This window comes from Psychrobacter faecalis, from assembly GCF_016107575.1.
Lineage (GTDB): Bacteria > Pseudomonadota > Gammaproteobacteria > Pseudomonadales > Moraxellaceae > Psychrobacter > Psychrobacter faecalis.
Map to the genome: position 1 here is coordinate 57,672 of NZ_JABAST010000001.1, position 57,671 is coordinate 115,342.

General features: G+C 43.4%; 43 protein-coding genes (2 of these 43 cut by a window edge). 19 read left to right on the forward strand and 24 right to left on the reverse strand.

The features are described 5' to 3' along the window. The 3 genes from JFC07_RS00235 to JFC07_RS00245 all read left to right on the forward strand — a co-directional run. Nucleotides 1-54: the final stretch of an HAD-IIB family hydrolase gene (locus JFC07_RS00235; protein WP_198327798.1), read on the forward strand. It extends 750 nt beyond the left edge of the window; the window shows 54 of its 804 coding nt (coding positions 751-804); its start codon lies beyond the left edge, outside the window; the stop codon is at nucleotides 52-54. Between the two features lie 440 nt (nucleotides 55-494). Further along, nucleotides 495-1,706, forward strand: a complete 1,212-nt coding sequence (locus JFC07_RS00240; protein ID WP_198327799.1) for a glycosyltransferase family protein — start codon at nucleotides 495-497, stop codon at nucleotides 1,704-1,706. Nucleotides 1,707-2,003: 297 nt separating this feature from the next. Continuing rightward, the gene (locus JFC07_RS00245) at nucleotides 2,004-2,279 is read left to right on the forward strand and encodes a CsbD family protein (RefSeq protein WP_426223639.1); all 276 of its coding nucleotides are present in this window, start codon (nucleotides 2,004-2,006) and stop codon (nucleotides 2,277-2,279) included. A 144-nt stretch (nucleotides 2,280-2,423) separates the two neighbouring features. On the opposite strand, the gene JFC07_RS00250 is transcribed toward JFC07_RS00245, so the two are convergent. Then, nucleotides 2,424-3,428 (reverse strand): phosphatase PAP2 family protein, encoded by a 1,005-nt coding sequence (locus JFC07_RS00250; protein WP_198327800.1) that lies wholly within the window; start codon nucleotides 3,426-3,428, stop codon nucleotides 2,424-2,426. Nucleotides 3,429-3,443: 15 nt separating this feature from the next. Then, nucleotides 3,444-5,429, reverse strand: coding sequence for a protein-L-isoaspartate(D-aspartate) O-methyltransferase (locus JFC07_RS00255; protein ID WP_198327801.1), 1,986 nt, complete (start codon nucleotides 5,427-5,429; stop codon nucleotides 3,444-3,446). A 682-nt stretch (nucleotides 5,430-6,111) separates the two neighbouring features. Here JFC07_RS00255 and JFC07_RS00260 point away from each other — a divergent pair. From JFC07_RS00260 to JFC07_RS00270, 3 genes are all read left to right on the forward strand, one after another. After that, on the forward strand, nucleotides 6,112-7,629 hold the full coding sequence (locus JFC07_RS00260) for an exonuclease SbcCD subunit D C-terminal domain-containing protein (protein ID WP_198327802.1): 1,518 nt from the start codon (nucleotides 6,112-6,114) through the stop codon (nucleotides 7,627-7,629). Nucleotides 7,630-7,708: 79 nt separating this feature from the next. Next, nucleotides 7,709-11,719, forward strand: a complete 4,011-nt coding sequence (locus JFC07_RS00265) for an AAA family ATPase (RefSeq protein ID WP_198327803.1) — start codon at nucleotides 7,709-7,711, stop codon at nucleotides 11,717-11,719. A 30-nt stretch (nucleotides 11,720-11,749) separates the two neighbouring features. Continuing rightward, the gene (locus tag JFC07_RS00270; protein WP_198327804.1) at nucleotides 11,750-12,817 is read left to right on the forward strand and encodes a WG repeat-containing protein; all 1,068 of its coding nucleotides are present in this window, start codon (nucleotides 11,750-11,752) and stop codon (nucleotides 12,815-12,817) included. 126 nt (nucleotides 12,818-12,943) lie between these two features. On the opposite strand, the gene JFC07_RS00275 is transcribed toward JFC07_RS00270, so the two are convergent. Further along, nucleotides 12,944-17,752 (reverse strand): NAD-glutamate dehydrogenase, encoded by a 4,809-nt coding sequence (locus tag JFC07_RS00275; protein WP_198327805.1) that lies wholly within the window; start codon nucleotides 17,750-17,752, stop codon nucleotides 12,944-12,946. A gap of 377 nt (nucleotides 17,753-18,129) precedes the next feature. Between JFC07_RS00275 and purD the strand changes: the two genes are divergently transcribed. Further along, complete coding sequence (gene purD / locus JFC07_RS00280) at nucleotides 18,130-19,464, forward strand: phosphoribosylamine--glycine ligase (RefSeq protein WP_198327863.1); 1,335 nt, start codon at nucleotides 18,130-18,132, stop codon at nucleotides 19,462-19,464. Between the two features lie 394 nt (nucleotides 19,465-19,858). Next, the gene (locus JFC07_RS00285) at nucleotides 19,859-21,268 is read left to right on the forward strand and encodes an ABC1 kinase family protein (RefSeq protein WP_198327806.1); all 1,410 of its coding nucleotides are present in this window, start codon (nucleotides 19,859-19,861) and stop codon (nucleotides 21,266-21,268) included. Nucleotides 21,269-21,451: 183 nt separating this feature from the next. Here the strand turns inward: JFC07_RS00285 and trmB are convergent, their stop codons facing one another. Next, nucleotides 21,452-22,114 (reverse strand): tRNA (guanine(46)-N(7))-methyltransferase TrmB, encoded by a 663-nt coding sequence (gene trmB, locus JFC07_RS00290; protein ID WP_068405335.1) that lies wholly within the window; start codon nucleotides 22,112-22,114, stop codon nucleotides 21,452-21,454. A gap of 234 nt (nucleotides 22,115-22,348) precedes the next feature. On the opposite strand from trmB, the gene JFC07_RS00295 reads away from it, so the two are divergent. Both JFC07_RS00295 and JFC07_RS00300 read left to right on the forward strand, forming a co-directional pair. Continuing rightward, complete coding sequence (locus JFC07_RS00295; protein ID WP_068405332.1) at nucleotides 22,349-22,561, forward strand: DNA gyrase inhibitor YacG; 213 nt, start codon at nucleotides 22,349-22,351, stop codon at nucleotides 22,559-22,561. Nucleotides 22,562-22,625: 64 nt separating this feature from the next. After that, complete coding sequence (locus JFC07_RS00300) at nucleotides 22,626-23,807, forward strand: aspartate aminotransferase family protein (RefSeq protein WP_068405329.1); 1,182 nt, start codon at nucleotides 22,626-22,628, stop codon at nucleotides 23,805-23,807. 117 nt (nucleotides 23,808-23,924) lie between these two features. On the opposite strand, the gene JFC07_RS00305 is transcribed toward JFC07_RS00300, so the two are convergent. The 6 genes from JFC07_RS00305 to JFC07_RS00330 form a co-directional block, all read right to left on the reverse strand. Further along, a complete protein-coding gene (locus JFC07_RS00305; RefSeq protein ID WP_068405327.1) occupies nucleotides 23,925-24,824 on the reverse strand; it encodes a LysR family transcriptional regulator in 900 nt (299 codons plus the stop codon). 252 nt (nucleotides 24,825-25,076) lie between these two features. After that, nucleotides 25,077-27,236: a DNA polymerase III subunit gamma/tau gene (gene dnaX, locus JFC07_RS00310; RefSeq protein WP_198327807.1), complete on the reverse strand. Its 2,160-nt coding sequence runs from the start codon at nucleotides 27,234-27,236 to the stop codon at nucleotides 25,077-25,079. Between the two features lie 116 nt (nucleotides 27,237-27,352). Further along, complete coding sequence (locus JFC07_RS00315) at nucleotides 27,353-28,708, reverse strand: hypothetical protein (protein ID WP_227678163.1); 1,356 nt, start codon at nucleotides 28,706-28,708, stop codon at nucleotides 27,353-27,355. Between the two features lie 143 nt (nucleotides 28,709-28,851). Beyond that, on the reverse strand, nucleotides 28,852-30,390 hold the full coding sequence (lysS, locus tag JFC07_RS00320; RefSeq protein WP_198327808.1) for a lysine--tRNA ligase: 1,539 nt from the start codon (nucleotides 30,388-30,390) through the stop codon (nucleotides 28,852-28,854). Between the two features lie 320 nt (nucleotides 30,391-30,710). Beyond that, entirely contained in the window at nucleotides 30,711-31,802 is a 1,092-nt protein-coding gene (gene prfA, locus JFC07_RS00325) for a peptide chain release factor 1 (protein ID WP_068405319.1), read from the reverse strand. Between the two features lie 242 nt (nucleotides 31,803-32,044). Further along, on the reverse strand, nucleotides 32,045-33,190 hold the full coding sequence (locus tag JFC07_RS00330; RefSeq protein ID WP_068405315.1) for a beta-ketoacyl-ACP synthase III: 1,146 nt from the start codon (nucleotides 33,188-33,190) through the stop codon (nucleotides 32,045-32,047). Nucleotides 33,191-33,480: 290 nt separating this feature from the next. Between JFC07_RS00330 and pnuC the strand changes: the two genes are divergently transcribed. The 4 genes from pnuC (at nucleotide 33,481) to JFC07_RS00350 (ending at nucleotide 36,280) form a co-directional block, all read left to right on the forward strand. Then, the gene (gene pnuC / locus JFC07_RS00335; RefSeq protein WP_198327809.1) at nucleotides 33,481-34,242 is read left to right on the forward strand and encodes a nicotinamide riboside transporter PnuC; all 762 of its coding nucleotides are present in this window, start codon (nucleotides 33,481-33,483) and stop codon (nucleotides 34,240-34,242) included. Next, nucleotides 34,193-34,780, forward strand: coding sequence for an AAA family ATPase (locus JFC07_RS00340; RefSeq protein ID WP_068405309.1), 588 nt, complete (start codon nucleotides 34,193-34,195; stop codon nucleotides 34,778-34,780). The genes pnuC and JFC07_RS00340 overlap by 50 nt, the downstream gene beginning before the upstream one ends. Before the next feature lie 77 nt (nucleotides 34,781-34,857). Then, nucleotides 34,858-35,772, forward strand: a complete 915-nt coding sequence (locus JFC07_RS00345) for a DMT family transporter (RefSeq protein ID WP_198327810.1) — start codon at nucleotides 34,858-34,860, stop codon at nucleotides 35,770-35,772. A 136-nt stretch (nucleotides 35,773-35,908) separates the two neighbouring features. Continuing rightward, the gene (locus tag JFC07_RS00350; RefSeq protein ID WP_068405303.1) at nucleotides 35,909-36,280 is read left to right on the forward strand and encodes an MliC family protein; all 372 of its coding nucleotides are present in this window, start codon (nucleotides 35,909-35,911) and stop codon (nucleotides 36,278-36,280) included. A gap of 172 nt (nucleotides 36,281-36,452) precedes the next feature. On the opposite strand, the gene JFC07_RS00355 is transcribed toward JFC07_RS00350, so the two are convergent. The 4 genes from JFC07_RS00355 to JFC07_RS00370 all read right to left on the reverse strand — a co-directional run bounded on the left by JFC07_RS00355 (nucleotide 36,453) and on the right by JFC07_RS00370 (nucleotide 40,969). Continuing rightward, complete coding sequence (locus JFC07_RS00355; RefSeq protein ID WP_068405300.1) at nucleotides 36,453-37,601, reverse strand: catalase family protein; 1,149 nt, start codon at nucleotides 37,599-37,601, stop codon at nucleotides 36,453-36,455. A 59-nt stretch (nucleotides 37,602-37,660) separates the two neighbouring features. Further along, nucleotides 37,661-39,235 (reverse strand): Dyp-type peroxidase, encoded by a 1,575-nt coding sequence (locus tag JFC07_RS00360; RefSeq protein WP_082894296.1) that lies wholly within the window; start codon nucleotides 39,233-39,235, stop codon nucleotides 37,661-37,663. Nucleotides 39,236-39,364: 129 nt separating this feature from the next. Beyond that, nucleotides 39,365-40,012, reverse strand: coding sequence for a hypothetical protein (locus JFC07_RS00365; protein ID WP_226928921.1), 648 nt, complete (start codon nucleotides 40,010-40,012; stop codon nucleotides 39,365-39,367). A 543-nt stretch (nucleotides 40,013-40,555) separates the two neighbouring features. Next, nucleotides 40,556-40,969, reverse strand: a complete 414-nt coding sequence (locus JFC07_RS00370) for an organic hydroperoxide resistance protein (RefSeq protein ID WP_068405296.1) — start codon at nucleotides 40,967-40,969, stop codon at nucleotides 40,556-40,558. A gap of 181 nt (nucleotides 40,970-41,150) precedes the next feature. Between JFC07_RS00370 and JFC07_RS00375 the strand changes: the two genes are divergently transcribed. After that, nucleotides 41,151-42,008: an AraC family transcriptional regulator gene (locus tag JFC07_RS00375; protein ID WP_198327811.1), complete on the forward strand. Its 858-nt coding sequence runs from the start codon at nucleotides 41,151-41,153 to the stop codon at nucleotides 42,006-42,008. Between the two features lie 61 nt (nucleotides 42,009-42,069). On the opposite strand, the gene JFC07_RS00380 is transcribed toward JFC07_RS00375, so the two are convergent. After that, nucleotides 42,070-42,690, reverse strand: coding sequence for a class I SAM-dependent methyltransferase (locus JFC07_RS00380; RefSeq protein WP_198327812.1), 621 nt, complete (start codon nucleotides 42,688-42,690; stop codon nucleotides 42,070-42,072). 253 nt (nucleotides 42,691-42,943) lie between these two features. Between JFC07_RS00380 and JFC07_RS00385 the strand changes: the two genes are divergently transcribed. After that, nucleotides 42,944-43,279 (forward strand): hypothetical protein, encoded by a 336-nt coding sequence (locus JFC07_RS00385; protein WP_068405285.1) that lies wholly within the window; start codon nucleotides 42,944-42,946, stop codon nucleotides 43,277-43,279. Nucleotides 43,280-43,736: 457 nt separating this feature from the next. Next, the gene (locus tag JFC07_RS00390; protein ID WP_068405282.1) at nucleotides 43,737-45,149 is read left to right on the forward strand and encodes an aspartate ammonia-lyase; all 1,413 of its coding nucleotides are present in this window, start codon (nucleotides 43,737-43,739) and stop codon (nucleotides 45,147-45,149) included. A gap of 116 nt (nucleotides 45,150-45,265) precedes the next feature. Here JFC07_RS00390 and JFC07_RS00395 read toward each other — a convergent pair whose 3' ends face one another. From JFC07_RS00395 to JFC07_RS00420, 6 genes are all read right to left on the reverse strand, one after another. Then, a complete protein-coding gene (locus tag JFC07_RS00395) occupies nucleotides 45,266-45,634 on the reverse strand; it encodes a hypothetical protein (RefSeq protein WP_156508500.1) in 369 nt (122 codons plus the stop codon). A gap of 94 nt (nucleotides 45,635-45,728) precedes the next feature. After that, entirely contained in the window at nucleotides 45,729-49,886 is a 4,158-nt protein-coding gene (hrpA, locus tag JFC07_RS00400) for an ATP-dependent RNA helicase HrpA (protein WP_068405392.1), read from the reverse strand. A gap of 265 nt (nucleotides 49,887-50,151) precedes the next feature. After that, on the reverse strand, nucleotides 50,152-50,466 hold the full coding sequence (locus JFC07_RS00405) for a hypothetical protein (protein WP_068405276.1): 315 nt from the start codon (nucleotides 50,464-50,466) through the stop codon (nucleotides 50,152-50,154). A 1-nt stretch (nucleotide 50,467) separates the two neighbouring features. Next, nucleotides 50,468-51,076 carry a DUF1543 domain-containing protein gene (locus JFC07_RS00410; RefSeq protein WP_068405273.1) on the reverse strand — a complete coding sequence of 203 codons (609 nt, stop codon included), beginning with the start codon at nucleotides 51,074-51,076 and terminating at the stop codon, nucleotides 50,468-50,470. Between the two features lie 90 nt (nucleotides 51,077-51,166). Continuing rightward, a complete protein-coding gene (locus JFC07_RS00415; protein ID WP_068405271.1) occupies nucleotides 51,167-51,955 on the reverse strand; it encodes a metallophosphoesterase family protein in 789 nt (262 codons plus the stop codon). 120 nt (nucleotides 51,956-52,075) lie between these two features. After that, nucleotides 52,076-53,497, reverse strand: coding sequence for an SLC13 family permease (locus JFC07_RS00420; RefSeq protein ID WP_068405268.1), 1,422 nt, complete (start codon nucleotides 53,495-53,497; stop codon nucleotides 52,076-52,078). 366 nt (nucleotides 53,498-53,863) lie between these two features. Here JFC07_RS00420 and JFC07_RS00425 point away from each other — a divergent pair, with 366 nt between their 5' ends. Beyond that, entirely contained in the window at nucleotides 53,864-54,025 is a 162-nt protein-coding gene (locus tag JFC07_RS00425) for a hypothetical protein (protein ID WP_180952548.1), read from the forward strand. A gap of 191 nt (nucleotides 54,026-54,216) precedes the next feature. Here the strand turns inward: JFC07_RS00425 and JFC07_RS00430 are convergent, their stop codons facing one another. Together JFC07_RS00430 and JFC07_RS00435 are read right to left on the reverse strand one after the other, a co-directional pair. Beyond that, a complete protein-coding gene (locus tag JFC07_RS00430; protein ID WP_102077056.1) occupies nucleotides 54,217-54,915 on the reverse strand; it encodes a YoaK family protein in 699 nt (232 codons plus the stop codon). A 109-nt stretch (nucleotides 54,916-55,024) separates the two neighbouring features. Further along, on the reverse strand, nucleotides 55,025-55,831 hold the full coding sequence (locus JFC07_RS00435) for an enoyl-ACP reductase FabI (protein ID WP_068405263.1): 807 nt from the start codon (nucleotides 55,829-55,831) through the stop codon (nucleotides 55,025-55,027). A gap of 352 nt (nucleotides 55,832-56,183) precedes the next feature. Here JFC07_RS00435 and folE point away from each other — a divergent pair, with 352 nt between their 5' ends. Continuing rightward, nucleotides 56,184-56,780 (forward strand): GTP cyclohydrolase I FolE, encoded by a 597-nt coding sequence (gene folE / locus JFC07_RS00440; protein ID WP_226928923.1) that lies wholly within the window; start codon nucleotides 56,184-56,186, stop codon nucleotides 56,778-56,780. 135 nt (nucleotides 56,781-56,915) lie between these two features. On the opposite strand, the gene JFC07_RS00445 is transcribed toward folE, so the two are convergent. Then, a protein-coding gene (locus JFC07_RS00445) for an iron-containing alcohol dehydrogenase (RefSeq protein ID WP_068405258.1) crosses the window boundary here: on the reverse strand, nucleotides 56,916-57,671 show its 3' portion. The gene runs 555 nt beyond the window's last position; the window shows 756 of its 1,311 coding nt (coding positions 556-1,311); its start codon lies beyond the right edge, outside the window; its stop codon occupies nucleotides 56,916-56,918.

Below are 57,671 nucleotides of genomic sequence, written 5' to 3' on the forward strand. Positions count from 1 at the left end.
CCAGGACCAAAAGGTTGGAATAGCTCTATACTGGAGATATTTGATGGACTCTAAAGCGCTTGCAAGAGAGATATTTGTCGATGCACTTGAGGCGTCTTTGCTAAAAAAATTCGTCACAAAATATGGCTAGCTTAAAGAAAAGATTTTAGGTGTAGGTAGCAAGAAATATGGTACCCCCCTAAACATAAGGCTGTAGTGGCACAAATATGATAGATGTAGCGATAATAATAAAAGGTAACCGTGCAGGTTAGAGTGCCACGCTTCGCTTGCAATGACACTTGCTGTCACTGCGAGGTTTTGAAAAATAATGGCAGTCTATAGTCGATGCACCTAAAAAGTGTTATATCGCTACTAGGATGAATTTTACGCAGCCTCTGTCTGCGTAGGCACAGCACGCAAGTAAAATTTGTGCTAGTAGCGCGTTTAAATTTATATAACCGTCTTATTTTCAACTGATCATAGTTATATGAGATAACATCAAAAGGGAGAATAAGATGTCAGATTTTTTCCAAAACGGCGTTATAACAACACTACAAAATGTGGGAAATCGCTCCTTAGAAAGCATAGAAGAAGAGTTGTTGCACTTTTCAAAACGCAGAAACATGGTGCTTTTGCTTCCCGCTCTCTACTCAGAGTTTGAAACGCCAGCGATGCAGACTATTATTGATGAGCTTAAAAACGTGAAGTATCTCTATAAAATTATACTTGGACTCGATGGTGCAACTGAGGAGCAGTTTTTAGAAGTAAAGAAACGTATGAGCATTTTGGAGTGTAGTGTTGAGGTACTTTGGAATGATGGTCCAAACGTAAAAAAGATATATAAAGAGCTTACAGATGAGGGTTTTCCTGGTTTAGACACTCCAGGAAAAGGTCGTAATGTCTGGACGATGATAGGTTATGGTCTCACAGATCAAGATAACTATGCTTTTGCCCTGCATGATTGTGACATAGTAAACTACTCACGAGCGCTTGTTGCACGGCTTTTTTACCCCATAGTACACCCCGGACTTGATTTTGAGTTTAACAAAGGCTATTACTCTCGCGTTACAAACAAGCTCCACGGTCGTGTGACCCGTCTTTTTTATACACCACTCATAAAAGCCCTCAAGATCACTTTTGGCTCAAACCAGTACTTGGAGTATATGCAGAGTTTTCGTTATGCCCTCTCTGGAGAGTTCGCATTTATCCGCTCTCTTGGTCGTGGTATTGCGATTTCTCCTACTTGGGGGCTTGAGGTTTCAACACTCTCAGAAGTTTATAACAACACCTCAAACCGTCGTATCTGTCAAACAGAAATCATGGAGAGTTATGAGCATAAACATCAAGACTTAGGCTCAAAAAGTGAAGGTGGTGGCATTTACAAGATGGCAAACGATATAGCTAAAACTCTTTTTAGAATTTTAGCTCAAGAGGGAGTGGTTTTTTCAGAAGCCTCTTTTAAAACACTCCTTGCTTCATACTACCAGCAGTCGCGTATTGAAATTTCAAAGTACAATACACTCAGTAAGATAAATGCCCTTGAGTACAACCGCCAAAATGAGATAAGGGCAGTCGAAGCTTTTGAAGAGGCTATCAAAGAAGCTGCAGCTGAATTTTGTGAGGATCCAATGGGTGTGACATCCCTCTCTCCATGGATTACAGTGCGTTCCGTTTTACCTGGCTTTTCCGATAGATTTAGAGCGATGGTAAAAGAGGAGTCAAAATGATGGTTATAATCCCAGTTCGGAATAAGTGATTCATTAAGCTGCTGATAGTAACGGTCTAATTAAAATCATAACTTATACCGTCATAACAAATCAGCGGACTTAACAATAGTTCAGCAACACTTTAAACATTCGTTATACAGACAGCCCAATTGAGTCTCTCTATATTAGATATGTCAGCTTGAAGTTTAATAATTGCTGATAGCTTATTTATAAATAAAAAAAATAAAAGATGGATGAGCTTAGTCTTGGTATAGATGCGTTGACTCAACCACTCATAAATGGAAAAGGAAAACCATAATGGACAATCAAAATGTGAACGAAAAAAGTATGGATGAACAGTACAAAAACAATCAAAAAATGGATAATGATATGAATAACCAGACACTAAAAGGCGAATGGAACCAGCTCAAAGGTTCAGTAAAACAAAAATGGGCAGATTTAACAGATGACGATCTCACCCATATCGAAGGTGACCGCGATAAATTAGTCGGTCGTGTCCAAGAGCGTTATGGTCAATCAAAAGAAGATGCTGAACGTGATGTAGACAACTGGCGTAACCAAAATAACTATTGATTATAGTGTCTTTAATAGTTATACCCTTAAAACGCAACAAGCCCGTGGCTATGGTCACGGGCTTTTTTAGTCAATCTAATTAGGACTTGATCCTTTATCAGTGTGCTATTTGTGTCGATACTTCATAGTAGCTTACTACAATGGTTAAGATAACATTGGAAGTTGATAGATTTTTGCGTAAATCAACGTACTAATAAATACGCCTAACCCGCTCAGCCAGATTATGTATACATGAGAAGTTGACCACTCGACTTTCCATACGATCTTATCTTTAGCGCTTAACCACTCCGTAATACTAATGCCAAGCGTCAACCAAAACGCACCTACAAGATAGCCGCCCAGTACATCGCTTAAATAATGCTGGTTCAGTACCACTCTGCTCAAGCCGATCAATAGGATAAAAAGTATGGCTATGGTCGTTATACGAATTTTTTGCGCAAAATTTTGGTTAAATCGAATTAGCAGGTAAGCGATAAAGCCATATAACGCCATAGCAGTCGTCGCATGACCACTTGGAAATGAAAAAGTTTGTACGGCAAGCAAGCTATTATCAGGACGCTCGCGCTCCAATACATGTTTTAGCAAATAAGTCACGGTAGTACTGCTTAAAGTAGCAATCAATAACCCTACTATGATATAGCGTTGCTGCCTTACCCAGCAGCTCAGCGCAGCAAGCAGAACCACCAAAACATAGATAGGAGTAGACGCAAAGCTGGTTATCAGCACAAAAAAACCGACACTATCAGAATCTGGTCGCAAACTTATTCGCGCTGATAAAAAATGATCTATCATTACGACAGCCCCAACAGGATTTGGTAAGGCCACAGCGTTGATTAGCGTTATAAATAACACTAATATGCAGGCCATCATCACGCATAACAGTGTCAAAGGTAGACGATAGAAATGCTGTACATCAAACTGCTGAGACAGTATTCTATAAGACTTGGGATACTTGTCTTTAAATTGTATGAAACGTTGGTTTTGTGCAAAATCTCGATGAGTCCGCGCCACATAACGAGTCACTTGTGTAAAAAGACTCTGGCCATAGCGGATAGCCACGTACTGCCATAACAACAAAACAATGATGACCAGAAAAATCAGACCAGTTAAGACGAATAATGGCTGGTTTTCTGGTATAAATGATGTCATTGTTCACCCTAGTGCTTATAATCCAAACGAGAAGATATCGAGCTCACCTTCTTCCCTCTCTTTACTTAACGCCTCAACCGCGCGCGATTCATCAAACCAGATATACTCATCAAACTGCGCCGGCAAAGAGGCATAAAAATAATGACTTTGTCGCTCAGTCTGGGGTCTATAAATGACGCCGATCGCGCGCTCAAGTCGCTCTGGAAGTAGCTTTTTACGCACCTCATCATCTAAAGGATATCGCAGCGGTAAAAGTAAGTTATCAGCGGGCGCATCGTGAAAGAGGCGCTCATAACTGTCTGGTCGCGCGTGCTGAACTTTTTTTATCTCCATCGCACCATCCCAGTCAGAAGCTGCAGCCACCGTACCATGATCGGTGCCAAAGCCGATGTTGTAGACTTTGTCGCCAAATTTTTGCCGTGCCAATTGACCTATATTTAGCTCGCCGCGAGCGCTCATTTGGGTGGCTCGAGCATCGCCGATGTGGGAATTGTGCGCCCAAACGACCGCCTTTGATTCAGACCCTTTAAAGTCAAGCACCGCCTGTAAGGTGTCCATCATGTGCTGATCGCGCTGATTCCATGAGCTGTCTGTCGCGTAATACATGGTTCGGTAATAGCGTTCGGCATCGACGATCAGCCTAGCGTTTTGTTTGGCATCAAAAAACTGCTCTTCATTGGCGGCAGCGTACTCTAAACGCTTCTTGAGTAAATCTTGCAGGTTTTTGAGTACCTCGGTCTCGCAGTCCCTATGTTGCTGAGTAATCACAGCACGGCCGTATAAAGAAGGCTCATCCGCCCAAGGCATCAAACAGCCATAACGCTCGCGGGCAATGTCTGCCGTCTTAGGATCCACGTCTTGTAAATAGCTCAAGACGCTTTCGATAGAGCCGTATAAGCTGTATAAATCCAAACCATAAAACCCTACTTTTTGCTCAGTAGATTTGCCTTTATTATAGTCATGAAGCCAATGGGTAAATGTGAGCATAGACTGATTGGCCCACATCCAAGTCGGGAATCTAGAAAACGGTTTATGTTGACGCCGCGCATCTTGCTCTTGCCCACGAATATAACGATTGATGTGCGCCGCATCCGGCCAGTCCGCTTCAGCGGTAACAATGGTAAAGCCCTTTTTCTCGATAAGCGCTTTGGTGATTTTTGCCCGCATATCATAAAATTCAGCAGTGCCATGTGACGCCTCGCCCAGCAGCACCACACGGCTATCGCCGATACGCTCTAAAAGATTGTCTAGATTGACCTCATCGATACTGGCAAAAGACTCACTTGCTTGACCAATCAATTCAGGCAAAGTTGACGCCTTTGACGTGTCCTCGCTTTTTTCTTTACTGCTTTTATCGTGCCAACCTGCCGCGCCAATTAAGGGGACAAAACGAACGCCGCCTAAATCCTCTGTTTGATAGTCCTCTTGACTGACGCGCCGAAAGCGAAGCAGCTTTTGTGATTTTAAGGAGGCACCGACAGGAATGACCAATCGCCCACCAATCGCTAACTGCTCTTTAAGCGTCTGCGGAACCTCAGGCGCTCCTGCGGCAACGATGATGGCATCAAAAGGTGCTTTGTCCGCCCAGCCAAGCGTCCCATCGCCGTGTTTGACTTGAATATTGGTATACCCCAGCGCGTTGAGTTTGGCCTTCGCTGTATCGGCCAATGCCTTGTGGCGCTCAATCGTATAGACAGTATCGCAAATCTCCCCAAGCACGGCGGCGGCATAGCCTGATCCTGTCCCAACCTCAAGCACGCGGTCACCTGATTGCAGCTCAAGCGCGGCTGTCATTAAGGCCACAATATAAGGCTGCGAGATGGTCTGACTCTCTTCAATAGGTAAAGGGGCATCCCTATAAGCAGAATCGATAAGATCGGCAGGTATAAATTTTTCACGCGGCACGCTACCTAGTGCATCCAGTACCGTTTGATCATGTAGACCCCGCGCTACGAGCTGGTCATCTATCATCTGCTGTCTGCGAGCTTTAAAGTTATCCATGATGATTTCCTTGATTTTCATTTTGGAGGTTTCAATAATCTAAAAGTTGCAAGATTCTAGATATCGTCAGTCCTAAACAAAGTAGATAAAAAAATATCTAACTGAAGAAAATTCAATTTTAGCTGGAGGTTTTTAAAAATAACATCAATAATTTTTAACTTGCTTGTAATCTTTTTAAAATTAATACCCTGTATTTATTCTATAAACCTACAATTCGTTTATTAAAAAACACGTAGTTTGCCAATAGAGTTTAACAATTATTAAGCCAAATATTATTTAGGCTACGGCTAATGATTATCTAATTCAATGTGATTGTATCTATTCTGTGTAGGGTTAACGTAATATATTTATTTTGAATTACATATGTTTAAGGTATACCCCAACGGAACCAGTAATTTCACCCTTAAAACCTATTAACAGACCACTTAAAACAGACTGGTATAATGGAACTACTAATAATAGACCGCTAGACTTTTTTAACTCTTACTCTTATGACATCACCGATACCCATTTTCTTGCATTTGATGAGCATTTTACTGACCAAAGTTCAATTTACTCATCAATGCTGAATAAGTCTTTCCGTCTTTTTCACAGTGAATCAATCACAAGTTTATAAGCAAAGCAAACCACAGCAATTCTTGCTAGAATAATCGCAGTCTTTTAACCATTATTAAGTTCACTTATGCCTGCATTTGCTATTAAACCGCTTACTATTCTTCATACCTCCGACTGGCATTTGGGACGCAGACTTTATGGGCGCATGCGTTATGAGGAATTTGAAGCCTTTTTAAGTTGGCTACAAGAGACCATTAGCGCGCAAAAAGTGGACGTACTTATCGTAGCCGGTGATATCTTTGACACCATGACCCCAAGTAACAGAGCCCAAGCGCTGTATTATGAGTTTTTAGGTAAAGTATCAAAATTGTGCTGCGAGCATATAGTCATCGTCGCGGGCAACCACGACTCCCCGACTTTTTTAGATGCCCCCAGTAAAGTCTTAAAGTTTCTAAATGTCCATGTCATCGGTACTGCTTGTGACGATTTAAATGATGAAGTGTTGGTTTTAGACGCGATTGATGGCACACCGCATTGTATTATCGCCGCTGTACCCTATCTGCGCGACCGCGATGTGCGTGGTAGCCATGCTGGCGAGTCAGCGGATAGCAAAGATACCAATGTTATCAAGGGTATTCGAGCGCATTATGATGAAGTGGCTAGCATTGCCAAAGCAAGACAGGAGCATTTAAGCGACGCTCATCAGCGCCATATTCCTATTATTGCGACGGGACATTTATTCGCCGCAGGTAGTAAAACTACAGAAGATGATGGCGTGCGCGATCTTTATGTTGGCTCGCTCGGTCAAATCTCCGCTGATATGTTTGATGAGTGCTTTGATTATGTGGCACTGGGGCATTTACATGTGCCGCAACGCGTCGGCGGCTGTGAGCATATCCGCTATTCAGGCTCGCCTATCGCCATGGGTTTTGGCGAAGCAAAGCAGCAAAAACAAGTGTTATTGGTAGAGTTTGGCGAAGTAGAAAAATCTTTATCTGATGAAAGTACTATTCTTCAGCCTGCCAATACTACAAGTAAGGTTAAAAAAGTCGCGAAAAAAGCAGCCATTCAAACGCCTGAATTTATGGATGATTTATTTGCTTTTGTTGAGCAAGAAGAAAGCGCCGCAATTAACGTCGATGAAAAACCCTTTACTCAGTCAAAGGCGATGCAGCTTGATTCTACTTTTACAACGTCTGATTTAACTTCCCAACGACTGCATCATGATGAGTCACGGCAAATGCAGGTAATCTCGCTGCCGATTCCTTGCTTTCAAAAACTGGCGCAGATAACGGGCGATTTGACCGCCATCGCTGCTACGATAAAATCATTAAAGCCCTCAGAGTCTATTTGGCTAGAAGTGATTTATGACGGTGATGAAATCGTCAATGAGCTGCGTGAAGAAGTGAATGCCATGATCGAGGGTTTCACTTGCGAAGTGTTAAAAATCAAAAATACGCGCACCTACAATAAAGTCCTCAATCAGCAGCAATCTTCTGTAACCTTACAAGATTTAAATGAGCTTGATGTGTTTGATAAATGCTTAGAAATCAATGGCATTGCCGATACCCAAAAAGCCTCATTACGCAGCGCCTATCAGCAGATACTCCATAATATCTACCATGATGACGTTCAAGCTGAATAAATGAGCAATGAGCGCGGCATCAAAACATAAGTTCCAAAGCCCAATCACAACCATCCATTCAAACGACAAAGACCGACACATGCGCCTAATCGAACTGCGACTCAAAAACTTAAACTCTTTAAAGGGCGAATGGCATATCGATTTCGCTGATTCCGCGTTTATCAATGAAGGCATATTTGCCATTACTGGACAGACCGGCGCTGGCAAGACCACGATTTTGGATGCGATTTGTCTGGCGCTATATGGTGAGACGCCGCGGATCAATAACATCAGTAAAAGTAGCAACGAGGTCATGACGCGGCAAACGGCAGAGTGTTTCGCGGAAGTGGTCATTGATTTAAATGGCACGCAATATCGCTGCCGCTGGGGGCAGCGCCGCGCTTATGGCAAGGCGGATGGTAACTTGCAAGATGCCACCCATGAGATTGCTTTGGTAACGCCCAAAACTGACGATGACAGTAATGCCGATAGCAAAGATGACAAGCTTAAAGGCGATGAAATACTAGAAAGCAAACTCTCACGCACCAAAGAAAAAATTGTTGAGCTGACACGAATGGATTTTCAGCAGTTCACGCGTTCAATCTTACTGGCGCAGGGCAGTTTTTCCGCGTTTTTAAAGGCTAAGGCCGATGAGCGCGCCGATATCTTAGAAAAAATCACGGGTACAGATATCTACGCGACGATATCGACCCATGTTTTTGAAAAAAAACGCGCGGAAGAAGAAATTTTAAATAAACTACAGTTTGGCTTAGAGGGTTTAACTTTGTTAGACGCCGATGAAGAAGCGCTGATTAAGGAAAAATTAACCTTGCATCAAACCGCGCAAACCCAGCAGCAACAACAGTATCAACGTCTGCAAGCGCAAATCAATTGGCTCGATACGGTGGCAGAATTAGAAAAAAACGTCGATAATCATCAAAACGAGGTTACGGTTGCCAAGCAAGCGCAGGCAGATTTCGCTCCTGACGCTAAGCGTCTTAACGCCGCCAATAAAGCCTTGGAGATTGACAGCCAATACAGTCAACTTGCCTATAATCGTAATGACGTTAAACGTTTGCAAAATGATCAGCAGGCACTAAATCATCAGCTGCCGCAGCAACAAGAGCGCCTTGCGCACGCGGTGAATGCGCTAAAAGCAGCTGACACTGATACGCAGAGCGCCTATGACGAGCTGCAAATCACGTTACCAAAAATTGCTCACGCTCGTAAGCTCGATGGGGCAATCGCCCAGCAAATGCAGGTGTTAGACGATCAGCAGCAAAGAAAACAACGCCTGGCGACCAATACGCAAGGCTTACGCCAAGAGATAGAAAATCATACCGTCCAATTCAATCAGGACAAGGCCCAGTTAGCAACGATAGAAAAATATTTGATTAACGCCGCCGCTTTGCACGATATAGATACCGATGCGGCAAATTTTGATAGTCATGGCAGCCGCTTAAAAGCGCTGCTGCAAGATAATGCCGCTTTGGCAAACGAAAAAATTGCTCATCATCAGCAATCAATCCAATATCAAACCAATCTTGATCAATGTCAGCAGCAGCAAGATGCGACCAACGCTTTGATTGCCAAAGCGCGTGAAGCGCTAGCCACTTTGCAAAAACAGCAGGCAGCATTAACCCAAACGCAGTCATTGGCTGCTATACGTGATGAGCAAGAGCAGATTGAGCACACGCACAGCCAGATAGAGCAAGTGAGCTCTAAGGCACAGCAAATTGAAGCGCTTGCTAGCCAAATCAATAAGATAAACACTGCCCTGCCGACCATTAATGATACCTTGACCAAACTGGCGGCGAGCATTACTGACAACGAAGCGCTTATGGCAGACGCCAAAGACCGACGTCAAGATAAGCAAAAGCTGCTCGATTCATGGCAACAGGTTGCCAGTTTAGAGCGTTATATTACCCAACTAAAAGAGGGCGATCCTTGCCCGCTTTGCGGTGCGCGCGAGCATCCTTATGGCGCCCATCATCCTGTATTGAACAAAGAGCCATCCGAAGTGGCTCAAACGCAGCAGCAAATAAGCGAGCTGGATACGACGATAAATACGCTAGAACAAACCATCTCCAAGCAGCGTATTGAATATGCCACCACACAAAATCAGATTAAGCAGTTGCACGAGCAAAAAACCCCACTCTATGAGCAGATAAAAAAACTGGGCGCGGACAGCAATGACTTAATACAGCCGCTTTTGGCTAAAACCTATTCTAACGCCGTGACTGAAAGCATGACTCAGCTTGGCCAAATTGGCATAGATATGGATTTGTTGAGTGAACAAATAGCTGACGACTCAACAGATTGCACACTGATAAAAGAGCGCTTAATAAAAGATGGTTTGTTATTGCTAGAGACGATTAAAGACCAACTCAGTAAGCGCAAGCAGTCTTTAAAAGACACGCTTACACAACATGAAGCACTAAGCGATGAGCTTGCTAAAACGAATAAAACCATTGAGACGTTTGAAAAGCAGCAGTATCAGCTTGCCACTGATATTCATGAGATTAAGAGCAATAGTCAAATAAGCACGCTGGCTTTGGATGCTATCGAGAAAAAAATCTCGACGAATTTTGCCGAATTAACGCAGCTTAAAGACGCTATATTGGCGATATTAAATAAATATCTTGCGGGCAAGTATGAGCTAGATGCCGTTACCAAACCTGCTGCTTTACAGCCGCTGCTAGCGAGTATTGACCAGCAAGTTATGCTAAATAAAGCTGACTATGAGGTTCACCTTGATACGCTGCGTCAGCAGCGTAGTAGTTTGGTGCAATTAAAGCAGCAGTTTACTGCTTATAAAAATGCCCAACAAAACCTAATCACTGCGCTTAGCAGCATTACCGTGCAAATCGAAACCAAGCAAGCCCAGTTGGATAAACAAAAGGTTGAGCTTGATGATTTGCTGCAAGCAATTATTGCGAAAACCGAGACACTGGCACAATTAACCACTGAGCGGCGTGATATTTTTGCAGACAATATTTTTGCAGATAACGTGCCGAACATTGGTGTTGATAATAGCAACATGAATATCAATCCTGATGCAGAAGAAGCAAGGTTACGCACTGTCCTTGAACAGGCGCATAGCGAACAAGCAGTAGCGCAGCGGCAGTTAGATAGTGCTGAGCTCACTCTCAAACAATTACAACGACAGCAGCAGTTGCTTGCCGAGCAATTAACGACCGCTAGCACTGCTCTGACGACGCAAGAAGATATTTTTAAAACCGCGCTCGCCAGCTCTGACTTTAGCGATGAAGCAGAATTCATGCGCGCGCGCCTGCCAGCTGCCGAGCGTCATCACTTAACCGAGCAGCAGCAGCAAATCAACGATACGCTCAAGCAAGCGCAATCCCTATTGACTCAAACCTTGCAAGCACTGGCGGAGAAAAAAGCCAACCCTTTAACCACTGAAGATAGAGAGTCGCTGGCTGAGCAGCAGCAATTGGCACAAAATGAATTGCAGCGCTTGATTGAAGCAATCGGCGCCATGAGCCAACAGCTCAAAGACAATGAAGAGAAAAAAGGCAACCAGCAGGCTCAGCGCCAAGCCATTGCTCATCAAAAAGACACCTTGCAAGTCTGGCGACAGCTCAATGAACTGATAGGCTCAAGCAGTGGCAAAAAGTATCGTACCTTTGCCCAAGGTCTGACCTTTGATATCATGGTGACCCATGCCAATGCCCAACTGCATAAAATGAGCGATCGCTATTTGCTGGCGCGTGACGACAATAGTCCGCTCGAGCTCAATGTCATTGACAACTATCAAGGTGGCGAGAGACGCAGCACTAAAAATCTCTCTGGCGGTGAAGGCTTTATTATCAGCCTAGCATTAGCGCTCGGACTGTCGCAGATGGCCAGTCATAATATTCGCGTCGATTCGTTATTTTTGGACGAAGGCTTTGGCACCCTTGATGAGGAATCACTGGATATCGCCCTCGATACCTTGACCAGCTTACAGCAAGAAGGCAAATTGATTGGCGTCATCTCGCACGTGCAGGCGCTAAAAGAGCGTATTTTGACCCAAATTCAAGTCACTAAGCTCTCAGGTGGCTTTAGTAAAATCACTGGACAAGGCTGTTATCATATTGCCAGTTAATGGCTAAAGTAATTTTAAGGTGGCACATTTATGCATACTCTATTTAAAATTATTTATATTAATGCGCGTTTGCTTACTGCTTTTATATTTACCATTACTGCTTTTACTTTAAGTTTGACGTCTGCGCAGGCGACGATTAATTGCGCCGGAACTTTACCCAGTAGCTACTTTGAGCGTATTGAAAATAATACGCCGTTTGCTGGCAAGTTGATCGAACAAGCTGACGGGTCGCAGCAGCTGCAAGACCTAAGTGGTCATGTTGTCATGGATAATTTGTCCGATGCTTATATCGTGATGGACAGCTATGTGCTTGCTAAGCAGGATAGTAAATACGGCGTTATCAATGCTGCTGGCAAGATTATTGTCCCTTTTGACTATGACGCTATTCAAACCGAGCCGGATATCGCAACCAGCTTTATTGTCAGCGTCAAATCATCAGATGCGACAACCAGACAAGGTATTATCAATCGTCATGGTGATTGGATTTTTCCACTAACTACGGCACCTATCGAGCATGCGCACTACGATTCTGATCATGACCAAGATTATTTTAAAATAACTAGCAATCAAGGGCGCACAGGACTGCTTGATGATAAAGGCTACTGGGCAATCATGCCAAAGTATAAGGCGATTCATCCGTTAAATGCTTGTACAGGTCAGCTTTTATATTTGCAAGTGAGCTTAAACGACGAGACAGCACTCATTGACCAACATAACCAAGTCATCATTCCGTTTGCCGCCCATCAACATATCGAAGCGTTTAATACTTCTGCTAAGCCGCCGCTATTTTTGCGCAGTACGTTAGTCGATGGTAGCACCGCTACAGGCATGAGCGAAGATATCCAAGACGAGATTGTTAGCGCGCAGATTATCGATGCCAATGGTAAGTTAATCCTCGCATCAGACGCCCCCATCAGAAAGCTGCTATACCATCAGCTTTATACTTATAAGCAAGCGGGCAAGTTTGGCATTATGAATGATAAAGGTGATGTGATACTAACACCTCAATTTGCTAGCTATCGTGACGATGGTGAGAAAGTCTGGGTTGAAAAAGACGGCAAAATGCGCCGTTTAAATACCTTTATAACCTTAAATTAGCCTTTTTAGTTTTCTTTTTATTATTGAAAAACAAAAAATCACCGTTAACTCATAACGGTGATTTTTTTCTATAAACATATAGTCTGGATTTTCTGTAATTTGCTATCTGGCTTATTTTTTAGCTTATTACTTACTTACCAGCCCACTAAGCTCACTCATCAATACCGATAACGTTGATAAACTAATATCACTTTCATCATTGCTATCAATTTTTTGCATCTCAGCGGTGATGGAATCAAGCTGACTTTCATGACGAGATTTCCAGTCATTAAAGGCTTGTTTGGCATCAGGCTGCTTTAATAAAGTATCCATCAGCATACGCAGACTGCGCGAAACTTCGTTGACAAGGGCATGACGCGCACGGCGATCCCAGTGGTCTTGCTGCGGTAAGGTGGCGATATTGTCCATCATCCAATCTAGCTGTAAAACGTGATAGGCCTCAAAGTATAAAGTGGCAATCTCATCGACTGGGCGTTCATACTGCTCAGCCAACAGCGCGGCATCTAGCGCATCGACATGGTACGGCAACATCGCGAACATCGCCGCGTCATCCGCAGACAGCTCGTCTTCCGTTAAGCTTGTGATGTCTTCTTGCAAATACTCTGAGAATTGCTGCTCGATAAAACCGCCTGCTTTGGTCAATTTTTCCACACTGTCTTCAAAGCGCTCGATCATATCGGCAACTTGTAAATCCTGACCAAAGGCATTGATAAACCACACTACGCCATTTTCAAGCGCATCACGCAAACGTAGCTCAAGCTCAAGTAGCAAGGTGGCATCGACTTGATTGTCTAGTGACTCAAGTTTTTCCCAAGCTTTTGATACATGGAAGACATCACGAGCAATCGCATAGCCGCGCGCAATCGTAGCAAGCGTTTGCCCCGTTTCCTCAAATAAACGGAATAAGGCTTCGATACCCAAACGGTTGACGATGCTATTGGTCAAATAAGTACTGATGATTTCACGGTGCAGGCGATGTTCTTTCATCTCATCAAAGAAGTTTGCTGCCAGCTCATCAGGGAAGTATTGGCGCAGCTCATTAACGAAATACGGCGCATCAGGCAAATCTGACGCCAACAAATTATCGTACACCCACATTTTGCCGTAAGCCATCACAACTGCCAGCTCTGGATTGGTGAGACCTGTGCCCGCTTTTTGACGCTTGGCAATCTCTTCATCCGATGGCAGATATTCAATGGCGCGATCAAGACGTCCTTCGCTTTCTAACATTTGAATAAAGCGTTGATGGTCACTTAAATTTGCCGCCGCGCGTAGATGGCTGAGCTCAAGCGCCTGTGGTTGTAGATAGTTTTGGCGCAGTACCAATTCAGCGACCGTATCGGTCATAGACTCTAACAGCTCATTACGCTGCTTGAGCGTCATGTCGCCTTGCTCAACCACTTTACCCAGTAAAATCTTAATATTGACTTCATGATCCGAGCAGTTGACGCCGCCTGAGTTGTCAATGGCATCGGTATAAATGCGCCCGCCCGTTTGTGCGTATTCGATACGCCCTTGCTGGGTAAAGCCTAAGTTACCGCCTTCGCCAACGACCGCCGCCCGCAGCTCACCACCGTTGACGCGCACGGCATCATTGGCGCGGTCACCAACATCGGCATGACTTTCATTGGCGCTTTTCACGTAAGTTCCGATACCGCCATTCCAAATCAAATCAACTGGCGATTTTAGCAGCGCGCTGATTAACTCGTTGGGTGCAAGGCTATCTTCACTGATATCAAATAATGCTTTCATCTCAGGGCTAATAACAATGGTTTTATCTTGACGTGAGAACACGCCACCACCTTGGCTGATGAGCGATTTTTCATAGTCGTCCCACGTTGAACGCGGCAGATTAAATAAACGCTCACGCTCGGTATAAGACGCGGCGGTATCTGGGTTTGGATCGATAAAGATATGTAGATGGTTAAAGGCTGCGACCAACTTAGTATGTGTGGATCTGAGCATGCCGTTACCAAAAACGTCGCCACTCATATCGCCAATACCAACAACGGTGAAATCATCACGGTTTTGAATGTCCATACCGCGCATACGGAAGTGGCGCTTGACCGACTCCCAACCACCGCGAGCGGTGATACCCATCGCTTTATGGTCATAACCGACCGAGCCGCCTGAAGCAAAGGCATCATCGAGCCAAAAGTTATACTCGCTTGATAAGGCATTGGCGATATCTGAGAAGGTAGCGGTACCTTTATCAGCAGCAACGACTAAGTACGGGTCGTCCTCATCATGACGTACGGTGTTGGCTGGCGGGACAATTTTGCCATCGACAATATTGTCGGTCACATCAAGCATACCGCGCAGGAACGCTTGATAACAGGCGATGCCCTCTGCTTGGAAGGCTTCACGGCCATCAGCCATGGTTTTGGTCTTGACGATAAAACCGCCTTTGGAGCCAACCGGGACAATGACCGCGTTTTTGACCATTTGCGCTTTGACTAGACCAAGTACTTCGGTACGGAAATCTTCCATACGGTCCGACCAGCGTAGACCGCCGCGAGCGACTTTACCGCCGCGTAAATGCACCGCTTCAACACGTGGTGAATAAACAAATATCTCAAACATAGGCTTAGGTTTGGGTAAGTTTGGAATATCTGCCGCCAAAAACTTAAACGATAAACGGTCTTTACGTTGACCATCCGCTTCTCTTTGATAGAAGTTGGTACGCACCATGGCATTAATCAAATCTAAATACCAACGCAGGATACGATCTTCATCTAAACTACTGACGCCAGCCAAGGCGCTGTTGATTTGCTCTCGAGTTTGACTGGTTTTGCTGGCGCGCTCCTCTTCACTGTATTTAGGATTCATGCGCGCATCGAATAGCTCGCTTAAGGCAATGCTAATGGCACTATTTTTTACCACGGTTTGCTGAATATAAGCACTAGAGAACGGCGCTTTTGCTTGCATCATATAACGCGATAAGGCACGCAGTACCACCACATCATACGTGTCGAGTTTGGTGGTTAATACCAGCTCATTAAAGGAATCACTCTCAACGCGCCCTGCCCATATTTGCTTTAGGCTATCTTCAAACTGCGCGCGTACCACTTGCATATCGATGGTGTCAACATGCTCAAGCACCAGCTCATACTCTTGCATCCAAATCGGCTGCTCTGGTAAATCGAACTCATAGGTTTGCGCTGAGATGACCGATACGCCAAAGTTTTCTAGTACCGGCAAGACTTTTGAGAGAATCACAGGATTTTGGCGACCATATAGTTTTAGGTGCAGCTGATTGCTGGCGCCGCCCGTTGACTGATATAAATGCCAAATCATTGGCTGCTCGTCATTTAAGCCCGCCAGACGTTTGGTATCTTCGACCGCCGTCCGCGCATCAAAGCGTTCTTGATAGGCTGCAGGAATATAGCTTAAGAAGCGGCGCATTAAGGCATTTGCTTGCTGCTCGCCGACATTATCGAGCAGCATTTTTTGATAATTATCGCGCCATGATTGCATGAGAGCCGACAGCTTATCCTGTAGCGCCGCCGTATCCACGTCATTCACTTGACCCGGTATCGTACGCACATGGACGTGGACGCGGGCGTGTTCTGATTCGTTAAATTCCGTGGTAAAGCCAGATGACGTACCGCCGTAAGCGTCTTTTAAGACGTTTTGTACTTTAATACGCAGCTCGGTATTGAATTTATCACGTGGAATATAGACCAAGCAGGATACAAAGCGCTGATAATGATCGACTCGGCTAAATAAGCGCAAGCTTTTTTTATCTTGCAATTGGCTAATACCAGAGACGATAGGATATAACTCTTCAACGCTGGCTTGAAACAAATCATCGCGCGGTAAAGAGTTAATCACATGCATCATTTTATGATACGCATGACCATCACGTGGTAAATCCGCCATCGCCATGATTTTATTGGCTTTTTCACGTAGCAGCGGAATCTGTTGTACGCTTAGCTGATAGGCTTGCGCGGTAAATAGACCGATAAAGCGATATTCGCCAATCAGCTTGCCATGGTCATCAAACTTATGAATGCCTAAAAAATCCATGTATACCGGGCGATGAACGGGTGACACACGGCTTGATTTAGACAACATCAATACGCGTGGCTCGGTTAATAACTTTTTTAGATTATGAGGCAACTCATCAAAGCTTTTTGAGAGCGTATCCTCACTTCCGCCGCGCAACAGGCCAAGCCCACTATTACCAATGGCAAATAAGTCTAAATTGTCATCATTTTCTAAGCGGTACTCGCGATAGCCTAAAAAGATAAAATGCTCGTCTAATACCCAATCCAAAAACGCTTGAATTTCTTGCGGCGAATAATACACTTCGGGTAGATTTTGACCAGCCAGCTCCGCTTTTATATCGGTCAGCTTGCCGCGTATCTGCTGCCAGTCATCAACGACGATATCAAGGGTATCGATTTTTGCCAGCAGCATCTGCTTTAATGCCGCCAACTCGTCATTGTTTTGATAAGCGATTTCGCAATGAATCAAAGACATTTTTGAGGTGTCGCTTTCATGCGCACTTTCGACATGAGTGATATCGCCATTTTCATCGCGCTCGACGCCAATAATAATATTATAAGTACGATGGACGTCGATACCTTCTGCTTCCAAGCTCATTAAAATGGTATCGACCAAAAATGGTCTGTCGTAAGCGACTATTTGTATAACCGTATGCGAGCTATGAAAATGCTGCTCTTCTGCGATGGGGTTTAAAATAGCAAGCTGCGGCTGACTGCCGTCATAAGCTTTGAGCAAGGTGAAATGATGCAGCGCCATACCAGCCAAATCCATATTACTGATATCTTTCGCCACTTCTTGATGCAACGTCTGATAATAGCTATGAATAAAATGGTCAAATAGCGATTTGTCTTTTTGTACATAACTGGTGGCAATATCGCTTATCTGGCTGATCCGCTCTTTTGCGATATTTAAGTTGTGAGGCATATCCATTGTCCTTTGTTATAGGTTTGTCGTTCTCGTTTTTGCAATAACCAATCATTGGTATCTACTAGTGCCAACCTATCAAAGTGTAACGCACTGCGGCGTCTAGCAAAAGCGTACAACATCATTTCATGAATCAGCAATATGTCGATAACCTTTGATAATGAGACAGTTAATGAGAGAGTCTTTAATAATTAAGACAATAACATCCTAACCTCATCTAAAACTTGCTGACAGGTGGATACTCATGACAATCATGGCGTTTTTTTGTTAGAATACCGCAGTATATTGCAGCAGATTTTGCTGGCTCGCTATTAACTCCCAAAAAACTAACTCACAAACAACTCACAATGAATTTTGATGCTAAGGGCAGACGTATGATGAATATTTTGGTGATTGGCTCAGGTGGTCGCGAACACGCACTCGCATGGCAGTGTGCAAAAGACGACAAGGTACAAAACATCTACGTCGCTCCCGGTAATGCTGGCACCGCCCTTGAGCCCAAATGCCAAAACGTCACCTTAGAAGATACAGCCGATGCTGACGAACACAGTGCGGTCATCGAATTTTGCCAAAATAACGCCATTGATATGGTGATTGTCGGTCCAGAAGCGCCGTTGGTAACCGGTATCGTTGATGCTTGTCGTGCAGCCGGCATCAAAGCATGGGGGCCAACCGCTTATTGTGCGCAGCTTGAAGGCTCAAAAACCTTTGCCAAAGAATTTATGGAACAAAACAATGTTCCAACCGCAGCCTATCAAGGCTTTACGGACGCTACTGCTGCCAAAGCCTATATCGATGAGCAAGGCGCACCGATTGTGATCAAAGCCGACGGTTTGGCTGCGGGTAAAGGCGTTATCGTCGCCGAAACCATCGAGCAGGCGCACGAAGCAATTGACGATATGCTTGCGGATAATAAATTTGGCGATGCTGGTAGCCGTGTGGTTATCGAGCAATTCTTGCAAGGGGAAGAAGCCAGCTTTATTTGCATGGTAGATGGTGACAACATCTTACCGATGGCAACCAGCCAAGACCATAAACGTGCGTTTGAAGGCGATACGGGACCAAATACTGGCGGCATGGGTGCTTACTCCCCTGCGCCAGTGGTCACCCAAGACGTTCACGATAAGGTAATGGCGCAAATTATCCAACCTGTTGTTGATGCCATGAAAGCTGCCGGCCATCCTTATACCGGATTTTTATACGCTGGACTAATGATTGATGAGGCGGGCGACCCGTATGTGATTGAGTTTAACTGCCGTTTTGGCGACCCAGAAACGCAGCCGATTTTGATGCGTTTACAATCATCGATGGTTGACTTGGTAGCCCAAGGCTTAAATGGTAAATTACCAAGCGCCGCCAATTGGGATGAGCGCCCTGCTCTCGGTATTGTCGTTGCTTCAAAAGGCTATCCTGAAACCTCATCCAAAGGTGATGTGATTACTGGTATGCCAGAGTTGGATAATGATAATCAAAAGTCAGTCAAAGTTTTTCATGCTGGCACGGCTTTCTCTAATAACGATACGTTTAGTGATGATAATGATGAGAAAGAAGTGGTGACCAATGGCGGGCGCGTATTGTGCGTGACGGCATTGGCTGATAGCATTTCTGGTGCACAGCAAGCCGCATTGACCGTGACAGGCGCGATTAGCTTTGATGGCGCTCATTATCGCCGTGATATCGGTCACCAGGCGATTGCTCGCGAAAATGTTTAATATGGTTAGGCCAATTTAAAACTTATATCGTTTTTCTTATATTGTTTTTATGGCAATCCGATCTAGTGTAATGCTAGGTCGGATTTTTCGTTTGCTCATTTTTTATGAGCGTATTTTAAAAATTATCTTTGGCGGCTTAGTGTTAGAATAAGGCTATTTATTGTGGCGCTTGATTTTGAGCGCTTTAATGCTCGGTCGTAGCATGTAACATAGCAATTCATAGATTTACTTTTAATAAGCATACGTTAATTTACAAAGTAACGGTTCATGCTAAGCATGGGCATCTCAATCTACCGCCCGTTATATGATACAATTTTGTACCAGTACGTCGCATCTCCTTGTATTGTCGGTTTACGCCCGCACATCAATAGCAACCGGATGAATGATTATATTTATGGCAAATGATACCTCTAGACCCTCTAATAATAAACCGTCTAATAACAAGCAATCCATCGACAACCTGAAGACCTCAGGGTTTGAGCGTCGGATGTCTATTGCGAAAACCTCCTTAAATATCGGTCGTCGTTGGGCAGGTAATAGTGTGTCTGGTATGTTTTTGAATAAAGAAGCACGTACGGCGCGCAATCAAATTTTTATGGAAGAACAGGCGCACTATCTAGCAGAAGAGCTAGGTAAATTAAAAGGGTCGGTGGTAAAAATTGGTCAAATGCTAGCAATTTATGGCGAACATATATTACCGCCTGAAATCACGCGCGCCCTGCAAACACTCAATGACGATACCGCCACCTTAGCATGGCCAAAAATCGAGGTCACATTACGCCAATTATTGGGCGCGAAGTTAAATGAGCTAAAAGTTGATCCCGTTCCTATTGGTACCGCTTCCCTCGCCCAAGTTCATCGCGCAACGGTATTGGCAACGGGCGAGCAAGTGGTGTTAAAAATCCAATATCCCGGTGTGGCCGATGCCATCAATTCTGACTTGGCTTTATTTAAGCGTTTATTAAAAGTCAGTAATATCGTACCGCAAACACGCGCCCTCGATGCGTGGTTTGAAGAGATACGCGACCTCCTCCATCATGAAGTTGACTACGAAGCGGAAGCAGCGACCACGGAGCGTTTTTATGAGCGCTTACTGGGCGACCCACGTTATATCGTACCCAAAATCAATCGTACTTACTCAACCAAACGCTTGTTATGCATGTCTTATGAGCCAGGCATTACGGTGGTCTCGGAAGCGCTACAGTTATTGTCACATGAGCGCCGCAACGCTATCGGTCAAGCCGCTATCGAAATCATGATGCAAGAGATTTTTGTATGGGGCGAGATGCAAACGGATCCCAATTTTGGTAATTACCTCGTTCGTGTCGCTGCTGATGAAAACGAAATCGATAAGCTGGTATTGCTAGATTTTGGTGCCATTCGCCAATTCGACGATAACTTACTAACCATTGCTCACGGGCTATTACGAGCTGGCTATCATCATGACCATCAAGCAATGAAACGCGCCATGACCGGTTATGATTTTTTTGATAGCATGAGTGATAAAGTACGCTCCGATATCGCTTCATTATTTTTATTAGCGACAGAACCCTTTAGTGACCCTACTTTAAACCCTGATATTCCCAAAAATTGCTTAGATGAACAGCAGCGTTATATCTGGGCGAACAGTAAGTTGCATACTCGCCTCTCAAATAACGCCACGCAAGCGATGCAGTCTTTTGAGTTTAACCTGCCGCCTAAAGAGTTTATGTTTATCAGTAGAAAATTTATCGGTGCCTATACCTTTTTGACGGTATTAGATGCTTATACCGATTCTAATAAATTGGTGAAGCCTTTTTTGTGATATAGGAAGGTTGATATTTTTTGGACCGCCTTTTGTGGCGGTCTTTTTATGGTTTGTTTTTATTTGCTTAGGCTATTTTATGTAATTATCTTCTTGATAATACATTTTTGTTTCATACTCTTTGTCCTTAATTTTTTATTCGGTAATTTTGATTATGATGCATTTTTTTACTTAGGCTATTTTTTATGCTTCATTACTTGCCTGCCAATTGTCGAATCGGGTTTGATAACCGTCAGGCTTACGCATGTTTAGCTGCCAACAAGTTTCACCGCGCGCTAGATACTTGACTTCAAAGTGTGTACGCTGACTATCGCTAGCGACTTTATGACGCGTATTCGGTAAGCACCAGACTTCATTGGCTTGCTGCTCTGCATTATCCATATACGCTTCTATATTAGTCGCCAGCACTACTTCTCCGCCTACTTGCAAACGAGAAAGCAAAAACTCAAAAAAAGGCATGTTTAACCACTGTTGGTTGGGGTTATGTTGCTCAGGATTGGGATATAAGATAAAAATACGCTCGATACTGTTTGGCGCGACAGCATGAACAATCCAAGCGATGGCATCCGCATGAATCGCGCTGAGATTGCTTGATTTCTGCTGCCCGACCAATTTAGCAAAAGCATCGAATTTATTACGCGTACGCTCGATGGCTATTAGATGCTTATCAGGATACTGCAGTGCAAAGCTAAGCGCATGCTTGCCCTTCCCTGCGCCAATCTCCAATACCAAAGGCAGCTGTCTATTCATCAATACTTCTGGAGTCATAAAATCGCGCGGTGCTGAAAGTTTTTGGGGTTGAAAGGCACGCTGCTGCTTATGCGAAAGCTCAAGATTGTCAGTCATCTACTATCCTTAAGGGATTTGTCATTTGTCATTATCCGACCGCATGCTATTATATAGTCAATCCAGCCTAATAGTAATACAACGTCCATGCTTATCGAACGACAATTATTAATGCCGCAGGGCGATTGCTTATAAAGCTGGAAAACTCACATTATTCATACTCGCTATTGATTAGAAGCGCTGTCTTAAATGACAGCATTTATTGATAGCCCATAGGATATACCTACTTTTATTATGACTGAATCTACTTCTAGCAACAGCGACCACAATACCAACCCCTTACCCAAAACCTATCCTTGTCCAGAATGCGGCAACCAAACTGCGTGGCAAGACAATAAATATAAGCCGTTTTGCAGTCATCACTGCAAGCTTATTGACTTAGGCGCATGGGCAAGTGAAGAATATACCTTACCTGCTGAATCGACGCCGTTTTCTGATGAACTCTAATTATCTATTCACTCCCATTAAACCTTTTACCCTCTAACTCTTTATTATGCCAAGGATGTTTTACATGTCTGCTACTTACCTGATGCCCACTTATCTTCGTCAACCTATCAGTTTTACCCGCGGCTCAGGAAGCTGGCTTTATACTCAAGATGAGACGCCTTATCTAGATGCCTTGACCGGTATCGCAGTATGCGGTTTAGGGCATTGTCACCCACAAGTAACCGACGCTATTCAACAGCAGGCAGCAACGCTGGTTCATACCAGCAATTTATTTGGTATTGACTGGCAAGAGCGTGCTGGTGAAGCTTTGTGTCATGCGGCGCAAATGGACAGCGTATTTTTTGCTAATAGTGGTGCTGAAGCCAATGAAGCGGCATTAAAATTGGCACGACTCTATGCGCACCAGCAAGGTTTTAAACGCCCAAAAGTCATCGTGATGGAACAGTCTTTTCATGGTCGTACCTTGCTATCGTTATCAGCAACTGCCAACCCTAAAGCCCGTGAAGGTTTTTATACCTTGGATGAAGACTTTATCCGCGTACCCTTTGGTGATATCGCCGCGATTGAACAAGCGGCTCAAGACAATAATGATATCTGTGCGGTATTTGTCGAGCCTATCCAAGGCGAAGGTGGTTTGAATACCGCAGCCAATGGCTTTACGTATCTTGAGCAACTACAAGCTATATGCGATAGTCATGATTGGTTATTTATGCTTGATGAAGTACAAACCGGTAACGGTCGTACGGGCAAATACTTTGCGTATCAGCATAGCAACGCGCGCCCTGATGTCTTGACGACCGCCAAAGGTTTAGGCAATGGTTTTCCGGTCGGTGCTTGCATGGTACGCGGGCGTGCCAATGGCTTGTTTGGCGCTGGTAGTCACGGCTCAACTTATGGTGGCACACCCCTAGCCAGTCGTGTGGTACATAGCGTTTATGAAGTGCTTGCTGACGGCGGTATCATGGACAATGCCGTCACTGAAGGACAGTTTATCCGTGATGGTGTGGTTAATGCACTTGGACAATATGGCGTCAGCGCCCGCGGTGCAGGAATGATGATTGGTATCGCCCTTCCTCAGCAGATAGACTGTAGCAAATTAGTTGACCGTGCCCGTGATGAGCAAAAATTAATCATTAATGTCACAGGCGGTCATGTGATTCGTCTATTGCCACCGCTTAATATGAGCCGTGATGAAAGCTCACAAGTGGTTGAGCGTTTGGTTGACTTATTAAAACCTTCGTTTTAAACGGTTGATTTAATCAAAGTTTAAAGCTAAAAAAAGCCTATAGATACATTATCTATAGGCTTTTTACTTTTTAACACTATAAAAGCATTTTAAATCAGATATTACTAAATACTTAACCTAATTAGCATGGAAGTACTTTTTTAGTACTTCTAAGCAGCGGGTGATTTTTGCTGGTTGCTGATCACGGTTTAAGGTGACAGCATATAGCACGAAACTTGGCAGCTGATAACCAGTCAACACTTCGACCAAATTGCCATTTTCAAGCTCTCTTTTGACGTCCATCTCCATGATACGAATGATGCCGTGACCTTCCTTTGCTAAAGTCATCGCCATAAAGACGTTGTTGGTATGGATACGCGAATTCATTTTGATGCGTGTTTTCTTGCCTGTTTCGGTCTGAGTAAGCTCGACATGACTTGCGTCTTTCATAATATCGATGCAAATCAGCTCATGGTCTGCCAAATCTTTTGGCGTTTCAATCTTTTTATGCTGACGTAAATACTGCGGTGAGGCGACCAACAGTTGACGCACATCAGATAATGGGTAATTGCTCAAGGTTGAGTCGTTGATATTAGGGCTCATACGTACCGCAATATCGATACGCTCATCAATCATATCGATATAATGATTGTCGGCAAAATAAGTAATGCTAAGGTCATCATGCGCCGACATCCAAGTCGATAGAGCAGGCAAAATATGATGAACGCCAAGCTCAGGCGTGGTTGCAATGCGTAAGCTACCCGCAAGCTCATCACGTAATTGATTGACTTTAATACGCCCTTGTTCAGCGGCACTGACCACATCTTTTGCCGCTTCATAAAAGCTGGCACCCGCTTCTGTTAAGCTGAGCTTACGAGTTGAGCGATGCAAGAGTACTACACCAAGCTCGTTTTCTAAAGCGCGTATCTGTTGGCTGACCGCACTGGTCGTAATACCCAATTCGCGAGCTGAACCACTAAAAGAGCCGTGTCCGACCACACTAGCAAACACAGCCATACCACGTAAATTATCTAACATATTTCCACCTAAGCTGCTTTTTAGTTTTTAATATAACTTAACCATTATAGCGGATTATAATAAATCTTACAGTTTTTTACTATAAGTCTGTTAGTCATCTAAAGCTATTTAGTCATTAATAAAACGAAAAATATCAAGGCGATAAATTGATGTCGCCTTGATATTTGGAGAATTATAATAAAATATATAAAGGTTTACTGATTAAAGATTGCCAATCATAAAATTGAACATTGTTTAATATAACTGAACGCTTTAATATAACTGAACCTTACCCATTTTTCCTTCGCCGCGCTCCGTCAGATATTGCATGACGGGTGTATTAAGTAATCTAGACTCTGCCACTGTACGCGCTTCAATAAGGCGTTTTTGTTGACGACGTTCAGGCGTCTTATCATCGGCTTGCATAATACTGCCATCTATCTGCAAGCTAATGTCTGCTTGCGTAAACTGTTCTTGTAATTTTGCCGCCAGCTGCTGAAAAGTAGCTTGCAGATGCTTACTATCCACCGCCGTGACAAAGACCGCTTTAGCGTTACAGTGCCCGGTCATCATTCCTTGACGTGCCAGTGCCAATTCATCGGACGCCAAACTACCAGCTTCACGGGCGCATTGTAGCCAATAGTCCCATTTTTCTGGCGTCCACTCGCCCGTTAATTCTTGCGGCGCACAGCGTAATAAAGTACGCGGATCATCCACTTGCGCAGTTAATTGAGAATCATTTGCGCTAGGCTCAACAACAGGCTCAGGCTCAACAACAGGCTCAGGCTCAACAACAGGCTCAGGCTCAACAACAGGCTCAGGCTCAACAACAGGCTCAGGCTCAACAACAGGCTCAGGCTCAACAACAGGCTCAGGCTCAATAACAGGTTCAGGCTTAATATTGCTGCTTAATAAATCCAATCCTTCATCATTACCGTAGCTATTATATTGGTCAAATTCAGCATCATCATAACTAGTGTTGTATGGCTCGACCTCATTTTGACTTGAGGTCTGATAATCAGCATCGTAGTCTGGTAGTGGCGGTATTGAGTCCGCTGCTGGTTCTAACTGTGGTGCTGGCGGCAATTCTGATAGCGCTTCTACTACTGTTGAGGTTTGCTCTAATGAAGGCGCTATATTTTCATCTGTACTTAAAAGTGCAGTGGTGTTTGCTGCATCAGCAGTATTGGCACTTATTGATACTGTATTGAGTTCAGCCTTAGCATTATCGGCAGTGTTAGTTTCTATCGAGCCTGTAGAAACAGATGATACAGAGCTAGATGCTCTAGGGACAGAAGATATAGTAGTATCCGGTACGTTTGCTAAAATCTCATCGACGGGTAAAGGTCGAAACGCCAATAGACGTAAAATACACATCTCAAGCGCCTGCATCGGCGTGCTAGCCAGCTTTACGCCTTCACGCGCCTGCACGACGATTTCGTAATATAGCTGTAAAACGTCAGGACTCATGTGCTGCGCAAGCTGATTAATCTGCTGCGCTTGTGCTTCGTTTACGTTAAGCGCAACCTCAGGCAGCAGTTGTGTCAATGCCAATTGATGCAACAACTCAGCCAAGCCGTCAAACATGCTAGTGGCATCGACCATTTGCGCGCGCATTTGCTCGATATGTGTGGCGACTGCTGATTTATCATGATTATAAATATCTGTAATTAAACGCACCAAGTCAGCGGCATCAATTAAGCCAAGCATGGCATTAACTGTTACATCATCGAGCGCGCCTTGTCCAAATGCAATCGCTTGATCGGTCAGCGATAACGCATCACGCACCGAGCCTTTAGCAGCACTGGCCAATTGCCAAAGCGCAGGCTGAGTATAATCCACCCGCTCTTGATTTAAGATATTGGCTAGATGCTCACTAAGCAGACTTTGCGATAAAGGACGCAGCACAAACTGCAAACAGCGCGAGATAATCGTGATGGGCAGCTTTTGTGGGTCGGTGGTGGCTAGTAAGAATTTTACATGCTCAGGTGGTTCTTCCAAGGTTTTGAGCAGCGCATTAAAGCTGTGTGTCGACAGCATATGCACCTCATCAATCAGGTACACCTTGTAGCGACCTTGGCTTGGCGCATACGGCACATTATCAAGTAGCTCGCGGGTGTCTTCAACTTTGGTACGCGAGGCCGCATCAATCTCGATTAAATCAATAAACCGTCCTTGATCAATCGCCACGCAGTTATCACAGACACCACATGGCGTGCTAGTGATACCCGTCTCACAGTTTAAACATTTAGACAAAATACGCGCAATAGTGGTCTTACCGACACCGCGCGTACCCGTAAATAAGTAAGCATGATGCAGACGATTATAATCAATCGCATTAATCAGTGCTTGGGAGACGTGCGATTGCCCAATCAACTCGTGAAAGTTTTTTGGACGATATTTGCGCGCTAAAACTTGATATTGCTGCGTCATAATAAATGCCAATGTGAGTAATGATATAAATAAAGCTTCAAATCAGCGATTTAGCTTAAAACTTACCACTAAAGTAGGTATTGAAACCAAACGTCGAAACTGGGTTCTAGCACAAGTTAGGATTGCGCCCGTAACTCAGCCAATTGCTCATACAAACGCTGGGTATTGGCATCGATAAGCGAGCCTTGCTGATGAAAGGCGTCAAGATGCACCTCGGTATTTACGCTGTCTTCGCAAGGTCTGACATCGACACCGATTAAAAACAGATCTTGCATGACCGGCTGCTGCATTTGCGCGTTGAGCTCAAATAATAAGTCTTGATGACCGGCACGCACTTTGTCCGCACTTAACGACCTGTTGTCATCTTGCGCATAAAAAACCAGCAGATAATGACGCCCAAAGACATTATAAGAGTGTTCATGACGCACGTAGCCATTCCAGCGTGAATCTTGGTCAATCGTTCTATGCGCCAAGATTTTTTCTACCAAACAAGCATAGGTATACATGGACTCATCGACCAAAATATCAACCTGCTTTTTTGGCAGCGGCGTACCCACGTCATAACACGCTCTGACCAAGCTATTAAACAGCTTGTACCACATGCGCGTGTTCTTTTGAATCTCTGCCATCAGTGCTTGAGCAAACTCCGCCTGCTCAGGCTCTGCTGCTTTTAGCAGTCGTGGTTCAATCTCTGCTATCAAATTATGGCTGACCAGTTGTTTTTGAACCTCAATCGCCCTTTGGTGAAAATCTGGCGACTGTAAAAACTGAGCAAGTAAGGTTGATTCGTCTTGAAACGCGTCAAATCCCGCAAGCTTACGGCGATGAAAATCTAAAAATGCCGTTAAATCACTGGGCGTCACCAATTGCTTGAGTATCTCAGTGAAGTTTTGATAGCTAAAGTCTTGCAAGACACTTTCTTCATCGTCCAAATCTAACACACAGTCTTCTGCAAAAAACTGACTGCCATATTCATAGCCAACCGTATATGAGGCAGTTTCTACAGGTTTGCTCTGTTGGCTATTACGATAACTATTCTGATAGCGGTTTCGATAAAGGTTTTGAGCATTGTTTTTTGTAGTGTTTTTTTCAGCAATCTCTTGATGCTGCACCGAAAGGGCAGTCAAGCCAATAAAATAAATCGCTTTGTCTGCCGTTTGGTCAGATGTCAACTTAGTTTTAGACTGGTTTTTAGAATCATTTTGATAGGCAAGCGCCTGTTCATTCTTCAGATACAATTGAGCGTGTTGCTTAATCAACTGATTGACAACCTCTTTTCTCCAAACACGCACCTGAGTGCTATCGATATCCTGTCTATCAGCCTGTATCGTCACATCATTGACGATAAGGTAGACCACAGCATTAGAAAACTCAAAGACAAAATCATAACCCTGAAGATATTCAGGGTTATGATTTTGTCTGGAGTTAAATCGTACAAAGATAAAAAGTTTTGCTGAATCATCTGCTGCCAAATCGACGCTGGTACTTGCTGAGTGTCCATAACATCCCTATCCATAAGGTCTCATAAAACACTTGAGACCATTCCGTTAAAAGTACAAAAAGCCTTCTTATGTTCAGTTTAGTCCCAGCATCGATTTATGGCAAGTAGAGCAATCTAGCTTTCGAACTTGCGGCGCATATGCGGGAATAAAATCACATCGCGAATACTGGCCGAGTCGGTAAATAGCATCACCAAGCGATCGATACCGATGCCCTCGCCTGCTGTTGGCGGTAAACCATAAGATAAGGCTTCAATATATTCTTCATCAAAATGCATGGCTTCATCATCGCCTGCATCTTTTTCAGCGACTTGATCATGGAAGCGCTCCGCTTGATCGGCAGGGTCATTGAGCTCACTAAAGCCATTGGCCAACTCACGACCACCGATAAATAACTCAAAGCGATCGGTGATTTCAGGATTGTCATCGTTACGGCGTGCCAGCGGTGAGGTTTCAGCTGGGTATTCTGTGATAAAAGTCGGCTGACGTAACTGATGCTCAGCAGTTTCTTCAAAGATAATGGTCTGCAATTTACCCACGCCAAAGACGTCTTTGACTTGTTGTTTAAGCGTCGTTGAAGCATATTCTGCAAGATAATCACGGTCGTTGATACGCGATATATCGAAGTTTTCGGCATATTTAGCGATGGCATCAGACATCGACAAGCGGATAAATGGGGCTTTTAGGCTAATCGCCTCGCCTTGATAAGTCAGCTCCGTGGTGCCCAAAATATCCATTGCCAGCTCATTGAACAAGCGCTCGGTCAAATCCATCAAGTCATGATAATCGGCATACGCCTGATAAAACTCAATCATGGTAAATTCAGGATTATGACGGGTTGAGACGCCTTCATTACGAAAACTGCGGTTAATCTCAAATACCTTTTCAAAGCCACCAACCACTAAGCGTTTTAGATACAGCTCAGGGGCGATACGCAAGTATAGCGGCATGTCTAAAGCGTTATGATGGGTCACAAACGGACGCGCAACCGCGCCGCCTGGAATAGGATGCATCATTGGCGTTTCAACTTCCATAAAACGCTCATTTAGCATAAATTTGCGAATACCGCTGATAACCTGACTGCGAATCACAAAAGTATCGCGCGTGGTCTCATTGGTCATCAAATCAAGATGACGATTGCGATAGCGTGCTTCGACATCGGCCAAGCCATGGAACTTATTTGGCATCGGACGTAGCGCTTTGGTCAATAGAGTCAACGCTTCGATATGGACATATAAGTCGCCTTTGCCAGAACGACCGATATAACCAGATACCCCAACGATATCACCCAAATCTAGCGATTTGATCGTCGCTAGTGTCTCTGGGTCTAGCTGTTTGCGTGCTACATATAACTGAATACGACCGGTCATATCTTGAATCACGATAAACGCGCCGCGATTGAGCATCACGCGACCGGCTACATTTACCTGAGTTTTTTCACCATTGGCAATTTTATCTTCAATTTCTTGCTTTGAGATACCGTCAAAAGCGGTTTGTAAATCCTGAGCATAGTCCATGCGCTTAAAGGTATTCGGATAAGGCTGCTTACCTGATGCTTTGATGTCATCCAGCTTGGTTTGCAGTTGAGCAATCAGCTCGTTCGCGTCTTCTGGGGTTTGCTCTTGATTCGGATTTTGATTGTTGTGCTTTGACATAATACTCTCAAATTATTAGATAATTAAAGGAATAAACGAAGTAGAATTAAAATAAAACGTTCAAATAAAACTTATTTTTAATATAAAAAAATAGCAAAATCGTTCTGATTGTTGGCGTCCAGCTTAGGGCGTGTCCTCATTTTAAAAATGGTGATAAAAATGAAATAAATTGCCGTCAAACGAGGAAAATAGCGCAAATAATATCGAGATATTAATCAGCTATTTAACGATGTTTGACAAAATTTAGCCATTTTTAGCCCATTTAGATACAAGCGCTTGAATTGAGGACACGCCCTAGCTAACTTAGACAGTTTGTGCTTTTAATCACCGCCGCCGATACTGGCCATCAAGTCTGCTTGGTGTTCACGCAGCAGCGCATCAAGGATTTCATCTAAGTCGCCTTCCATAATCGAATCAAGTTTGTATAACGTCAAATTGATTCGATGGTCGGTCATACGGCCTTGCGGGAAATTATAGGTACGGATACGCTCTGAGCGATCACCACTACCGACCAAGTCGCGACGTATTGAGTCCGCCACATCGACTTGTGCTTGTACTTTTGCTTGCTGAATTTTGGACACCAGCATTTTCATCGCATGGGCACGGTTTTTATGCTGACTGCGTTCTTGTTGACACTCTACCACGGTACCCGTTGGAATGTGGGTCAAACGTACCGCCGAGTCGGTGGTGTTAACGTGCTGACCACCGGCGCCGCTTGAGCGAAAGGTATCCATTTTAATATCGGCAGGATTGATATCGACGCTATCATCAATCTCAACCTCTGGCATAACGGCAACCGTACAGGCTGAGGTATGGACACGACCTTGGCTCTCGGTTTCAGGTACACGCTGGACGCGGTGCGCGCCCGACTCAAACTTTAAACGACCATAAACGCTATTGCCCGACACACGAGTAATGATTTCTTTATAACCGCCATGCTCACCCTCATTGGCTGATAAAATCTCTACCGTCCAGCCTTGATTTTGCGCATATTTTTGATACATACGGAACAAATCACCTGAGAAAATCGCCGCCTCATCACCGCCTGTCCCCGCTCGAATTTCCAAGAAAGCAGGCACTTTATCATTGGGGTCTTTTGGCAACATCATGACGTTAAGTGCTTCTTCCATCTCAGCAATGGTCTTACGCGCACTGTCAATCTCATCCTGCATCATCTCTTTCATTTCAGGGTCTGATGATTCCGCAAGCATCGCCTCTGCATCCGCTTGATCCGTCTCTGCCCGCACATAGTTCTGCCATAACGTCGTGATCTCCATCAAGTCACTATGCTCAACGGACAATTCACGGAATTTATTATTATCGCTGATGACACTTGGGTCGGATAATAAAGCGGTGACCTCTTCATAACGGTCTACCATCTGGTCTAAACGCAGGCGTAAGGATTCTTTCATAAAAGGACTTTTTTAAAATGAGTAAAATAAGAGAGTAATTATAGCAAATTTTTGCGCTTAATTTAAAACCTCTCAGCAATCTTGCCATTATATTCACAAACTGTCCGATTTATGCCTAATTACACTCAAATCTGAGCTGACTTTTTCTCTTATTCTATAGTTAAAGCAAAATACGGCACAAAAAAAATAGCTAAGAATACTCCTAGCTATTTTTATGGTTAAAACAGAGCTTCTATTAACTATTAAACCTTACGAACCAGTACCGAACCAATCGAGTAACCGGCGCCAAATGAGCAAATCACACCCAAATCACCAGAGTTTAGCTGATCCTTGTAGCGATGGAACACAATCATAGGACTTGCGGAGCTGGTATTGGCAAACTCATCAATGACACTTGGTACAATCGCTTTATCAGCTTCTTTACCGATAACGGTACGCAAGATTAAATCCAGCATATTGGCATTGGCTTGATGCAACCACATCATCTTCACATCAGACGTTGGGATGTGGTTTTCTTGCAAGTGCTCGGTGATAACTTCTGATACCTTTGGACAGACTTCACGGAAAACCTTACGGCCGTTTTGTAAAAAAAGTTTGTCAGTGACCGGCTCTTTGATATCGGGGTACATCTCAGTCTGCGCTGCTAAGAACTCAGAGCGATCCATAAAGCCATATTCGTTTTTGATATTGGTCGAAAACTGAGTGAATAACTTGGCGTTTAGAATCTCGTAGCCTTTTGGCGTATCAAGCTCTTCTACGATACAAGCTGTTGCAACGTCACCAAAAATAAAGTGGCTGTCACGGTTGCGCCAGTTTAGATGCGCTGAGGTAATCTCAACGTTCACAACCGCAACGCGTTTGGCAAGTCCCGAAACGATAGAACCATGTGCTTGCGATAGACCAAAAGTCGCGGCACTACAAGCAACGTTCATATCATAAGCAAAGCCACCAATCATACCAATCTCATTTTGAATCTCGATAGAGACCGCAGGATAAGTACGCTGGAAGTTTGAGCACGCAAGAATAATACCGTCTAAATCATTGGCCTCAAGACCTGCATCAGCGAGCGCATCTTTTAGTGCAGCAGCGCCCATTTCTGCCATGATAGACAGCTCTTCGCCCAAATTACGATAGGCAATGACAGGTGCCATAATTTCAGGGTCTAAGATACCGTCCTTTTCCATCACATAACGTGATTTGATGCCCGATACTTTTTCGATAAAGGCCGCTGATGAGTGCTCTAGCGCCGTAACTGTACCAGCTTCAATCGCGTCAGCATGTTTGGCATTATAATTATCAACATACTGGTTAAATGACTCTACTAACTCTTCATTACTAATGCTATAAGGGGGGATATATAGGCCAGTGCCCGTGATACAAGTCGTCATGATACGCTTCCTTGTCTACTACGATGGTGCTTGCAATAAGCATAAAAGTGGAGAAAAACAACAGTCGTCTAATTTTTGGTGAATAACTGTAAACTTAAAATAAGTGCCTTTATTATGCCTGAATAATATAATTTTTCTAATACTTTGTTACAAATAATCCATTTCTTAATGAGAATAAGTAAAGATTGGCTTCATTTGTCGACAGCTGCGCTATAATTGCTGTGAATTATCATCATTTGGTTGCAACTTATTTGTTAACTCTCGCTTTACTTTTTACTTTTGGAATAGCAATGGCGGAACTCTTAAACTGGTTATTTGGGCAGTATGCTGACTACTCGACCCTATTTATTGCCTTAGAATTGATTGCGGTCATATTTGGGGTCAGTAGCGTCTTACTTGCCAGCAAAACCAATATTTTGGTTTTTCCTATTGGATTGGTCAGCACCGCTATTTTTGTCTATCTACTTTGGAAATGGCAACTGTTCGGCGATATGTTTATCAACGCCTACTACAGTATCATGAGTATTTATGGTTGGATAAATTGGACGCAAAATAAGCACAATACAGACATCAAAAAGCATCATGACCATATAAATCCAACCAGCCAGCAGCAAGATGAACACACCTATAATGCGGACGCTCACTCTGCCATTGACGTTGAACATTTAAACAAAAAAGATCTCCCTATTCTTACTGTACTGGCGGCAGCGACCGTCGCCTTTGTCGCTTTGGTCTATTATTTTAGACCTGTTATCAATAATAACTTTAGCTTTGATGGCGCGGTATTGGGCTTGCACTTATTTACCTGGGTCGATTACACCGACATGCTGACCACCGCGCTGTTTTTAATGGCGATGTGGCTGATGGCGCGGCGTAAAATCGAACACTGGCTACTTTGGATTATTGCTGATGCGATTTCCGTGCCGCTGTATTTTTATAAAGGTCTAACTTTTACCGCGCTACAGTACGTAGTCTTCACTCTCATCGCAATCTGGGCATACTATGAATGGCAACGACGCTACCGCTTACAATCTCACGCAGCATACGCCTAAATCGGTCTTTAATGTCGCGATATTAGGGGCAGAAAGCACCGGCAAGACCACGTTATGCCGCGATTTGGCTGCGCATTTTGGCAGTCCGTGGGTACCAGAATATATGCGCACTTACCTGCAAGCAAAATGGGATAACGAGCAACTGACTTGCACGTGGGATGATTTACTACCTATCGCGCAAGGTCAAATTGACTTAGAAAATAAACTTGCCAAACAAGCCGCGCAATTGCCTGATAATAACCGTTATTTATTCTGTGATACCAGTTTATTTGAGCTGATGGTGTATGCCAACTGGTATTACGGCGACTGTCCTAAAGCGCTTACTCAAGCGGCATTAACGCACCATTACGATTTGATACTCTTGACCGAAGTGGATATCCCGTGGGTCGCCGATGATTTGCGTGATAGCCCGCATCAGCGTGAAGATATCAGTGCTTACTTTGCCAGTCAGTTAACTTTGCATAATAAAGATTTTCAACGCATCGGTGGCGATAGAGTGCAACGGGTGCAACAAGTGGCTAAATGGCTAAATGGCTAAATGGCTAAATGGCTAAAAAGAATAGAGAAATAACCCCAAATCTTAGGTAAAACCTATCGTGCTTGTAGGAATTATTTTTGAAAGCTGCCCTATTTACGATAATCGCTTTAATAGCCTTTGCCGCCAATTCTTTGCTTTGTAGAATGGCATTGGCAGACGGCGCAATTGATGCCTGGAATTTTACCGTTATCCGCTTGCTTAGCGCTGCCGCGTGCCTTGGTCTTATCATGGCGATGCAGGCGCGTTTTTTAAAACGAAACGCTCTAAAAAGTAAGCGTCGCAGTTTAAAACAGACTGGCAATACTGATAAGACCGTTTTACAAGACACAGGCGATTGGTTTAGTAGTCTTTGCTTAGTCATATATGCGCTATGTTTTTCAGTGGCTTATCAAGCGCTTGATACAGGGACGGGGGCACTTATTTTATTTGCTGCCGTGCAGCTTACGATGATTGGTTGGGGCATCTATCACAAAGAACCATTAACTCGCGTACAGTGGACAGCACTTTTGATCGCATTGATAGGTTTTATGTACTTGATGCTGCCATCAGCTAGCACGCCTTCCTTGTCGGCGGCGCTTATAATGGCAATAAGCGGTAGCGCTTGGGGTATCTATAGCATACGTGGTAAAAGCTGCGTTTCGCCGCTCAGAACGACGGGCTTTAATTTTATACGAAGTCTAATTGCAGTGCCGATATTGGCATTAATCGGTCTGGGTTATTTAAATGATATCAGCATGACAGGTGTCATATTGTCAGTCGCATCGGGTGCTATCGCTTCTGGTATCGGTTACAGTATCTGGTATAGGGCGATGCCACTCTTAAAAACGACCCAATCAGCGGTGGTGCAACTTTGCGTACCAGTACTTGCTGCTCTACTCGGTATGATATTTTTGTCAGAGAAATTGACCTTAGATTTTATTATCGCAAGCGTAGTGATATTAGGCGCAGTGTTGGTCTTCATTTTAAACAAAGGACAAGCAAGACCTTACTGACTAGATCGTGCAGTGATAAAGCCGCCAGCTGATGTTACTCGCCAAAGTACGAACCACAACACGAAATTACATTCTTTATTGTATGATACGCCCTTAACGTAACAAATAAAATTCACATTAATTTTTGAGGACTATTATGAAAAAATTATTCGCTGTTGCCCCTTTTGCCGTACTACTCGCTGCTTGTGCGACCAGCGCGCCGACCACCACAACGCCACCAGCCAATACTCAACCAGTAACTCAATCATTTACTTGTGAAGACGACGGTCAAATCACTGCTGCGTATACTGCAAACGGTGAAGCTGCCAACCTAAACGTTACTTTACCAAAAGTTGGCTTAGACAACGCTAAAGTTAGCATGAAACAAGCCGTTTCAGGTTCTGGCGCTCGCTATGTCAACGATGTGAACCCACAGACCACTTACGATTGGCACACCAAAGCAGATTACGGCATCATGACCATCAAAACAGACAAAGGTCAAGAATACCAAGTTAATTGCCAACTATAATAATCATAAATAATGACTGGTAGTTGATAAACAGTGACTTAAGTAACATCTGTATTTTTACTTAAACCTATTTAAAGAAAAGAGCCAGCAGTCAAACTACTGGCTCTTTTTTGTGCCTTATTTTTTTATTCAAACTTATCTTTAATAAAAAAATTTAGGCATTTATAAGCAATTAAAAGAATGACTTATCAAAAGTTTCTTTTAAGCTTTTAGGTTCGCGGCGTTTGACATTGTTTAGCTTATGACGAGTTTCTGAAGCTATTTGATAGGCTTTTAGTCGCGACTGCTGCAAATTGCCAATCGGACGGTTTTCCTCTAGGCAGCGAAACGGCGTAAAAGATAGATTTTCCATAATGTCAAAATGACCGTCATCCGGCACATCTTGACAAGGAATTGTCAGTCTCGCTACCGTCACAAATGGCGCGTCCTTCTCTTTCCATTCGGTGGTGATCTCTTCAATCGGCTGCTTTTTAAGGTTGCGGCATAGCTGAATCTGGACGTCAAACTGATAATCATGCTCGCGTATTTCATCGATAATCAGCGGGCGAATTGCTTCCTCGCGTGCATTTACATCAAGCTCACGGCGGGCGATTTTTTTAGCCGCTGCTTTAGTTGGCGTGACTCTTATCTTTGCCATATAGTCGCCATGACGCACTACGCCTTGTGAATGAAAATCATAAAGCAAGGTGTTTTTTGGCTCAATGGTTATAAATCCGCCCAGTGCTTTAAAGGTTTTAAAAGACTCTTTGGTCGGTAATCTTGAGCCGTAATTGGTCAACCAATTAAAAGCCAATTGCGCTTTGCCTCTTGCGCCTTTTTCAGCGTATTTTGGCAGCTCTAAAAACAGCTTAGAGATATACGCATAATCTTCGATTCGATTACAGAAAAATACCGGATGATTGATTAAATTAAAATCAAAGTTAGGACTATCTTCTTCGCCGGGAGCGAGTTTTTCACCCGCTACGTCAAAGACCTTAATCGCTAAACCTTGCGCTAATCCAAGCTTACGATCAGGCGAAACGCGCGAGGCACCGTTAGAAAAACGAATGACGGCATCATGAATGCCTGCTTTGGCATACAGACCTTGCGCGTATTCAGCAGGCAAATTATCTACTATCTCAAACTTGGCTTTAAGGGCGCAGTAGCCTTTGGCATGGGCATCGCGCGTATGGTAATCGACGTTACTGGCTTTATCACTTCGAGCAATATAGTTTTTGATATCGTCGGTAATGGTGCGAATATTACGCTCGTCTTCTGCGCTCAGCGCAATATATTTTGAGTCATAAGGTACATATTTAGGTTTGAATAATTTCTTTAACATTTTTTTAATCCTTTTTTATCAGTAGTTATTCTTGTAAATGAAACGGTATTTTTAAGCTTTTAAGACAATTCACTCATCCATTTTAGCGCCGATAAGCTTGGGATAAATAAATACTCACCGCCGTACAAGGTATTGAAAGTTTCGATACCGTGATAGCGCTGACGAATTGGGTCAGCAGGTACGGTAAAGGTATCAGCAGCGGCGTCTTTATCGCCATGATGGACACCAAGCATCGGATCTTTTTCTTCTCCTAAGCTCATAAAATTACCATCATTAATCCATTGCGATTGTAAAAATTCAACAGTCTCCATAGCATGAGCATTGATACCAATAAAAAATAGCCCGCGCTCTTTGCCATCGTCCTCAGTCACATCGGGCGGCAATACCTCGCCAAAACCGACGCTGCGCCTAACGATACGGTGAATACGTACGTCTGATAAAATAAAGTCTTTGCTGTCTCTTGGATTCATACGCCGTACATGGGCACCAAATGGACATTTTTTGCCATAAGGATCGTCTTTATAGCCAAAGTTATTGTTGCGGTTGGGGTCATCGCCCAGTGCTTTATCATCGTGCTCAGGAGATAAGACCACAGGCGCACCTGAGCGCCAACGTCCCCACATTTTTGCGCCCAGTAACTCCGCTTCTTCGTCACTCTGCGTATTTTCTTTTAGAAATTTATTAAAGGCGGCGACATGACTGTTATAGGCACGCAATACCATAAACGAGCCATTTTTGCCCAAGACTTCTGGCTGCGGCATTGGTGCTATCGTGCCCGCCTCGCCTTCATAGCCTAATACGAACTCGCCTGCTGCTATCGCCTCACCGTCAAGACTTGGCGGCGTTTGAATACCGCTGCCTTGAATTTCTGGATTACTGATACCATCGCGGTAGCCAAAGACGTTTTTGACATTATTGTCTGAACCAAAAGCATGTTCCATAAGAATTACAATATCGCCATTGGCGGGATTATCTTCATTGATATACGACTGAATATTGTCTTGCAGCTCCTTTAGCTTTATTTGCCATTTCTCTTTACTATCAGCAATAATGGCCGCACCGACATGGATATCGCCTTTATCACCAAAAGGGGCAGCCCAGTTTTCGGGGGCATTGATATCGAAATCCTGCAGCTTTTCTGCGCGCTTGGCCATACCTGCTTTAAAGGATTCTGGAAAGCTATCCAATGACGACCGCGGCACGCCGAGCGCCTCTAAACCATCATAAGTCATGACAATAGATAGCGTCGCTTGCATGTCTTTATGCCACGCCTTACTGCCAGTCACGTCAGGTAAAACGGTTTTCAAAAGTTGGCGCCCAGCTTCTGCATTATTGATTTTCAGCGCAACGATTGTTCCATAATAAGGCGTTGGTCGATCGCGTAAAATAATGGATTGAATGTCTTCTAGCTGCATGGTGACGGTATTTGGATTAAAGACGCCGCGTGCTTTATTCGCTAAAGTCTCGATACCATCGCCGACTTCTTTTTTAATATCTGCTAACCAAGATTCAATATTGTTGTCTTCGATACGATTGCCAAAGTTATCCTTTAATTCATGCAGTTTGCTGGTTAAAGGATGATTATCTTTTGAAGTACTATCATTTTTATTATTATTTCCAGTGTTTTTACTCATTGTTAACCCTATTTTTATCATTGTCTGAGTTTACTTTGCCCTTACCTTTTATATCACCCAGCCCATTTAAAAATGGTGATATAAAAGGATGGCATAAATTAGTGATATCTTATTGTTTTATCACAAACTTTAAGACTGTGCTTCATCCAGCGCTTTATTAATGCCTTTAACAATGCGGTCTTGGCGGCGAATATCTTGAATAGTCAGATGCGGAACTCCTACATACCAACCAGCGGCAGTGATTTGATGATCTAAAATGAACTGTTTGACACTCGGGTCTTTAATGCCAGGCCAACCTTCAACGCTCCCAAATAAAATATCCATCAGTTCAGGAATTTTAGTGGCAAAGTCGTCGATATAAGGGTCCCAATCGCCATCATAAGCCGTACAAAACAACACTCTGGTATCATTGTCTAAAAACACAAAACGCAAGTCGTGCAACGTACCAACCCGCGTTGCCCCTGCCAAATTACCGCCAGCAATCTCTAAGACTTTTTTTAGCCGTTCTGCCCCACCTTCTTTTAACGGTGCAATCACCGTTAGCTCTGAAACTTTTCCGGATTTAAGCCCTTTCTCACCGGCAGTGGTCGTCGAATGGTCATAACCATCATCGCCGCCCTCTTTTAAATTAGCTATCAAAAGCTCAGCGCGCAACCTAAAGTCATCAATAGATTCAGTGATTTTAGCTTTTAAATCTTCAGAATTATCGATAATGCGCTTTTTGTTATTCTTAGCATCAGCGTCTTTAGCATTATTGTTCTTAGTGTCATTATTCATAATATTTGCCCTTATTATTATGTTGTTATAATTTGAAAAGCACTTTGTAAAAAAGATACTTTATAAAAATAAGCTGTCATTTCGCTATCAACTTATTAGTTTTTACCATAACAGACATAAAGAAAAACTCGAAGCGCAGCAAGTTATTCACACAAAATAGAACAGAGAGCAAACGTCACTACTATTTAATTTCGAACAAAGTTTTAGTATTGATATTATTTTTATTTTGCTCAAAGAGCGCTTTATTCGTTTATAAAGTTAAACAAATGACCTTTATCTTGTTTGGATAAAAAAATTGCTTGGATACGTTATATATCCAAGCAATTGAAAGTCACGGTATTCTTATACTTGTTTATAGTTATTAAAGCCAATCTCAACTTATCGTAGGCCTTTGATTTTTATAGAATTTAAAATTTTAATTGTTTTAACTGAAATTTTAAAAACTAAGTAAACCAATACCTTAGAAAAATAAGTTGAGAGTGGGGTAGTTATTAGTGTATCTACTCACTCAGCTATCAAAGCCATTGTTTAATAAAATGATATCTAAACCACAGTCACGTGCAAACGCGCATCCACATTACCGCGAGTAGCATTGGAGTACGGGCATACTTGGTGAGCCGCCTCAACAAGGGTTTGCGCTTGTACTTCATCGATACCAGACACCTCAACGTACAAATCGATATCTAAGTTATAGCTGCCATCGGCCTTCATACCAATACCAACTTGGGTCGAGGTCTTTGACGCAGTGATCGGCAGTTTCATGTGCTGCGCCGTCATATTTAAGGCGCTATCAAAACAAGCGGCGTAACCCATGGCAAAAAGCTGTTCTGGATTGACACCTTTTTTATCTTGCTCTTGAAAAGAAACCAAATCAAAACCTAACGAACCATCATCAAGACCGGTGTGACCAGAACGACCGCCGGTTGCTGTGGCGCGAGTTTTATAAAATATTTTCATTATCTATTCCTTATGTTTTATTTACACAAAATTTGATTCAATCAATCATGAGGCTGCATCAGTCTCAATAAGGCTAGTATAAGACTCAGCGCGACAATCTGTTAGAACATAGCTCCAAACCTCTTGCCCAATCCTACAAAACTCTATAGTATCGAGCAATTGTATAAAATAAGAAAAGCTAATGAATCAATCAACCATCGAGCAACTCCTATCGTTATTACCTAGAAACAAAACCATTGAATCCGCCGTTTCAGGTTTGTTTTTTTACTGTGCTGATAAACCCAGTAAAGCCGTCAGCTATATTCAAGAACCTAGTATCTGCATCGTTTTACAAGGTGCGCGCGAGATTTACTTAGGTGCCGACTGTCAAAGGTTTGACAAAAGTAATCTCATGTTTTGCCCCGTTAATATCCCTTTAAGCATGCACATAAGGCATGCGACGGTAGAGCGTCCGGTTAGCGTGCTGTCTATGAAATTAAACCTTGTTATGATTAGTGAGGTTTTAGCAAAAATACCGCCGAAACTACCTAATACTGCAGGTCATTTAGGAATAAAGTGGCAATTGGACAGTACCATCATGGCGGCGTTTGAACGCCTGATACACTTGCTTGATTATCCAAATGATATTGGTTTTCTTGCTCCATTAATTCAGCAGGAGATTTACTATCGCCTGCTTATAGCAGAGCAAGGCAATAAATTGCGCCAACTGGTGGTCAATGGCAGCCATACGCACCGTATTAGCAAAGCTACCGATTGGATAAAGACGCATTTAAATGAGGCAATAGTTATCGAAGAATTGGCCAGTCGCTGCGGGATGAGTGTCTCAGGGTTTCATCATCATTTTAAGGAAATTACTCAGTTAAGCCCGCTTCAATACCAAAAAAGCCTGCGTTTGATGGAAGCAAGACGACTGATCCAAGCAAATGACACTCAAATCGCCCAAATCGCTATGCAAGTCGGTTATGAAAGCCCGAGCCAATTTAGCCGAGAATATAAACGCTTATTTGGCATCAGCCCGAGTGCTGAATTACAGGTCTAGAATTAAGCAGTCAAAATCAAAGAATATAAGTATTATCAAAACTGACAATCACGTTCATAAATTAGCGCCTAAATTCATGCTCATCTGTTTTTTTAGCAATAAACTGTACCACCGCACTCAAACCTTGATGGCGCTTACCTTCAGAAATCATGCGCTGCTTTTCGATACCCGTTATTTCTTCTAACTCTGCCAGCTCAGCACGCAAAACTGCTAACGAACCAAAGCGCTCTTTTTGTGTTGCAGGAGGTCCGCCGACAGCGTCCATGCTTAGCTGCTGCTCGGTATAAGACTCTAAGATAAACACGCCCTCTGGCTTGAGCGCTGGTGCAATCTGCCCATGAACGTGCTGGCGTATGGCTGGCGGCAGATGCGCCCAGATAGCAACGATACTGTCCCACCGTGCTTGGCCAAACTCATAGTCAGCTAAATCAGCAACTTGAGTGATGATATCAACGCCTCTATCTTGCGCCAGCTTTAAAGCTTTATTTAATCCTACGTTAGACATATCCATGGCGGACACTTCGTACCCTTGTTCTGCTAAAAAAACTGCATTCCTGCCTTCGCCTTCAGCCAAACATAACACCCTGCCACCTAGCGGTATTTTTTGAAAATTTTCTTTTAAAAAGTCATTGGGCTCGGTACCAAAAATATATTCTGCTTCGTCATAGCGCTCGTTCCACATGGTTTTTCCCTTTTTATTGCATTGGTTTTTAATTTTTGCTTAGGCTATTTATTTTCTATTGATAAAATTTTAGGCTTTAATCTCGCAGCTAGTGTGCTATTAGTTAAATAAAGATGGTGATAAAAAACAGTTGACTTAACTTGTATATTCGTAATATAACATATAATAATATATTCAATTATTGGAATATATTAGATATTGATGTGTTATCCATGGATGGTCACATCACCGTCAGATTTAGGGAGGAAGTCACATGATTCGTTTCAGCTACACTCTCAAATGCTGGGCATTAGGTATCAGCTACTATGTAGGCTTTTACTTTATCGTCCTCTCAAGCAATCCTGACTTCGCCAAATATCTCTATATTCTGGCTGTCAGCACCCTACTTTTCCCGATCGCCAAACGCGCTGTCGATGTCATCACCGATTTTATCGCGCCGCACAGCATTATCTTTAATGGTCTATTATCATCATTACTCATTAACATTGTAATTTGGGTTTTAACGCCGTTTATCGTCGCCATGACCCTTATCGCCTTGCTGTTTTATGCGATGGGCGTGGTGACAGAAAATATAAGAGCAAAACCCTAAAGCAAATTTTGGCGCTTATTAAGTGCTTTAAACTAACTATAGTAGAATTACTCTAAAATCGATACAGTGCGACTGGGATGAATTTTTCGTAGCCTCTGTGATAACAGCAAGCAAGGAAAATTTATACCAGTCGCAAAAATCTATAACGTGTCGCTTTTATTTTACACTGACTATATTAAAGTAGAGACAAAATCATATTATCTTTGCTTTGAAGGTGGATTTAATGAGTTTACGGCCTTATTCAGATAAAAACGTTTAGCGCTTACTATTTATAATATAAAGTTTTTTATTTTATTATGCGTGATGTAATAAATATTCATTGTTAATCCCTACCTAAAAGGCTTATGCTATAAGGTCAACCATATAGACTTACCAATGCAAGGCTACTACTGTCATGTTAACAAATGACGGTATCTTTGCGTCTTAATCAGGGCTTTTTATTGAAAGGATTTATTGCATGACAACTGCTACTCGCCAAGAACATGACCTACTCGGCTATCGTGACGTGCCCGCTGATGCTTACTATGGTATCCAAACCCTACGTGCTTTTGAAAACTTTACTGTCAGTGGAGTGCGCTTAAACCAGTTTTCGACCTTTATTCGTGCCTTTGCCACCGTTAAAAAAGCGGCAGCGATTGCCAATAATAAAGTAGGTGTACTAAATGACACCGTTAAAGACGCTATCGCAGCGGCGTGCGATGATTTAATTGCTGATAAATATCATGATCAGTTTATCGTTGATATGTTCCAAGGCGGTGCAGGTACGTCAACCAATATGAACGCCAACGAAGTGATTGCTAACCGTGCTTTAGAAATCCTAGGCTACGAAAAAGGCGACTATCAGCACGTGCATCCAAATAACGATGTCAACTTGTCACAATCAACCAACGACGCCTATCCTACAGCGATGAATGTGGCGTTAGATGAATACTGTGTCCATCTATTAAGTAAAATGGATATCTTGTATAACAGCCTTAAGAAAAAAAGCGCGGAGCTTGCCGATCAATTAAAAATGGGTCGCACGCATTTGCAAGACGCTGTGCCTATGACCGCGGGTCAAGAGTTCAACGCCTTTGCAACCATGATCAAAAAAGAGATGGATCGTATCGAATCTACTCGTGCGCTGTTTCATGAAATCAATATGGGCGGCACAGCAATTGGTACGGGCTTGAATGCACCAGCGGGCTATTCTGAAGAAGTTGCCAAAACCTTGTCTGATTTGACTGGCAGACCTTATTATATTGCTGAAGATTTGATTGAAGCGACACAAGACACCAGTGCTTATGTGGCTTTGTCTGGCAATTTGCGTCTCTTTGCTGCGCGTTTATCTAAGATTGCCCATGACTTACGTTTGCAGTCTTCGGGTCCGCGAGCTGGTTTGGCGCAATATCGCTTGCCTGAAATGCAGCCTGGTAGCTCCATCATGCCGGGTAAAGTAAACCCTGTGATCCCTGAAGTGGTGAACCAAGCTTGCTTCCATGTCATGGGTATCGACCATACTATCGCTATGGCGTCAGAAAACGGTCAGCTACAGCTCAACGTCTTTGAGCCCGTCATTGCCTTTAACTTGTTTACCGGTATGAGCATGCTGGCTAATATCTGTGAGATGTTTGCCACGCGCTGTATTGATGGTCTGATGATGAACAACGAGGCATGTAGTGTCGAGGTATTCAATAATATCGGTCTGGTCACCGCGCTAAATCCGCACCTTGGTTATGACGCCTCTTCTTTTGTTGCGAGAAGAGCTCAAGAAACTGGCGGCAGTGTTTACGACATCGTATTAGAAGAAAAACTGATGGACAAAGAAACTCTAGATGATATTTTGTCTCCTGCCAATATGGTGTATCCAAAGGTTAGAGTATTGCTATAGTTTATCTATAGTTAAATAAAAAGGCTGGATTAGCGATTGCTAATCCAGCCTTTTTTTATTGATGATAAAGATTGTTTAGAGCAAGAAGGTGCATTCATTCACCCGTGCTATCAAAACTAGGCGCAGATTTCACTGACCGTTATTTGCTTTTGATATTTACCTAAAGGACCATATTTACCGATAGCGCTGATGTTACCAACGACGCAAGTCTCGAAATATTTATAATAGCCTTGTTGATTGATACTTTTTGAATCTTTCATTAATAGCTGCTGTGGATCTGATACGTAGTAAGTGACGCCATTAGAAACCAGTTCATGAACCTCAAAGCTTCTTTTAAACTTACCGCGTAACTGTACTTCTTTTGCCACATCATCGAGTGCGACTGCCTTTATGTCACTATTGCTACTGGCTTGTGTTTCACCACAGCCTGTAATCATAAATATAGTTGATGCAAATCCTAATATTATCAGTCTAAATTTAATCATTATTTTTTATCCTGCTAAAAAAATTACATCAATCTATTGTGTAACGCCCAGAAAAATGTTGTCAATAAATAAGTTCTAAAGCTCAAATTGAGCCTTAATTCACTTTCTCCCACATTTTATTTAGACGCTTCGGTGATACCGCCATGCGGGTTTTCATCGGCTGCGCGAATAGCTGAATGCGATATTCCTCAACCATCCAGCGATATTCGCTAATGGCTTTATCATTGGCACGATTTGCCAGCCGCTCCATATGTTCATCGAGAGCGTAGACACCATCGAGGTCCGCTTCCAGATTATGCTCAAGGCGCTCAAGACGAATCTCTAATGCTTCCAAATAACGCGGATACTGCTGCCAATGGCTATAATCCATGCGATAAACAAAATCAGCCAATTGCAAATCCTCTAGCTGGTCTTCGATATCTTCGATAGACTCGCCAAATATTTCTCTATCAAGCATGAGTAAGCTCTGACGGATACGCTGCCAACGCGTATAGACATTTTTAAGCGTTTTTATGACATCTTGACCCGTTAATAGGAAGTTACCAGCGACGACTTCTAAGGTTTTTTCAAACTCCTCTGGCGTAAAAGGCAATTCTTCCGCAAGGGCTACGGCAATATCATCAGCGCTTTCAGGTAAATCGGCAGTATGATCGAATAGCACATAATGCTCTTCAAGCGCAGCATCCAATGCCGCATCGATGACGATGGTTTTTAGCTTCTCCATATCGCCAAGGGGAGCAAAAGCCAATTTAAATATCTTATCAATCTGACTGGTCAGCTGTTTTTTCTTCGCGCCAAGCTTAGCTTTTATTAAAGTTAAAACCCCGATACGATGCGCCTGCAACGCTGCATTGACATCGGTATATTGGTGAATCGATACCGCCTCGCCCGACGCGTCTGCGACCAAGGCGGCAAACTGTTTCATCACCACGCCTGCACTATGATGGTTTTTGCTAAAGGCGAAATGCTCAGGGAACTCTGTATGTGTGCCTTGCTGCTCATTCACTGCTTGGCGGGTTTCACTAGCATGGCGAATTTGTAGCGTTTGTAGGTCGCGACCTTTTTCGATAATGCGGTTTTTGTCATCGACCACGCAGATTTGCGGCTGTAAATAGCGATCGATGCTAGCAGGATTAAAACTCTCAGGCGTCACCGACATAATGCCGCGACGATTTAAAGCTTGGCACAGCTGCTTTAATAAACCTTGACCACCAGCAGGCTGCAATTCATCAAACAAGCTATCGGCAGTATCAGGAATGGGGACGATTTGACGGCGAATGTCTTTGGGCAATGACTTGAGTAATTGCAATACCAACTCATAGCGCCAACCGGGTACGCCCCACAATAGCTCAATCGCATCAAGCTGCGGTAGCGCTACCAGTGGCACACGAATGGTCACGCCATCATCATCGCTTGACGGATCAAAGACATAACGCAGCGGTAATTTTAAATCACCCAGTTTCCACACTTCTGGAAAATCGCCTGTCGTTGGCGCTTGGCTATTAAGCACGTCATCATCGGTGAAGAATAGATACTTAGTATCAGTTTTTTCCACCTCGGCCCGCCAATCTTCAAACGTTTTACGACTGGCAATATGCTCAGGGATTTTTTTATCATAAAACTGATACAGTGCTTCTTCATCAACCAATAAATCACGGCGACGCAATTTATCTTCGATACGTTCAATATCAGCGATTTTATCCATATTATGCTGTAAAAATGGCGCTTGCCGACCCAAATTACCGGTCACCAAACCATCACGGATAAAGATTTCTCGCGATTCAGCCAAGTTCACTTGCTCATAGTTGGTCAGCTGTTTACTAATAATAATCAGCCCAAATAAACTAATCTGCGCGTAAGCTTTAACACGTCCCGTCTTTTTCGACCAATGCGGCTCAAAGTAGTGATATTTTAACAAGTCGCCTGCCGCTGAGATAATCCATTCAGGCTCAATCTTAGCAACGGTACGCATAAACACTTGCGAGGTTTCCACCACTTCAAAGGCCATGACCCAAGGCGGTACTTGTTTAAACACCGTACTGGCTGGGAAAATCTTGGCTTTTTGCTGGCGCGCGGCTAAGTATTCACCACGATTTTCAGTTTTATGCGCAATCGTAGATAACAGACCCGTTAATAATGCACGATGTAAATTGGCATATTTAACGGCTTTGAGCTCTTCATCTTCAATCGCGGTAGGGTCGCTCGTCACATTATCTAAAGAAGCTTTTTTATTGCTACCTTTATTAGTAGTTTTTGCCTCCTTAACGTCGGTCAGTTTTAGCTCAGTGACCATTTGTACCAGCTGACGATGGGTTTGATTCCACTCGCGCACACGCGGGAAGCTCAAATAGTTTTTCTTGGTAAAATTCTTACGCTGATTACCAGACAGTTTGTTGCCGTCTTCGTCTTTTTCAAACAAGGCTTTCCAGAGACTTAAATAGAATAAAAAGTCGGAGTCATCTTGGCGAAATTCTGCATGCTTTTGATCCGCTTGCTGGCGCTTATTGGCAGGACGCTCGCGCGGATCTTGGACAGCAAGCGCCGCAACCACGATGAGCATTTCGCGAATACAATCAAAATCGCTACCGGCAACCAACATACGTGCCAACCTTGGGTCGATTGGCATACGTGCCATTTTTTGCCCAGTCGGTGTCAGAACCAGATGGTCAAGACCTTTTTTGGGCTTGTTGGTTTGCTTAGCAGAAGAGGCTTCTTTTTTAGAAGTAATCGCGCCCAATTCATCGAGCAATTTATGCCCATCAGTAACTAAGCGGCTATCAGGTGGCTCAATAAAGGCAAAATCATCGACACTGCCTAAGCGCAGGTTGGCCATTTGCAAAATAACGGAGGCAAGATTGGTACGTAAAATTTCAGGTTCAGTGAACTCTGGACGACCAGTAAAGTCCTCCTCGCTATAAAGCCGAATACAAACGCCGGGCGCGACACGACCACAACGCCCTTTACGCTGATTGGCCGCTGCTTGTGAGATGGCTTCAATCGGTAAACGCTGTACGCGTGAGCGATACGAATAACGCGAAATCCGCGCAAATCCTAAGTCAATCACATAGCGAATGCCGGGTACGGTCAGTGCCGTCTCGGCAACGTTGGTGGCGATAACGATACGCCGGCCGCGACCTGACGGCTGAAAGATTCGCTGCTGCTCTTCATAAGTTTGGCGAGCAAACAAGGGCAATACTTCGGTATGTTTTGGCCCATGACGCTCAAGCACCTCTTGGAGCTCACGAATTTCAGCTTCTGTCGCCGCAAATATTAAAATATCTGCTTGATCGGCATGACCTTTGTTTTGTGCATCGCTAAAACATTCTTCGACGGCAGCAACCACCGCGCGAGGCAGATTCTCTTCAAAGTCATCATAGCTGTCATCATCCGAGCTGTTTACTGGCTCATCGGTCAACGGACGATAACGAACTTCCACAGGGTAACTGCGACCTTCGACATTAAAAATCGGCGCAGGCACGTTACGCTTGAGCTTTTTATCATAATGGCTAAAATATTCGCTAAAGCGTCTAGTATCAAGGGTCGCTGAGGTAATAATGACTTTTAAATCAGGGCGCTTGGGCAGCAGTTTTTTTAAATAACCCATAATAAAGTCAATATTTAAGCTACGCTCATGCGCCTCATCAATAATAATAGTATCGTACTTACTTAAAAACCGATCATGCCCCAATTCAGCCAGTAAGATACCATCGGTCATCAGCTTCACGACAGATTGTGCCGACCCTTGCTCATTAAAACGAATCTTAAAGCTGACGGTATTACCGAGCTGCTCGCCCAATTCTTCCGCGATACGGTTTGCTACGCTGCGTGCTGCCAGTCGCCTTGGCTGAGTATGACCTATTTGCCCTGTGATACCGCGACCTGCCAGCATTGCAAGCTTTGGTAATTGCGTCGTCTTACCAGAACCGGTCTCACCTGCCACGATAATCACTTGGTTATCGATAATACCTTGAACCAAGTCATCAGCACGTTGACTCACGGGCAAGTCAAGATTTAACTTGGCTGCTAAATCTTGAGGAATACTATCAATACGCGCTTGCACCGCTTGCTGTGAGCGGGTTTTTATTTTGTCATACTGCGCACGTTTTTTGGTTAGCCCATCCTCTGCTTTATTATCAGAACCCTTCTGATCTCTTTTATTATTAGCCACAGCGGCACGTGCCAGCTCACGCTCTAAACGGCTGAGATAATAGCTATCTTTGGCTAAAACTGGTAAGTCAGTGGCAACCTTCACGTACGAAGATGCGTTATCACTGTTTACCGTGATATTTGAGTCATCATTATTTGGGTTGGCGGCTTTACTTGCTTCATTTTCGTTGGAGCTAAATTCATTAGAGCTTAGGTCGTTGGTTAGGTTTTCAGTAGCAGTTTCTGCGGTATTCTTAGAAGTATTGGGCATATTTACTTAGGCTATTTATTATTTGGAAGTGCTTAGATTATGGGGGTAATTTGGGCGTGATTCAAGATGGTTATAGAAACAGGCTAAAGCAAAAAATTCACTAATTACTGGTATAAATCACCTGCCCCCTAGCTGCAGCTCCCGTAAAGAAGCTATGGAGCTTTTGCAGAGGCAGCATAGGAAAAGGCAGGTGCAACGAAAGTAACAGTCTCTCAAACGCCACCACCTCATCAGCTAACCATTTAGCGACATCAGGCTGGATCTGTGGATTTTCATAAAGATTATCAATTAACCACGTCAGTTGTGGAAAATTGGCATTATTATGAACCTGATAAAGCGTGGTCAATAGCTCATCAGAGATTTGGCTACGCGTTTTGCGAATAACGCCGTTTTTATAGTACATATTTAAAGCCATATTATCCTAACCTCCTTAAATTCTTGATACTCAGATAACCAACGTACTCTTTATCATCAGTATTCGCAAATTCATTGTTATCGTTAGTAATCGGCTTAATTAACAACCGAACATTTGGAATAAGGTCATTGACGTTATAAATATCGTCGATATCTACCTCAAACTTATCATCAATATGCGAGGCGGCATTAAAAGGCGACTCTTTATCTTTATAAGTAAAGGCTTTATAAAATTCGCTCTGTTTTGCTTGCTTAATAGCGTCCGCTTGAGTAGCAGCAACGATAAGCAGCTTATAATGAAACTCCTCGAAACTGCCGCGCTGATAACCCCCTAAATTGATAAAGAATAACTTTAAATCGTTGGTACTCTCTACATCGTTGGTACTCTCTGTTTGGCTACTTGATTCGACCAATTTAATCGCATAATTATCAACTTTGCTAATCGCTCGATACGAGTCAATGTGCCATTTATTTTTAACCTCAGGCCAGTGCTGATTGATATCCTCTATCAGCTCGCTGACTTGGTTAGCCACGCCAAAAAATATATCATGTTGCTCAATCAAACGACCTTTGGGGCGACCACCAAGTTGTACCATAAACAGTGTTAGCATTTTAATCAGTCCTTTTTATATATATAAAAATTATAGTTACCGCAATCAATATTATCAGCTTGATCTAAAGACACTTTGACTATTCTCCAGTTACAATACTCGCCCTGTCCTTAATTCAAACGCCCAATCTTCACGACCATTTGCTAAAGCCAATTTAGCTGCTGCTTCATAATCGTAAGGCACTCTAATATGCTCAGTTTGCCACTGCTTACCTTTTTTATTTTCAACACATTTAATAAGAGCGTAACTGGCATGGGGCGAATAAGTCTGCATTTTATGCACGATTGGTAAATCATCTTTATAGGCGGGATAGCCAACGCTACCTGTATTAACAACAATTTGTCCTGTCGATAGCATGACTGTACGCGGAATATGAGTATGGCCACATACGATAACTGAACTGTCGATACCCTTGAGCAATGCTAAAATATCTGTGTTATTACGTAGCGTCGGCTGCCCTGTTTCTATATTTTCCAATAGATATATCATGTCGTCCGCTGGCGACCCATGACACAGATATATATCGTCATTCAAATGATAATCAAAAGGCAAGTTCTGCATCCATCTTATCGCCATTTTAGGCAAATCTTTTGTAATGAAAGTCAGCGTAGAATTGCTTTTCATCTCTATTGTCGTAGCTTCATAAATCTGTCTATCTTGATTACCCCGAATAGTAATAATATCGTCTTGATATTTCGTTAAAAGCTCATACGTGGCTTTAGGCGCAATCGGTCCATATAGAATATCTCCGAGATTAACAATTTGGTCAATATCTCGATGTCTGATATCAGCAAGCACAGCTTCAAGCGCAAAGACATTACTGTGAATGTCTGAGATAGCTGCAATAGTATTGAATTGCTTATTACTAGAATACTCCATCCTTTTTTTCTTCCTCGCAAATCACTCCGTTATACACAGACTAACAATAAAAGGAAATAAAAAACCCGACATTTAAGTAAATATCGGGCTTTAGGGATTATGATGAACTTAATTGCTAGGCTATATTAAGAAAAAATACGCCCACAACCCGACGACTAGGGTAGCAAGAATATTAAGAATAACACCAACACGTATCATCTCGTTTTGCTTAATCAGCCCCGTACCAAAGACAATCGCATTCGGCGGCGTGGCAACCGGTAACATAAAGGCACATGAGGCGCCAATACCGATGACCAAGACGAGCACTTCATGTGGCAGTCCCATTTGCTCAGCAATAGCAGCAAACACTGGTACTAACAAAGCAGCAGAAGCCGTATTAGAAGCAAACTCCGTCAAGAAGATAATAAATGCCGATACGGCAATCATGACGATAATAAGCGGTGCTGAAGACAGCGCATTGGCAACCGTTTCGCCCAGTACTAAAGACGCACCTGATACTTTCAAAATCGTCGATAGCGCGATACCGCCACCGAACAGCATGAGTACGCCCCAATCGGTATTATCAGACACTTGCTTCCATGACACCAAACCCAAGCTCACTACAGCAGCAGCAGCGGATAAGGCAATTACGGCATCAGTATCCGTGATATCTAATGCAGCGCCGATTTTTTTGGAAAATATCCAACTAAGGGCGGTAATGATAAAGACGATAATCGTCACTATACGCGGTTTATTCCAAGCGATAGGCTCGTCTTCACGCAGTACAATCTTACGGTTTAGATTTGGTTTTAAATACACATACATGGCACCCAATAATAATGGCAAGAGCACCAACATCATCGGTATACCAAACTTCATCCAGTCTACAAACGCAATATCAAGCGCCTTTGCGGCAATAGCGTTTGGCGGCGAACCAACAATCGTACCCAGACCACCAAGACTCGCTGAATAAGCAATACCCAGTAATACGAAAACAAAGGTGCCACGGTCTTTTTCACGGTCAACTTGGGTCAAAATACCGAGTGCTAGTGGCAACATCATCGCCGCGGTCGCAGTATTCGATATCCACATCGACAAAAACGCTGTCACACCAAATATCAAAAATACTGCCGTGCTGAGCTTACCGCCTGACATCGATAAAATCTTCAACGCAATTTTTTTATCCAGTTGCTGTACATGTAGTGCTGCAGCTAAAGCAAAACCACCAAAGAATAAATAAATCGTCGGATTGGCAAAGCTTTGTAAACCAATCTCCGCATCAAACTCTGGAATGCCAATCAACGCACCAACGACGACGACCAAAAGCGCCGTAATCGTAACGTGTACCGCCTCTGTCAACCACAGCACCCCGATGAAAAACAACATCGCAAGGCCTTTATTGGCATTGATATCAAACGGCAAAACGTTATAGATAATCATACTGATAACCGCCGCAATAGCGACCACTATCAACCCTTTACCTGTACCTTTTGGAAAGGTATCGGTAAATAAATACTCGTTGCCATCATCAGGAAGATGGCTATCTAGTTTTTGCTCTGACATAAAATGTCCTTATTTTCCCCAAAGACAGTGTAAAAAACCTAAAATAAAAGCGTACTTTGGCAACTTACCCTTCATCAATCGGTAACCGCAAAAAACACGCCGTCATCATAGCAGATATATAACAAAAAACTGACTTAAGAGTGCTGCTAATAATTTTGCAATAAATGTGGTTATAGAAAAATTAAGCAGGAATCCGTGTGATGTATGGTTACACATCGTCACTAAACAAACGTACACCGTGTATGTACAAGCGTACAGTGCTATCTCATACTAAATAAGTTAATTAAAACTAAAAGCCGATAAATTTACCCATTATATTTTTATTGGACTTTATTGGACATTGATAAAAACAAACAGGAATATGTTATGCCAAATTCAAACAAAACCGATTCGACCACAAAAATGGCGCCAAAAGACATCAATCAAGATGGCTTGGATAAAAAAGATCAGCAGCGTACCGACGACTCCGCATTAGATATGATGCAAGGGTTACATGAACATGAAGATCACGAAGAAGACGATAAGTAGTTTGTCTCGTTAAGCTTATTTGAATTAGAAAATTAGGTGGTGTTCTAAAAAGTATGCTGGCGATAAAAGTCAATAAGAAATCTATGCTAAGTTCTCTGATTCTATAGGGCTTTCAAGGCTTCAAGAATTGTTCAGATCTTAATCAGCATACTTTTTGATACACCACCGAAAATTAAAATAAAAAGCGCTCATCAAGCAGATGGGCGCTTTTTTTGTCTCGGCTGTCTTTTTTCTGGCAAACGGTCTGACATATAGTTATAGAAAAAAGCTGCACTCAAAACAATGCTAATAGGGACAAATAACGCGCCATAGCCAACTTTGGCATATAAAAACGCCCCGACGGCGCCGCCACCGCAAAAGCAGTACCAAATAATCGCTTGAAAGCCCAATGTAGGCTTGCTGATACGCCGTCCCGCCAGCCAGTTACCGATGGCAGCGCCCATATCAGAGGTCAGACCGGTCAAATGGGTGGTACGAATAACCGCGCCGCTATAGGTAGCGACCATCGCATTCTGTAAGCCGCACGCCATCGCCGCTGCCAATTGTCCTAAGTAATCATGCTGCTGATATAACCAATAGCTAATCAATAATAGCGCCGCTTCTATATACAGCGCACTGCCGTAACGCCGACCGAGCTTTAATGATCGTTGCCCAATCACAAAACCGCTTAATATTGCCCCAGCCAAAAAAGACAGCAGCAAAGCACCGATATATAAAATACTGCGACCGTCTAAATGCGCAATCGCCGCTGAAAACAGGCTGACGTTTCCGGTCACATGCGAGACGGATAAATTGGTAAAGCCCATTAATGCGGCGGTATTGACGCAGCCTGCGCTAAATGCCAGTACAGCGCCGCCCCACAATATCCATTTTGGTAATCTGGTTATCATATTCGTTGCCTAATGGCCCAACACCAAAAAGCCCTTATTATAACCAAAAAAGACAGCCAATTGGCCGTCTTCTCTACTGCTTAACTCATATTAACTTTGCTTACAAACATTATTTTGTCTCATCAAGCATCATTAATTGCTCGCTGATGGCAACGGTATTAAAACCTGCATCCACAAACATAATCTCACCGGTGATACCAGATGCCCACGGTGATAGTAAAAATAGCGCCGCATTACCGACTTCGGTCTGGGTAATATTACGCTGTAACGGGGCGATTTTTTCACTGATATCGAGCATTTTACGGAACGATTTGATGCCGCTTGCCGCAAGGGTACGAATAGGACCAGCAGAAATCGCGTTGACACGAATACCTTCACCGCCCATCGAGGTAGCAAGGTAGCGCACACTGGCCTCTAAACTGGCTTTTGCCATGCCCATGACGTTGTAATTTGGCAATACGGAAATACTGCCTTCATAGGTCAAGGTCAGCATAGAACCATGACGCATGGCTAGCAGCGCGCGTGCTTCTTTGGCCAAGGCCACAAAGCTATAGCTTGAGATATCATGAGCAATTTGGCTGCCTTCACGGGTAGTGGCATTGACGAAATCGCCATCTAACTGGTCCATCGGCGCAAAGCCAATCGCGTGGACAACACCATCAATACCATCGCCCCAATGCGCGGTCACTTGCTCAAAACATGCAGCAATCGATTCATCTGATGCCACATCACACTCAAGCACTAAATCCGCTTCAAAGGCTTCGGCGGCCATATCGACACGTTTTTTAATTTTGTCATTGGGATAAGTCAAAATTAACGATGCGCCTTCACGGTGCAGCGCTTCAGCGATTGCCCAAGCGATAGAAAGTTTGCTTGCGATGCCGGTGACGACAAAGCGTTGTCCTTGTAGTAACATAATAGTTCCCTGTAAATCGATTTAAATGACAGATTATTTTTAATAGCTCGCTCATAAATAGCGAGTGAAAACACAAATTAAAAGATGACCCATTATACACGAATTGATTTAAGTAAACACTCGTATACTGTATTTACTTACACGCTATAAACGCTTAATCTCCTTTCATAGTAATAGCTAATATGGATAAAACGATTATCTACTGAGCATAGCAGTATGAAGTTAAGTGGATTTCAAGTATAATCACAGCCCTCCCAGCTTGCACAATTTTTATAAAAATCCTTTACAACCATTGTTTGTAAACAAGGATTAGCGTTAAGCTACACCCACATTTTGGATGGCTGCCAAACTTATGAGCAATACCCCAACAATAGCAACAGATTTTCAAGAAAGTGTTGAATCCTATCGTCAGCTAATCACTTCAACTGGCGAAGACTTAGAGCGTCCTGGCTTACAAGATACTCCAATACGCGCGGCAAAAGCGTTTGCGCATTTGACGCAAGGCTATCATCAAAGCTTGGAAGAAGTGGTCAATGGCGCGGTATTTCCTTCGACCAATCGTGAATTGGTCTTGGTGCAAAACATTGAATTTTATTCATTATGTGAACATCATATGTTGCCATTTCATGGCGTCGCGCACATCGGTTACTTGCCCAATGGTCAAGTATTAGGGCTGTCAAAATTCGCCCGTATCGTTGATATGTTTGCTCGTCGCTTGCAAATTCAAGAGAATTTAAGCGAACAAGTAGCACAAACGATTATGGATGTGACAGGTTGCCGCGGTGTGGCAGTGGTTATGGATGCAGCGCACATGTGCATGATGATGCGCGGCGTTAACAAGCAGCATTCAACCACGCGCAGCACAGCGATGCTGGGCGAGTATGTACACGACAATCAAGCCCGTAATGAGTTTTTAGATGCGGTGCCAAAGCGTAAACCTGCGTTTTAATATCGTTTAAAATAAAACCAGTGCTAGTTATAAGCAACAGAGAAGTAAAGAAAAAGAGCACATTGTTGATATCGCAATGTGCTCTTTTTTATTTTTAGAGATTGATCATCGGACTTATTAAGTAGCTTAAATAACTTAAGCAACCTTATCAGTTTTTGCATCACGACTGGCGTGCTCATCACTGGCTTGCTTAATCTTGGTTAAAATATCCTTAATCTCAGCAGCAGATAGATAAGTCGGCACCGCATAAGTATCGCTGACTTCTTTTGCCGCGGCTTTGGCAATATCATTAAAATCACTGCTTTGCATATTTTTAACGGTTGGATCGATATTTAAGGTAGCAATCAGCTCGCGTACTTGTGCGATGAGACTATCGGCAATATCGCTATCACTCTTGTCAGCTTGACCCGATTTGACCATACCAGTCTTGCGAGCTAACTCTGCCAATCTTTTTTTGCTGCCTTTGCGATTGACGTCAAGCACATATGGTAAGACGATGGCATTGGCACGACCGTGGGGGATACTATAGTGCGCCCCCAACTGGTGAGCGATAGCATGAACGTAACCTAGACCGGCTTTATTAAAGGCGATACCGCCGTAATGAGCGGCGATACCCATCTCTTCACGTGCTTTCAAGTTGCCGCCATCTTTATAAACCAGTGGTAGGTTTTGCATTACAGTTTTAACTGCAGAAGCCGCATAATAATCGGTCTCGACGCTAGCATTGGCACTCATCCACGCTTCTAAAGCATGGGTTAAGACATCGATACCGGTATCTGCTGTGATATGCGCCGGCATGCCTTTCATAATAATCGGATCGATAGCCGCTGCTAATGGCACCATTCTTGGGTCGATAGATAGGGCTTTTTGATGCGTTTTGTCATCTGACAC

Bases quoted from the DNA above. Each gene is read 5' to 3' on its own strand.
- JFC07_RS00300 (WP_068405329.1), top strand. From the start codon at position 22,626: ATGTCTGCTACTTACCTGATGCCCACTTATCTTCGTCAACCTATCAGT.
- JFC07_RS00265 (WP_198327803.1), top strand. From the start codon at position 7,709: ATGCGCCTAATCGAACTGCGACTCAAAAACTTAAACTCTTTAAAGGGC.
- JFC07_RS00410 (WP_068405273.1), bottom strand. From the start codon at position 51,076: ATGCTAACACTGTTTATGGTACAACTTGGTGGTCGCCCCAAAGGTCGT.
- JFC07_RS00420 (WP_068405268.1), bottom strand. From the start codon at position 53,497: ATGTCAGAGCAAAAACTAGATAGCCATCTTCCTGATGATGGCAACGAG.
- JFC07_RS00355 (WP_068405300.1), bottom strand. From the start codon at position 37,601: ATGTTAAAGAAATTATTCAAACCTAAATATGTACCTTATGACTCAAAA.
- JFC07_RS00395 (WP_156508500.1), bottom strand. From the start codon at position 45,634: ATGATTAAATTTAGACTGATAATATTAGGATTTGCATCAACTATATTT.
- JFC07_RS00385 (WP_068405285.1), top strand. From the start codon at position 42,944: ATGATTCGTTTCAGCTACACTCTCAAATGCTGGGCATTAGGTATCAGC.
- JFC07_RS00360 (WP_082894296.1), bottom strand. From the start codon at position 39,235: ATGAGTAAAAACACTGGAAATAATAATAAAAATGATAGTACTTCAAAA.
- purD (WP_198327863.1), top strand. From the start codon at position 18,130: ATGAATATTTTGGTGATTGGCTCAGGTGGTCGCGAACACGCACTCGCA.
- JFC07_RS00250 (WP_198327800.1), bottom strand. From the start codon at position 3,428: ATGACATCATTTATACCAGAAAACCAGCCATTATTCGTCTTAACTGGT.
- JFC07_RS00415 (WP_068405271.1), bottom strand. From the start codon at position 51,955: ATGGAGTATTCTAGTAATAAGCAATTCAATACTATTGCAGCTATCTCA.
- JFC07_RS00425 (WP_180952548.1), top strand. From the start codon at position 53,864: ATGCCAAATTCAAACAAAACCGATTCGACCACAAAAATGGCGCCAAAA.
- JFC07_RS00430 (WP_102077056.1), bottom strand. From the start codon at position 54,915: ATGATAACCAGATTACCAAAATGGATATTGTGGGGCGGCGCTGTACTG.
- JFC07_RS00295 (WP_068405332.1), top strand. From the start codon at position 22,349: ATGACTGAATCTACTTCTAGCAACAGCGACCACAATACCAACCCCTTA.
- JFC07_RS00260 (WP_198327802.1), top strand. From the start codon at position 6,112: ATGCCTGCATTTGCTATTAAACCGCTTACTATTCTTCATACCTCCGAC.
- prfA (WP_068405319.1), bottom strand. From the start codon at position 31,802: ATGAAAGAATCCTTACGCCTGCGTTTAGACCAGATGGTAGACCGTTAT.
- JFC07_RS00285 (WP_198327806.1), top strand. From the start codon at position 19,859: ATGGCAAATGATACCTCTAGACCCTCTAATAATAAACCGTCTAATAAC.
- JFC07_RS00275 (WP_198327805.1), bottom strand. From the start codon at position 17,752: ATGCCTCACAACTTAAATATCGCAAAAGAGCGGATCAGCCAGATAAGC.
- JFC07_RS00390 (WP_068405282.1), top strand. From the start codon at position 43,737: ATGACAACTGCTACTCGCCAAGAACATGACCTACTCGGCTATCGTGAC.
- JFC07_RS00340 (WP_068405309.1), top strand. From the start codon at position 34,193: ATGAATGGCAACGACGCTACCGCTTACAATCTCACGCAGCATACGCCT.
- lysS (WP_198327808.1), bottom strand. From the start codon at position 30,390: ATGTCAAAGCACAACAATCAAAATCCGAATCAAGAGCAAACCCCAGAA.
- JFC07_RS00375 (WP_198327811.1), top strand. From the start codon at position 41,151: ATGAATCAATCAACCATCGAGCAACTCCTATCGTTATTACCTAGAAAC.
- JFC07_RS00240 (WP_198327799.1), top strand. From the start codon at position 495: ATGTCAGATTTTTTCCAAAACGGCGTTATAACAACACTACAAAATGTG.
- pnuC (WP_198327809.1), top strand. From the start codon at position 33,481: ATGGCGGAACTCTTAAACTGGTTATTTGGGCAGTATGCTGACTACTCG.
- JFC07_RS00270 (WP_198327804.1), top strand. From the start codon at position 11,750: ATGCATACTCTATTTAAAATTATTTATATTAATGCGCGTTTGCTTACT.
- trmB (WP_068405335.1), bottom strand. From the start codon at position 22,114: ATGACTGACAATCTTGAGCTTTCGCATAAGCAGCAGCGTGCCTTTCAA.
- JFC07_RS00245 (WP_426223639.1), top strand. From the start codon at position 2,004: ATGGACAATCAAAATGTGAACGAAAAAAGTATGGATGAACAGTACAAA.
- JFC07_RS00305 (WP_068405327.1), bottom strand. From the start codon at position 24,824: ATGTTAGATAATTTACGTGGTATGGCTGTGTTTGCTAGTGTGGTCGGA.
- JFC07_RS00405 (WP_068405276.1), bottom strand. From the start codon at position 50,466: ATGGCTTTAAATATGTACTATAAAAACGGCGTTATTCGCAAAACGCGT.
- JFC07_RS00350 (WP_068405303.1), top strand. From the start codon at position 35,909: ATGAAAAAATTATTCGCTGTTGCCCCTTTTGCCGTACTACTCGCTGCT.
- JFC07_RS00435 (WP_068405263.1), bottom strand. From the start codon at position 55,831: ATGTTACTACAAGGACAACGCTTTGTCGTCACCGGCATCGCAAGCAAA.
- dnaX (WP_198327807.1), bottom strand. From the start codon at position 27,236: ATGACGCAGCAATATCAAGTTTTAGCGCGCAAATATCGTCCAAAAAAC.
- JFC07_RS00380 (WP_198327812.1), bottom strand. From the start codon at position 42,690: ATGTGGAACGAGCGCTATGACGAAGCAGAATATATTTTTGGTACCGAG.
- JFC07_RS00330 (WP_068405315.1), bottom strand. From the start codon at position 33,190: ATGACGACTTGTATCACGGGCACTGGCCTATATATCCCCCCTTATAGC.
- JFC07_RS00370 (WP_068405296.1), bottom strand. From the start codon at position 40,969: ATGAAAATATTTTATAAAACTCGCGCCACAGCAACCGGCGGTCGTTCT.
- folE (WP_226928923.1), top strand. From the start codon at position 56,184: ATGAGCAATACCCCAACAATAGCAACAGATTTTCAAGAAAGTGTTGAA.
- JFC07_RS00255 (WP_198327801.1), bottom strand. From the start codon at position 5,429: ATGGATAACTTTAAAGCTCGCAGACAGCAGATGATAGATGACCAGCTC.
- JFC07_RS00365 (WP_226928921.1), bottom strand. From the start codon at position 40,012: ATGAATAATGACACTAAGAACAATAATGCTAAAGACGCTGATGCTAAG.